The sequence below is a fragment of the Pseudomonas sp. WS 5532 genome (genome assembly GCF_012985445.1).
GTDB classification, from domain to species: domain Bacteria; phylum Pseudomonadota; class Gammaproteobacteria; order Pseudomonadales; family Pseudomonadaceae; genus Aquipseudomonas; species Aquipseudomonas edaphica.
On the sequence record NZ_JAAQWK010000005.1, the window covers coordinates 55615 to 111539 of the forward strand.

At 60.1% G+C, this 55925-nt stretch carries 57 protein-coding genes (1 of these 57 running past the window's edge); 24 read left to right on the forward strand and 33 right to left on the reverse strand.

All coding sequences use genetic code 11. The features are described 5' to 3' along the window. Positions 1–507, forward strand: the 3' portion of a protein-coding gene (locus HBO23_RS10795) for a sugar nucleotide-binding protein (RefSeq protein WP_017135982.1). 378 nt of this gene lie to the left of the window's left edge; the window shows 507 of its 885 coding nt (coding positions 379–885); its start codon lies off the left edge, out of view; it ends in the stop codon at positions 505–507. 157 nt (positions 508–664) lie between these two features. On the opposite strand, the gene HBO23_RS10800 is transcribed toward HBO23_RS10795, so the two are convergent. From HBO23_RS10800 to HBO23_RS10820, 5 genes are all read right to left on the reverse strand, one after another. After that, positions 665–1363 carry an OmpW family outer membrane protein gene (locus HBO23_RS10800; protein ID WP_017135983.1) on the reverse strand — a complete coding sequence of 233 codons (699 nt, stop codon included), beginning with the start codon at positions 1361–1363 and terminating at the stop codon, positions 665–667. 95 nt (positions 1364–1458) lie between these two features. Continuing rightward, positions 1459–1980 carry a DUF3299 domain-containing protein gene (locus HBO23_RS10805; RefSeq protein WP_017135984.1) on the reverse strand — a complete coding sequence of 174 codons (522 nt, stop codon included), beginning with the start codon at positions 1978–1980 and terminating at the stop codon, positions 1459–1461. Between the two features lie 11 nt (positions 1981–1991). Beyond that, positions 1992–3257 (reverse strand): ABC transporter permease, encoded by a 1266-nt coding sequence (locus tag HBO23_RS10810; protein ID WP_017135985.1) that lies wholly within the window; start codon positions 3255–3257, stop codon positions 1992–1994. 1 nt (position 3258) lies between these two features. Beyond that, positions 3259–3969, reverse strand: coding sequence for an ABC transporter ATP-binding protein (locus tag HBO23_RS10815; RefSeq protein ID WP_017135986.1), 711 nt, complete (start codon positions 3967–3969; stop codon positions 3259–3261). Between the two features lie 149 nt (positions 3970–4118). Continuing rightward, positions 4119–4730, reverse strand: coding sequence for a DUF2796 domain-containing protein (locus HBO23_RS10820; RefSeq protein ID WP_170038026.1), 612 nt, complete (start codon positions 4728–4730; stop codon positions 4119–4121). 131 nt (positions 4731–4861) lie between these two features. Between HBO23_RS10820 and HBO23_RS10825 the strand changes: the two genes are divergently transcribed. Beyond that, complete coding sequence (locus HBO23_RS10825) at positions 4862–5203, forward strand: hypothetical protein (RefSeq protein WP_170038028.1); 342 nt, start codon at positions 4862–4864, stop codon at positions 5201–5203. On the opposite strand, the gene trxA is transcribed toward HBO23_RS10825, so the two are convergent. The 3 genes from trxA to HBO23_RS10840 form a co-directional block, all read right to left on the reverse strand. Beyond that, the gene (gene trxA / locus HBO23_RS10830) at positions 5200–6072 is read right to left on the reverse strand and encodes a thioredoxin (RefSeq protein ID WP_170038030.1); all 873 of its coding nucleotides are present in this window, start codon (positions 6070–6072) and stop codon (positions 5200–5202) included. The genes HBO23_RS10825 and trxA overlap by 4 nt on opposite strands. Before the next feature lie 132 nt (positions 6073–6204). Then, positions 6205–6861 carry a 50S ribosomal protein L11 methyltransferase gene (locus HBO23_RS10835; protein WP_017135990.1) on the reverse strand — a complete coding sequence of 219 codons (657 nt, stop codon included), beginning with the start codon at positions 6859–6861 and terminating at the stop codon, positions 6205–6207. Next, on the reverse strand, positions 6858–7313 hold the full coding sequence (locus HBO23_RS10840) for a YbaY family lipoprotein (protein WP_056861914.1): 456 nt from the start codon (positions 7311–7313) through the stop codon (positions 6858–6860). Before HBO23_RS10840 ends, HBO23_RS10835 begins: the two co-directional genes overlap by 4 nt. A gap of 140 nt (positions 7314–7453) precedes the next feature. On the opposite strand from HBO23_RS10840, the gene nrdR reads away from it, so the two are divergent. From nrdR to HBO23_RS10900, 12 genes are all read left to right on the forward strand, one after another. Further along, positions 7454–7924: a transcriptional regulator NrdR gene (nrdR, locus tag HBO23_RS10845; protein ID WP_015886108.1), complete on the forward strand. Its 471-nt coding sequence runs from the start codon at positions 7454–7456 to the stop codon at positions 7922–7924. Further along, entirely contained in the window at positions 7921–9057 is a 1137-nt protein-coding gene (ribD, locus tag HBO23_RS10850; protein ID WP_017135993.1) for a bifunctional diaminohydroxyphosphoribosylaminopyrimidine deaminase/5-amino-6-(5-phosphoribosylamino)uracil reductase RibD, read from the forward strand. Before nrdR ends, ribD begins: the two co-directional genes overlap by 4 nt. Positions 9058–9104: 47 nt before the next feature. Further along, positions 9105–9767, forward strand: coding sequence for a riboflavin synthase (locus HBO23_RS10855; RefSeq protein WP_017135994.1), 663 nt, complete (start codon positions 9105–9107; stop codon positions 9765–9767). 15 nt (positions 9768–9782) lie between these two features. Beyond that, positions 9783–10874, forward strand: coding sequence for a bifunctional 3,4-dihydroxy-2-butanone-4-phosphate synthase/GTP cyclohydrolase II (gene ribBA / locus HBO23_RS10860; RefSeq protein ID WP_017135995.1), 1092 nt, complete (start codon positions 9783–9785; stop codon positions 10872–10874). A gap of 88 nt (positions 10875–10962) precedes the next feature. Further along, positions 10963–11439, forward strand: coding sequence for a 6,7-dimethyl-8-ribityllumazine synthase (ribE, locus tag HBO23_RS10865; protein WP_003176356.1), 477 nt, complete (start codon positions 10963–10965; stop codon positions 11437–11439). Further along, complete coding sequence (gene nusB / locus HBO23_RS10870) at positions 11436–11936, forward strand: transcription antitermination factor NusB (RefSeq protein ID WP_017135996.1); 501 nt, start codon at positions 11436–11438, stop codon at positions 11934–11936. The genes ribE and nusB overlap by 4 nt, the downstream gene beginning before the upstream one ends. A gap of 16 nt (positions 11937–11952) precedes the next feature. Beyond that, the gene (gene thiL, locus HBO23_RS10875; protein WP_017135997.1) at positions 11953–12918 is read left to right on the forward strand and encodes a thiamine-phosphate kinase; all 966 of its coding nucleotides are present in this window, start codon (positions 11953–11955) and stop codon (positions 12916–12918) included. 55 nt (positions 12919–12973) lie between these two features. After that, positions 12974–13699, forward strand: a complete 726-nt coding sequence (locus tag HBO23_RS10880) for a transporter substrate-binding domain-containing protein (protein WP_099547555.1) — start codon at positions 12974–12976, stop codon at positions 13697–13699. 129 nt (positions 13700–13828) lie between these two features. Then, complete coding sequence (gene ribA, locus HBO23_RS10885; RefSeq protein ID WP_017135999.1) at positions 13829–14446, forward strand: GTP cyclohydrolase II; 618 nt, start codon at positions 13829–13831, stop codon at positions 14444–14446. Then, a complete protein-coding gene (locus tag HBO23_RS10890) occupies positions 14443–14862 on the forward strand; it encodes a nuclear FMR1 interacting 1 family protein (protein WP_064454324.1) in 420 nt (139 codons plus the stop codon). The genes ribA and HBO23_RS10890 overlap by 4 nt, the downstream gene beginning before the upstream one ends. Then, positions 14859–15659 (forward strand): cobalamin-binding protein, encoded by an 801-nt coding sequence (locus HBO23_RS10895; protein ID WP_138451027.1) that lies wholly within the window; start codon positions 14859–14861, stop codon positions 15657–15659. The genes HBO23_RS10890 and HBO23_RS10895 overlap by 4 nt, the downstream gene beginning before the upstream one ends. Before the next feature lie 128 nt (positions 15660–15787). Beyond that, positions 15788–16153: a hypothetical protein gene (locus HBO23_RS10900; protein ID WP_138451025.1), complete on the forward strand. Its 366-nt coding sequence runs from the start codon at positions 15788–15790 to the stop codon at positions 16151–16153. A gap of 22 nt (positions 16154–16175) precedes the next feature. Here the strand turns inward: HBO23_RS10900 and HBO23_RS10905 are convergent, their stop codons facing one another. From HBO23_RS10905 to HBO23_RS10930, 6 genes are all read right to left on the reverse strand, one after another. Beyond that, the gene (locus HBO23_RS10905; protein ID WP_170038032.1) at positions 16176–18071 is read right to left on the reverse strand and encodes a TonB-dependent receptor; all 1896 of its coding nucleotides are present in this window, start codon (positions 18069–18071) and stop codon (positions 16176–16178) included. 137 nt (positions 18072–18208) lie between these two features. After that, the gene (gene dxs, locus HBO23_RS10910) at positions 18209–20107 is read right to left on the reverse strand and encodes a 1-deoxy-D-xylulose-5-phosphate synthase (protein ID WP_017136004.1); all 1899 of its coding nucleotides are present in this window, start codon (positions 20105–20107) and stop codon (positions 18209–18211) included. A 110-nt stretch (positions 20108–20217) separates the two neighbouring features. Continuing rightward, positions 20218–21105, reverse strand: coding sequence for a farnesyl diphosphate synthase (locus tag HBO23_RS10915; RefSeq protein ID WP_170038034.1), 888 nt, complete (start codon positions 21103–21105; stop codon positions 20218–20220). Further along, positions 21102–21344 (reverse strand): exodeoxyribonuclease VII small subunit, encoded by a 243-nt coding sequence (locus HBO23_RS10920; protein WP_003176346.1) that lies wholly within the window; start codon positions 21342–21344, stop codon positions 21102–21104. The genes HBO23_RS10915 and HBO23_RS10920 overlap by 4 nt, the downstream gene beginning before the upstream one ends. Positions 21345–21494: 150 nt before the next feature. Further along, a complete protein-coding gene (locus tag HBO23_RS10925; RefSeq protein WP_017136005.1) occupies positions 21495–21863 on the reverse strand; it encodes a MerR family transcriptional regulator in 369 nt (122 codons plus the stop codon). Continuing rightward, positions 21802–22446, reverse strand: a complete 645-nt coding sequence (locus tag HBO23_RS10930) for an NAD(P)H-dependent oxidoreductase (protein WP_026013600.1) — start codon at positions 22444–22446, stop codon at positions 21802–21804. The genes HBO23_RS10925 and HBO23_RS10930 overlap by 62 nt, the downstream gene beginning before the upstream one ends. Before the next feature lie 207 nt (positions 22447–22653). Here HBO23_RS10930 and HBO23_RS10935 point away from each other — a divergent pair, with 207 nt between their 5' ends. Beyond that, positions 22654–23685, forward strand: coding sequence for a PDDEXK nuclease domain-containing protein (locus HBO23_RS10935; protein ID WP_170038036.1), 1032 nt, complete (start codon positions 22654–22656; stop codon positions 23683–23685). A gap of 59 nt (positions 23686–23744) precedes the next feature. On the opposite strand, the gene HBO23_RS10940 is transcribed toward HBO23_RS10935, so the two are convergent. Next, the gene (locus tag HBO23_RS10940) at positions 23745–26915 is read right to left on the reverse strand and encodes a hypothetical protein (RefSeq protein WP_170038038.1); all 3171 of its coding nucleotides are present in this window, start codon (positions 26913–26915) and stop codon (positions 23745–23747) included. A 646-nt stretch (positions 26916–27561) separates the two neighbouring features. Between HBO23_RS10940 and HBO23_RS10945 the strand changes: the two genes are divergently transcribed. The 7 genes from HBO23_RS10945 (at position 27562) to HBO23_RS10975 (ending at position 32772) form a co-directional block, all read left to right on the forward strand. Further along, positions 27562–28143 carry a YjfI family protein gene (locus HBO23_RS10945; protein WP_032865490.1) on the forward strand — a complete coding sequence of 194 codons (582 nt, stop codon included), beginning with the start codon at positions 27562–27564 and terminating at the stop codon, positions 28141–28143. 17 nt (positions 28144–28160) lie between these two features. Continuing rightward, entirely contained in the window at positions 28161–28859 is a 699-nt protein-coding gene (locus HBO23_RS10950; RefSeq protein ID WP_017136010.1) for a PspA/IM30 family protein, read from the forward strand. 171 nt (positions 28860–29030) lie between these two features. After that, complete coding sequence (locus HBO23_RS10955; RefSeq protein ID WP_099547565.1) at positions 29031–29591, forward strand: rhomboid family intramembrane serine protease; 561 nt, start codon at positions 29031–29033, stop codon at positions 29589–29591. A gap of 172 nt (positions 29592–29763) precedes the next feature. After that, positions 29764–30426, forward strand: a complete 663-nt coding sequence (locus HBO23_RS10960; RefSeq protein ID WP_099547566.1) for a DUF2491 family protein — start codon at positions 29764–29766, stop codon at positions 30424–30426. A 15-nt stretch (positions 30427–30441) separates the two neighbouring features. Further along, positions 30442–30870: a DUF350 domain-containing protein gene (locus HBO23_RS10965; protein WP_017136013.1), complete on the forward strand. Its 429-nt coding sequence runs from the start codon at positions 30442–30444 to the stop codon at positions 30868–30870. Positions 30871–30888: 18 nt separating this feature from the next. Then, positions 30889–31602, forward strand: coding sequence for a DUF1190 domain-containing protein (locus tag HBO23_RS10970; RefSeq protein WP_017136014.1), 714 nt, complete (start codon positions 30889–30891; stop codon positions 31600–31602). 12 nt (positions 31603–31614) lie between these two features. Continuing rightward, positions 31615–32772, forward strand: coding sequence for a glutathionylspermidine synthase family protein (locus HBO23_RS10975; RefSeq protein WP_170038040.1), 1158 nt, complete (start codon positions 31615–31617; stop codon positions 32770–32772). Between the two features lie 140 nt (positions 32773–32912). On the opposite strand, the gene ycaC is transcribed toward HBO23_RS10975, so the two are convergent. The 7 genes from ycaC to HBO23_RS11010 all read right to left on the reverse strand — a co-directional run bounded on the left by ycaC (position 32913) and on the right by HBO23_RS11010 (position 40756). Continuing rightward, positions 32913–33545, reverse strand: a complete 633-nt coding sequence (gene ycaC / locus HBO23_RS10980; RefSeq protein WP_170038042.1) for an isochorismate family cysteine hydrolase YcaC — start codon at positions 33543–33545, stop codon at positions 32913–32915. Between the two features lie 123 nt (positions 33546–33668). After that, positions 33669–34049: an OB-fold domain-containing protein gene (locus HBO23_RS10985; protein ID WP_017136017.1), complete on the reverse strand. Its 381-nt coding sequence runs from the start codon at positions 34047–34049 to the stop codon at positions 33669–33671. A 1-nt stretch (position 34050) separates the two neighbouring features. Then, the gene (locus tag HBO23_RS10990; protein WP_170038044.1) at positions 34051–35229 is read right to left on the reverse strand and encodes a thiolase domain-containing protein; all 1179 of its coding nucleotides are present in this window, start codon (positions 35227–35229) and stop codon (positions 34051–34053) included. Then, positions 35226–37223 carry an acetoacetate--CoA ligase gene (locus tag HBO23_RS10995; RefSeq protein ID WP_170038046.1) on the reverse strand — a complete coding sequence of 666 codons (1998 nt, stop codon included), beginning with the start codon at positions 37221–37223 and terminating at the stop codon, positions 35226–35228. Before HBO23_RS10995 ends, HBO23_RS10990 begins: the two co-directional genes overlap by 4 nt. A 119-nt stretch (positions 37224–37342) precedes the next feature. Continuing rightward, positions 37343–38071, reverse strand: a complete 729-nt coding sequence (locus tag HBO23_RS11000) for a TetR family transcriptional regulator (RefSeq protein ID WP_170038048.1) — start codon at positions 38069–38071, stop codon at positions 37343–37345. A 74-nt stretch (positions 38072–38145) separates the two neighbouring features. Next, entirely contained in the window at positions 38146–39441 is a 1296-nt protein-coding gene (locus HBO23_RS11005) for an aminotransferase class III-fold pyridoxal phosphate-dependent enzyme (protein ID WP_170038050.1), read from the reverse strand. After that, a complete protein-coding gene (locus tag HBO23_RS11010; RefSeq protein WP_225933013.1) occupies positions 39425–40756 on the reverse strand; it encodes an amino acid permease in 1332 nt (443 codons plus the stop codon). The genes HBO23_RS11005 and HBO23_RS11010 overlap by 17 nt, the downstream gene beginning before the upstream one ends. Before the next feature lie 489 nt (positions 40757–41245). Here HBO23_RS11010 and HBO23_RS11015 point away from each other — a divergent pair, with 489 nt between their 5' ends. Then, a complete protein-coding gene (locus HBO23_RS11015) occupies positions 41246–41482 on the forward strand; it encodes a hypothetical protein (RefSeq protein WP_170038054.1) in 237 nt (78 codons plus the stop codon). A gap of 45 nt (positions 41483–41527) precedes the next feature. Here the strand turns inward: HBO23_RS11015 and HBO23_RS11020 are convergent, their stop codons facing one another. The 11 genes from HBO23_RS11020 to HBO23_RS11070 all read right to left on the reverse strand — a co-directional run bounded on the left by HBO23_RS11020 (position 41528) and on the right by HBO23_RS11070 (position 53634). Continuing rightward, complete coding sequence (locus HBO23_RS11020) at positions 41528–43399, reverse strand: DUF2075 domain-containing protein (RefSeq protein ID WP_170038056.1); 1872 nt, start codon at positions 43397–43399, stop codon at positions 41528–41530. A 24-nt stretch (positions 43400–43423) separates the two neighbouring features. Next, positions 43424–43807, reverse strand: a complete 384-nt coding sequence (locus HBO23_RS11025; protein WP_170038058.1) for a nucleotide pyrophosphohydrolase — start codon at positions 43805–43807, stop codon at positions 43424–43426. Positions 43808–44221: 414 nt separating this feature from the next. Further along, positions 44222–44992, reverse strand: coding sequence for a S24 family peptidase (locus tag HBO23_RS11030; protein WP_138450494.1), 771 nt, complete (start codon positions 44990–44992; stop codon positions 44222–44224). Positions 44993–45206: 214 nt separating this feature from the next. Then, entirely contained in the window at positions 45207–45734 is a 528-nt protein-coding gene (gene ppa, locus HBO23_RS11035) for an inorganic diphosphatase (RefSeq protein ID WP_003176323.1), read from the reverse strand. Between the two features lie 93 nt (positions 45735–45827). Then, positions 45828–46658: a M90 family metallopeptidase gene (locus HBO23_RS11040; protein ID WP_170038060.1), complete on the reverse strand. Its 831-nt coding sequence runs from the start codon at positions 46656–46658 to the stop codon at positions 45828–45830. A 6-nt stretch (positions 46659–46664) separates the two neighbouring features. Continuing rightward, positions 46665–47318, reverse strand: a complete 654-nt coding sequence (locus HBO23_RS11045) for a DedA family protein (RefSeq protein ID WP_017136026.1) — start codon at positions 47316–47318, stop codon at positions 46665–46667. A gap of 313 nt (positions 47319–47631) precedes the next feature. Beyond that, complete coding sequence (locus HBO23_RS11050) at positions 47632–48090, reverse strand: GNAT family N-acetyltransferase (protein ID WP_099547578.1); 459 nt, start codon at positions 48088–48090, stop codon at positions 47632–47634. A 93-nt stretch (positions 48091–48183) separates the two neighbouring features. Further along, positions 48184–49017 carry an ethanolamine ammonia-lyase subunit EutC gene (eutC, locus tag HBO23_RS11055; RefSeq protein ID WP_170038062.1) on the reverse strand — a complete coding sequence of 278 codons (834 nt, stop codon included), beginning with the start codon at positions 49015–49017 and terminating at the stop codon, positions 48184–48186. Beyond that, on the reverse strand, positions 49014–50408 hold the full coding sequence (locus HBO23_RS11060) for an ethanolamine ammonia-lyase subunit EutB (RefSeq protein WP_170038064.1): 1395 nt from the start codon (positions 50406–50408) through the stop codon (positions 49014–49016). Before HBO23_RS11060 ends, eutC begins: the two co-directional genes overlap by 4 nt. Positions 50409–50472: 64 nt before the next feature. Beyond that, on the reverse strand, positions 50473–51906 hold the full coding sequence (gene eat, locus HBO23_RS11065; RefSeq protein ID WP_138450483.1) for an ethanolamine permease: 1434 nt from the start codon (positions 51904–51906) through the stop codon (positions 50473–50475). Positions 51907–52113: 207 nt separating this feature from the next. Beyond that, positions 52114–53634: an aldehyde dehydrogenase family protein gene (locus HBO23_RS11070; protein ID WP_058420203.1), complete on the reverse strand. Its 1521-nt coding sequence runs from the start codon at positions 53632–53634 to the stop codon at positions 52114–52116. Positions 53635–53905: 271 nt separating this feature from the next. Here HBO23_RS11070 and HBO23_RS11075 point away from each other — a divergent pair, with 271 nt between their 5' ends. After that, entirely contained in the window at positions 53906–55816 is a 1911-nt protein-coding gene (locus HBO23_RS11075; RefSeq protein ID WP_169987403.1) for a sigma-54-dependent Fis family transcriptional regulator, read from the forward strand. Positions 55817–55925 lie beyond the last annotated feature (109 nt).

Sequence of the window (55925 nt, forward strand, 5' to 3'; positions counted from 1 at the left end):
GGTCAGGCGTTATGGCGGATCGAGCAGAGCGTGCGCGCCACTTGCCCGCAACATGTGCTGCTGCGCTTTGGCTGGCTGCTGGATGACAGTGTCGATGGCACCCTCGGGCGCTTCCTGGCCCGTGCCGAGAAGCCGGATGAATTGCTGATGGCCGATGACCGGCGCGGCAACCCGACGCCGGTGGACGATGCGGCGCGGGTGATCATTTCGGTGCTCAAGCAACTTGATTGTGCGGCGCCGCTGTGGGGCACCTATCATTACGCTGGCCACGAAGCGACCACGCCGTTGGCGCTGGGGCAGGCGATCCTTACTGAAGCGCGCAATTTCCATCCGCTGGCGATCGAATCTCCCACCGCCCAGGCCCACGCGGCCCGGCCGGATGCGGCGGACGAGCCGCAGCACGCGGTGCTGGCCTGCAAGAAAATCCTCCACACCTTCGGCATCAAACCACGGGCGTGGCGGGCGGGGTTGCCGGCGTTGCTGGATCGGTTCTACCGACATAGCTGAAGGCAACACAAAAAAATGTGGGAGCTGGGCTTGTGTGGGAGCTGGCTTGCCTGCGATAGCATCACCCCGGTATCACTGATACACCGAGGTGCCTGTATCGCGGGCAAGCCCGACTCCCACACAAGCCCAGCTCCCACATTGGGTTATGCCGTGTTGTTTAGAACTTGTAACCAATACCCACCATGTAAACCATCGGGTCAACATCCACATTGACCTTGGCGCGTGTGCCTTGGCCCAGCGCATTGTTATCCACAGTCGCCTTGGTGCTGATGTCGATGTAACGCGCCTGGGCGTTGATCATCCACTTGTCGTTGATCATGTAGTCGGCGCCGATCTGCGCGGCCCAGCCCCAGGAGTTTTCAGCCTTGAAGTTGCTGAAGCCAGCTTGTTCGGCGCGGCTGCCAACGTGCTCGTCGTAGATCCAGGTGTAGTTGATACCGGCGCCTACATACGGCTGGAACGCGGACTTGTTGTCCAGCGGGTAGTACACGACGCTCAAGGTCGGCGGCAGGTGCTTGAGCGTACCGAGCTTGCCGTTGGCGGCGCCCAGGGCGGTGTTCTTGATCTTCACGTCATGCTCGAACGGCGTGGCGGCCAGCAGTTCGATACCGATGTGGTTGGTGATCATGTAGGCGAAGTTGAGGCCCAGTTGGGTGTCGCTGCTCATGGTCGCTTTGCCGCCCAGGTTGGTGCCGGCCAATGGCCCCTGGTCAACCTTCACATGGCCGCTGTCTGCTTTCGGGTTCACGGTGATTGCACCGGCGCGAATCAGAATATCGCCGGCTTCGTGAGCGTGTGCGACAGGGGCGGCGAGGGCGAGCGCGAAGAGGGACGCGCCGAGCAGAGACTTGTTCATGGGAGCTCCAAAAGGACGTTTAAAAGTTGTACGTCCAATGGTAAAGATCGTTCCGTCCGATCTTTTGACTCAGCTCAATGAAAGCTCGATCAGCGTTACTCCTGCAGTTCGTAGACGTAAATCTTCTCGGCATCCATCTGGTAACCGGCGTCGGCCAGCTCACTGGAAGACGGTTTGACCTGCATCGCACCTTCGATCCAATACGGCTGATACAGCTCATCAAGCTTCACGCCGACTTCGCTTTTTACATGCACGATCTGGTTCGACGGCGGCGGCGGTACGTGGATGCACGCGCCGAAATACGGCACCAGCAAAAACTCGGTGGTGCGGCCTTCTTCGCTGACTTCCAGCGGCACGATATAGCCCGGCAAACGGATGTGCTTGCCGTTCAGGCTCTGCACCACTGGCGCGTTGGGCAGTTCCTGTTTGGCCGCAGGCGCGGCCTCGACCGAAAGCGCATCGGCCATGTTCGACAGGTCGTGCAGCGGTTTCATGTTGGGGACTTCCGGCGGCGCGTCCGGCGGGATCATTTCCTGCCACGACAGGTCCTTGGGCTGCTCGTCGGCCCAGGCGGGCACCACCACCAGCAGCAACAGCGCAAACAGGGCACGATGCATCGACAGCTTCCTCATAAACGTATGGACAGGCCATCGGCCAACGATTGCCGATAGGCGCGCCACGCGGGCACGCTGCCCATCAACAGCGCGGCGGCCAGGATACCGATGAGCAAGGTCCATTCATATTCGCTCGGCCACGACATCGGCAGGTCCAGGCCGTAGTTGGCCTGCAAATACCCGCGCGACGCGGCGATGCACACGTACAGCAGACCCACGCCCGCCACGACGCCCGACAAAGCCAGCGCGAAGGCTTCGAAGATCAGCAGGGTCGCAATGTGCCAGGGGCGTGCGCCCACCGAGCGCAAAATCGCCATCTCGCGGCGGCGTTCATTGAGGCTGGTGAGGATTGCCGTAAGCATACCGATCAAGCCCGTCAGCACCACGAACAGCGAGATCACGAACAGCGCTTTTTCGGCGGTGCCCATCATGCTCCACAGCTCTTGCAGCGCCACGCCCGGCAGGATCGCCAGCATCGGCTCGCCACGGAACTCATTGATCTCGCGTTGCAGCGCGAAGGTGGAAATCTTGTTGTTCAGGCCGAGCATAAACGCAGTGATCGCTTGCGGCGTGAGGTCCATATTGCGTGCCTGGTCGGCACTGATACGGCCTTTGCCCTGGGCCGGCACGCCGTTGTGCCAGTCGATATGGATCGCCTCCATACCGCCGAGGCTGATGTGCAGCGTGCGGTCCACCGGCGTGCCGGTGCGCTTGAGAATGCCGACCACGGTAAACGGTTTGTCGTCGTGTTTGACCAGGCTAACCACTGCTACACCGTGGGCCAGCACCAGCTTGTCGCCGAGCTTGTAGTGCAGCGCATCCGCCACTTCGGCGCCGAGCACCACTTCGAATGGGTCAGTGGCGAAAGCACGGCCGCTGGCCAGTTCGAGGTTCTGCTTGCGGCCATATTGGTAATGCTCGAAGTAGGACGCGTTGGTGCCCATCACGCGATAGCCACGGTGCGAGTCGCCGAGGGAAATCGGGATCGCCCATTTCACCTGCGGGCTGGCGGCGAAGTGCTCGAAGCTGTCCCAACGGATGTTATTGGTGGCGTTGCCGATGCGGAACACCGAATACAGCAGCAAGTTGACCGAGCCGGAGCGGGCGCCAACGATCAGGTCAGTGCCGCTGATGGTGCTGGCGAAACTGTTGCGCGCCTCAACACGCACGCGTTCAACGGCGAGCAACAGGCACACCGAAAGGGCGATGGCGAAGGCAGTGAGAATCGCGGTAAAGCGGCGGTTAGCCAGGCTGGCCATGGCTAGACGGAACAGATACATCTCAAACCTCTGCGGGCGTGGCGGCGCGATTGAGTTCGGCCAGCGACAGGTGGCGGTCGAACAGCGGCGCGAGGCTCTGGTCATGGCTGACGAATAACAGACTGGCGCCTGCTTCGCGGCATTCGGCGAACAGCAGCTGAATGAACGCTTCGCGGGCGTCGTAATCGAGGGCTGAGGTGGGTTCGTCGGCGATCACCAGTTCCGGTTGGCCGATCAACGCACGGGCGGCGGCCACGCGTTGTTGCTGGCCGATGGACAGCGAGTCGGCACGGCGTTCCAGCAGGTCTTTGTCCTTCAAGCCCAAATGCGCCAGCAAGGTCGCGGCGGCCTGGTCGACGCTGCCGTGTCGCTGAGTCGCCCGCTGCGCACGCAGCCTGGAAAAGTGACACGGCAGTTCGACGTTCTCGCGCACTGAGAGAAACGGCAACAGGTTGAATTGCTGAAAAATATAGCCGGTGTGATCGACGCGGAAGCGGTCGCGGGCACCGGCCGAGAGTTCGGTCAGCTCCTGGCCGAGCAGGCGAATGCTGCCACGGCTGGGTTTCTGAACACCGCCCAACAGCCCGAGCAAGGTGGTTTTGCCACTGCCGCTCGGGCCTTTGAGAAACAAGGTTTCCCCCGCTTCCAGGCGGAACGCGGGGATATCCAGCAACTGCGGGTGGCCGGGCCAGTTGAAGCCCAGGTCAGACAGTTCGATCAGTGCTTGGGTCATGTGAAATCAATATCGCCTGGTTGTAGAGCGTGGCGCCGATCCAATGTGGGAGCTGGCTTGCCTGCGATGACGGCGGCACATTCAATATCGATGTGTCTGTTATACCGCTATCGCAGGCAAGCCAGCTCCCACATTGACCGTGTTTCAAATCAGAATTTAAGAGTGGCGGTCGTGGCCGTCGCTTCAACACCTTGCTGGCCGCTTGGGCCGATCAGTTGTACCTGAATCTTCTGGGTGGCAGGGAAGGTCTTGAACACTTGGGTCAGGTCGAGGTTGCTCAGCGCGGTCGGCGTGGCGCAGGTGAACTGGTAGTGCGCGTGGATTTCGCTGTGGTCGTGATGATGTTCGTGGGCGGCAGTGCCTTTGCCGTCGGTGGCGTGGTCGTCATCGTCCTCATCATGGTCGGCTTCAGGCTTATCGCCAAACAACGGGCTGTTGAGTTCCTGGGTGCTGATCACACAACCGGCAGATTTGGGCAGCTTGAACAGCGCCTGTGGGTTTTCCAGCTGCTTGCGTGCGGCGGCGACCTTGGCTTTGTCGGCAGGCGTGGTGGCCTTGTGTTCAAAGCCCACAAGGTTCATGGCCGGGCTGTCGAATTCCAGCTCAAGCGCCTGGCCGTCGAGTACCGCATTGAGGCGGCCGACACCATGTTCGTGGGCACCGAGGCTGCCGTGTTCATGCTCATGATCGTGTTCATCGGAGGCGTGGGCGATGGCCAGGGGCAGCAGGGCAAACGGCAAGGCAAGCAGCAGACGGCGCATGAGAAGGCTCCATAAGATGAAAGTTTTGTTATGTGATCTTATAACAATATTCGCGCCAGTTTGAACGCCCGCTTGGCGTTGCGCAAGTCGCGTGGGAGCATGCGGGTCGGAAAACTGCGGGAGTAAGAGCGATGTTGCGAATTCGTGGAACCGTCGGTGACTTGCCGGTGGATTTGACCCTGGAACTCGATGACGGCGATTGGGCGCGCCTGGGCGAGCACTTGCAGGCAACTCCGGCGCCGAGCGCGCCGGCTGTTGCGCCGGTCAAACACAACGATGATTTGTGGCAGAACGCCCAGGATCTGTTGCGCAAGGCCGGGCAACTTAATGGGCTTGAGTTGCTTGATCAGCTTGAAGGCTTGGCCGGTGATGCAGTCTCAGGCAAACGCCTGCTGGTACGGCTGCGCCACAGTGCCAGTGTGAAAGTGGCCAGCGGCGGGGATACGCCGCTGTACAGCTGGATCGGCGATTAATACAGCGCGGCGAACAACTTGCGACGGTACACCGTGACCAGCGGGTGGTCATTGCCCAGCAGTTCGAACACCTGCAGCAACGTCTTGTGCGGCAGGCCTTCGCTGTAGCTGCGGTTGCGGATAAACAGCTTGAGCAGGCCTTCCAGCGCGGCGTCGTATTGCTGGCGCGCCAGTTGCTGAATCGCCAGTTGATAGGCTGCTTCATCGTCCTGCGGGTCTTGCGCCAGGCGGCTTTTCAAGTCGGCGGCATCCGGCAGGTCGGCGGCCTGGCGCAGGAAGGTGATTTGCGCCTTGGCGCCGGCGAGGGCGGCTTTGTGATCGTCGCTTTTCACCGCGTCGAGCACGGTTTGGGCTTCGCTCAGTTCGCCGCGTTCGGCCAGGCAGCGTGCATACAGAATCAGCGCGGCGGCGTTGGTGTTGTCCTCGCCCAGCAGCGCCACCAGCACCGCTTCGGCATCGCTGATACGGCCTTCGGCAAACAACGCCTGGGCCTGCTCCAGCGGGTCAGCCGCCTTCGGTGGCGGCATCTTCACGTGGGGCTCGAGCATCGCTCGCACGGCCGACTCCGGCTGCGCCCCGGCAAATCCATCCACCGGCTGGCCGTCCTTGAACAGCACCACCGTGGGCAGGCTTTGAATGCCAAAACGCGCGACGATGTCCTGCTCGGCCTCGCAATCGACCTTGGCCAGCAGCAACTCGCCCTGATAACTCTCGGCAATTTTCGCCAGCATCGGCATCAATGCCTTGCACGGCGCGCACCACTCGGCCCAGAAATCCACCAGCACGGGTTTTTCGAATGAGTTCTGAATCACTGCCTGGTCGAACGTAGCAGTGGTGGCGTCGAAGATGTACGGCGTGGGCTCACTCATGGGGCGTCTCGAATAAAGCGGGAATGGGGCAACTATAAGGGCTGGCGAGGTTGGCTGAAAGCATGATGAGTTCAAGCCAGCCCCTACTGGAGAATGCGCTCAACTGTGGGAGCTGGCTTGCCCGCGATGGCCTCAAGCGCGCCGCGAATGGTACAGGCTCACTTTGCGAAACTCCCAAGGCTCGGCCAGGTCCGGCAGCGTCAGCGCATCGAGGATGTCCAGGCGCTGATACGCCGGGTGCTGGAAGTCGCGCACCCGGGAGTCGGCCACCAGCGCTTCATGGCCACGCGTCAGGAAGTGGTCGAGCAGCGGCAGGTTGGCACGGTCGTAGAGCACGTCGGCCACCAGGATCAGGTCGAAGCGGTCGGCCTCGGCAAAAAAGTCGGCTGAATAACTCAGCGCTACACCATTGAGTTCGGCGTTTGCCCGGCAAGCGGCCAAAGCCAGCGGGTCGAGGTCGCAGGCCACCACTTCCAGCGCGCCCGCTTTAACCGCAGCAATCGCAGCCACACCGGAACCTGCGCCAAAATCCAGCACGCGTTTGCCCGCCACCCACTCGGGATTCGCTGCCAGGTAGCGCGCCAGTGCCAAACCGCTGGCCCAGCAAAAACTCCAGTACGGCGGTTCATGCAGGATGCGCCGGGTCTCTTCCTGGCTGAAGGCACGGTCCATGTTGCCTGCGTCCAGCAGCCACAACGACAGCTCGGTGCCCGGCAGCGGGCAGGGCACCAGTTGTGCGTCGCCGATCAGTTCGCTCAGGGCGCGTTGCAGGCCCAGCGGTGGCGTCATGGTGCCCGGACGAGTTGCAGAGGGCCGGTGGTCTGGGTGATCGCCTGGGTGATACGCACCGCAGGCAGGTGCAGGATCAACTGGCCGGACTGGCTGGCGCGACCGCGCAGTTCAACCCGTGCACCGGCTGGGAAAGCCTCTGGGTTAAAACGCAAGCGGAAGGCCAGGGGCTTGCCGTTGCCGGTGAGTACGCTGCTGGCGAGCAGTTGTTGCGGGCGGTTGCGCTCATCGATTACCAGCAGGGCCAGTTCGACTTCGGCATTGGCTGGCACGCCATTCAGAGTGCCGTTGATTTCCCGCTGGTAAGCCGGCAAGGGGCCGAGGTCTTCAATGCCGGGGACTTTTTTCTCTTGGGCAGGCGCGGGTTGTGGTGTCGACGGTTTTGGGGCTTCGCTGCTACAGGCGACCAGAAAACTGAACAGGGCGAGTAAAACAAGTGGTCGTAACTGCATGTACGGCTCCAGAAAGGACAAAATCCGTGGCTTAAAAAATATGAAACATAATAGTCAGCCTATATACCGTAAAGGCTATGGCTTGTCTTGCCACGGGGATGCGCTACCATGGCCCTCCCATTTTTTGTTGCCTGCCAACCATGCACTGTCCCTTCTGCGGTGCCAACGACACCAAGGTCATTGACTCGCGTCTGGTCGCCGAGGGCGATCAAGTACGCCGCCGGCGCGAATGCCTGGCCTCTGGCTGCGGTGAACGTTTCACCACCTTCGAAACCGCCGAACTGGTGTTGCCACGTCTGATCAAGTCCGACGGCAGCCGCCAGCCTTTCGACGAAGAAAAACTGCGCGCCGGTATGCAGCGCGCCCTGGAAAAACGCCCGGTGAGTGTCGAGCGGCTGGAGGCGGCGCTGGTGCATATCAAGCACAAGCTGCGCGCCACCGGCGAGCGCGAGGTCAAGAGCCTGGTGGTTGGAGAACTGGTGATGGGCGAGCTGCAAAAGCTCGACGAAGTCGCCTATATCCGTTTCGCCTCCGTGTATCGACGCTTCCAGGACCTCAATGAGTTCCGCGAAGAGATCGACCGCCTGGCCCGTGAGCCTGCCAAAGAATGAACCCACCGTCTGCCGAACAAGCCGTCCTCGATGCCCATTACATGGCCCGCGCCCTCGAATTGGCGCGCAAAGGCCTGTACACCACCCACCCCAACCCACGAGTGGGCTGCGTGATTGTGCGGGATGGGCAGATTGTCGGCGAAGGCTGGCATGAGCGCACCGGCGAGCCCCATGCCGAGCCGAACGCCCTGCGCGCCGCCGGCGACAAGGCCCGTGGCGCCACGGTGTACGTGACCCTCGAGCCGTGCAGCCACCATGGGCGCACGCCGCCTTGCGCCGATGCGCTGGTGACCGCCGGTGTGGCACGCGTAGTGGCCGGGATGCAGGACCCGAACCCGGAAGTGGCCGGGCGCGGGCTGCAGCGCTTGGCTCAAGCCGGCATCGAAACCCACAGCGGCGTACTCGAACAACAAGCGCGCGCGCTGAACCCCGGCTTCCTCAAGCGTATGGAACACGGCCTGCCGTTTGTGCGGGTCAAGCTGGCGATGAGCCTGGACGGCCGTACCGCGATGGCCAGCGGCGAAAGCCAATGGATTACCGGGCCGGCTGCCCGCGCCGCCGTGCAGCGCCTGCGCGCCGAGGCCAGTGTAGTGCTGACCGGCGCCGATACGGTGCTGGCCGACGGTGCGCGCCTTACTGTGCGCGCCGCTGAGCTTGGTCTGGACGAAGAAACCACCGCTCTGGCCATGTCGCGCCCGCCATTGCGCGTGTTGATCGACGGTCGCCTGCGGGTGCCGCTCAACGCTCCGTTCTTCAAGGCCGGCCCGGCGCTGGTCATCACCTGCGTCACCCCGGAAAACCAGTTCCCGCGTGGCCCGGAATGCCTGGTGGTGCCGGGCGTTGAAGGTCAGGTCGACCTGCGTTCGGCGCTGCTGGCGCTGGCAGCCCGTGGCGTCAACGAAGTGCTGGTGGAAGCCGGCCCAAGCCTGGCGGGCGCGTTTGCCCAGCAAGGCCTGGTCGACGAATACGTGATTTTCGTCGCCGGCAAGTTCCTGGGCTCCGCCGCCCGGCCTTTGCTCGACTGGCCGCTTGAGAAACTGGCCGACGCCCCCCAACTCAAGATCACTGAAATGCGCGCTGTAGGCGACGACTGGCGAGTCACTGCCATCCCGCTACCACCAGCGAGCGTATAATTCCGACCGGGCGCTCCAGCGCCCGTCCCGTTTTCCAGGAGAAGGCCATGTTCACCGGCATTATCGAATCCATCGGCAGCATCCGCGCCATGACCCCAAAGGGCGGCGACGTACGCCTGCTGGTTGAAACCGGCAAGCTCGACCTCGGCGACGTCAAGCTGGGCGACAGCATCGCTGTCAGCGGCGTGTGCCTGACCGTCATCGAGTTGCCGGGTAACGGCTTTGCCGCCGACGTCAGCCGGGAAACCCTGGACTGCACCGCGATGAACGACCTCAAAGCCGGCAGCCCGGTAAACCTGGAAAAAGCCCTGACCCCGACCACCCGTTTGGGCGGCCACCTGGTCAGCGGCCACGTTGACGGCGTCGGCGAAGTGGTTGCGCGCAGCGAAAACGCGCGCGCCGTGGAATTTCGCATTCGTGCGCCGAAAGAACTGGCCAAGTACATCGCCCACAAAGGCTCGATCACCGTCGACGGCACCAGCCTGACCGTGAACGCCGTGAATGGCGCCGAATTCGAACTGACCATCATCCCGCACACCCTGAGCGAAACCATCATGGCGTCGTACCAGCCAGGTCGCCGGGTGAACCTGGAAGTCGACTTGCTTGCCCGTTACCTGGAGCGCCTGCTGATGGGCGATAAGGCCGCAGAGCCAGCATCCGGGAACATCACTGAAAGTTTTCTGGCCGCTAACGGCTACCTGAAATCCTGACCAAGGGGGTGCCGCGTGGCGCTCAATAGCATCGAAGAACTGGTTGAAGACATCCGCCAAGGCAAGATGGTCATCCTGATGGATGACGAAGATCGCGAGAACGAAGGCGATATCATCATGGCCGCCGAGGCGTGCAAGCCCGAGCACATCAACTTTATGGCCAAGCACGCCCGTGGGCTGATCTGCATGCCCATGAGCCGCGAGCGCTGCGAGCTGCTCAAGCTGCCGTTGATGGCGCCGCGCAATGGCTCGGGTTTCGGCACCAAGTTCACCGTATCGATTGAAGCGACCACCGGCGTCACCACCGGCATTTCCGCCGCCGACCGTGCGCGCACGGTGCAAGCCGCTGCGGCCAAAGACGCCAAGGCCGAAGACATTGTGAGCCCCGGCCACATTTTCCCGCTGATGGCCCAACCGGGCGGCACCCTCGCTCGCGCCGGCCACACCGAGGCGGCCTGTGACCTGGCGCGCATGGCCGGTTTCGAGCCAAGCGGCGTGATCTGCGAAGTCATGAACGACGACGGCACCATGGCCCGTCGCGCCGAACTCGAGGCGTTTGCTGCCGAACACGGCATCAAGATCGGCACCATTGCCGACCTGATTCACTACCGCATGATCCACGAACGTACCGTTCAGCGGATTGCCGAGCAGCCGCTGGACAGCGAACTGGGCCAGTTCAACCTGGTGACCTACCGTGATTCAGTCGAAGGCGATGTGCACATGGCCCTCACCTTGGGGAGCATTTGCGCTGAAGAACCGACCCTGGTGCGCGTGCATAACATGGACCCGCTGCGCGACCTGCTGATGGTCAAGCAGCCGGGCCGCTGGAGCCTGCGTGCCGCCATGGCCGCGGTTTCCGAGGCCGGCAGCGGTGTGGTGTTGCTGCTGGGCAACCCGGTGGATGGCGACGTATTGCTCGCGCATATTCGTGAAACCGCCGAGCACACCCAGGTCAAAACACCGACCACCTACAGCATCGTCGGTGCCGGTTCGCAGATTCTGCGTGACCTCGGTGTGCGCAAAATGCGCCTGATGAGCGCACCGATGAAATTTAATGCGATATCCGGATTCGACCTGGAAGTTGTAGAATACGTGCCCTCCGAATAAAGGCTGGCGTTTTCTGCCCCTTGTTCGCGGTTAAATCATCACTGAGGGACGCACTTTTCGCGTCCCGGCTCTTTAAGAGATTTGTCGAATGACCCTGAAGACCATCGAAGGTACCTTCATCGCCCCCAAAGGCCGCTATGCCCTGGTGGTTGGCCGCTTCAACAGCTTCGTGGTTGAAAGCCTGGTAAGCGGTGCCGTGGATGCCCTGGTTCGCCACGGTGTGAGCGAGAGCGACATCACTATCATCCGCGCCCCTGGCGCCTTCGAAATTCCACTGGTTGCGCAAAAAGTTGCACAGCAGGGTGAATACGCGGCGATCATCGCCCTGGGCGCGGTCATTCGGGGCGGTACTCCGCACTTCGAATACGTGGCTGGCGAATGCACCAAGGGCCTGGCCCAGGTGTCCATGGAGTTCGGCGTGCCAGTCGCTTTCGGCGTACTGACCGTAGATTCCATCGAGCAAGCCATCGAGCGCTCCGGCACCAAGGCCGGTAACAAGGGCGCAGAAGCTGCCTTGTCCGCACTGGAAATGGTTAGCCTGCTGTCGCAGTTGGAGGCCAAGTGATTTCCGACGAGAGCGATCAGTTCAACCCACAGGATCCGCGTCCAGCCGATGCCGGCAAGCCATCCAAAAGCGAGAAGCGCCGTAAGGCGCGTCAACTCGCGACCCAGGCGCTGTACCAGCGCCTGATGGCCGGAGCCTCGCTGAACGAAATCGAAGCGCAGTTTCGCGTCGACAACGACTTCACGTTTGCCGACCAGAGCTACTTCCACGATATCCTGCACGGTGTGCATGCCAACCTGACCGAGATCGACACGGCTCTGGCGCCATGCCTGGACCTGACCATTGAAGAACTCGACCCGGTTGAACTGTGCGTGATGCGCCTGTCCACCTGGGAGTTGCTCAAGCGCGTCGACGTGCCTTACCGCGTGGTGATCAACGAAGGTATCGAGCTGGCGAAAGTCTACGGCTCGACCGACGGCCACAAGTTCGTCAACGGCGTGCTCGACAAGCTGGCCCCGCGCCTGCGCGAAGCTGAAGTGAAGGAACACAAGCGCTAAGTCGCTTGAGTCCCGAATGGGTGAGTTCGAGCTGATCCGCAATTACTTCGCCGCTGCGCCCTGTGCGCAGGGCGGTGAAGGCATTGCCTTGGGGATCGGCGACGACTGCGCCCTGCTGGCGCTCCCTGCCGGGGAGCAGTTGGCAATCTCCACCGATACGCTGGTGGCTGGCGTACACTTCGCCGACCCCTGTGACCCGTTCCTGCTCGGCCAGCGCTCGTTGGCCGTGGCAGTCAGCGACCTGGCCGCCATGGGCGCCCATCCTCTGGCCTTTACCCTTGCACTCACCACACCCACCGTCGATGCCGATTGGCTGCAACGCTACGCCCAGGGTTTGAACGCCATGGCGCAAAGCTGCGGCGTGGGGCTGGTGGGCGGCGATACCACGCGCGGGCCGCTGAGCCTGACCCTGACCGTGTTTGGCCGTGTGCCGGCCGGGCAGGCGCTGGTTCGCAGCGGTGCGCAGCCGGGTGATTTGCTGTGTGTGGGTGGTGAGCTGGGTAACGCTGCCGGCGCTTTGCCGCTGGTATTGGGGCAACGCACGGCGGACGCAGCTATCGCTGATCCGCTGCTCGCCCATTACTGGTCGCCGCAACCGCAGTTGGCGCTGGGCCTCGCGCTTCGGGGTAAGGCCACGTCTGCGATGGACATCTCCGACGGCCTGCTGGCCGATTGTGGGCATATCGCCAAGGCATCGGCTGTCAGGCTGGTCATTGAGCGTGAGAAACTGCCGTTATCCCAGGCGTTGCTGGCGTTTGTTGGCGATGACGATGCCCGTGTGGCCGCGTTGAGCGGGGGCGACGACTATGTGTTGGCGTTCACCCTGCCACCGGCCGAGCTGGCGCCGCTGTTGGCGGACGGCTGGCCGATTCACGTGATCGGCCGGGTCGCGGCGGGGCAGGGCGTGACGCTGATTGACGCCGCCGGGCAAGACATCACGCCAGCCGTGCGCGGCTATCAGCATTTTCGCGACACGCCGTAAGCGACAGACCTGCGCTACCCTCTATACGGTTATCCCTGTACAGGAGGTAGTCACCATGGGTGTGCGCCGTTGGCTGCTGATAGTGTTGTGCGCTCTCGCAACCCAGATTCTCGCCGATGAAGCACCTGTCCCTGGCAAGATCATGCTGGCCAGTGAGCAGTGGAACGACTACACCAACAAAGATGGCAGCGGCCTGGCCTGGGATGTGTTGCGAAAGATCTTCGAGCCGGTGGGCATTACCGTGCAAACCCGCAGCGTGCCCTATACCCGTTCGGTCGGCCTGGCCCAGCGTGGCGAGGTGGATGGCTGGGTCGGTTCCTATCGCGACGAAGCCAGTGGCGTGTTGTACCCGCACTGGAATTTCGACTCCGACCACATCTACGCCCTAGGGCTGGCAGCCACACCTGCACCGAGCATCGCCACGCTGGGTAATTACCGTTTGGCCTGGGTGCGCGGCTACAAGTACGAGGAATACCTGCCGAATGTGCGCCGCTTCAACCCGATAGAACGTCGGAGTGGCATCCTGCCGATGCTGCAACACGGCCGCGCCGACTTCTATATTGATGCCCTCACTGAAGCCAAATACGTGCTCAGCCAGTCGGATGACCCGGCGCAATTCAAGCTCACTCATATAGCCGAACTGCCGCTCTACATAGGCTTTGCCGACACCGAGCGTGGGCGGGCATTGATGGGGGTTTATGAGCAACGCATGGCCACGTTGGTGAAGAGCGGCGAGTTGAAAGCGATTTTCGAGCACTGGAAACAACCGTACCCGTTCTGACCTGCATAGAACCAGGACGAAGGCCAATCGAACCTATTGATCTTTATCAGCGATAATTCAGCTTAAGCGTCTGTAGGAACCTGCTGTTACAATGACGCCCTCTGTGAAATCTGAAATCAGGAGCACACGGTGCCCGTCGTTTTCGTCGCCGCTTCCAAGCTGCCTACCCCTTTTGCCACGTTCACCATGAACGGCTTTCTCGAAGAGGCCACTGGCCGCGAGCACGTCGTGCTCAGCCTGGGTGATATCGCCGACGGCGCGCCGGTGCTCGGCCGCGTGCATTCCGAATGCCTGACCGGCGACGCCTTGTTCAGCCAGCGCTGCGACTGCGGCTCGCAACTGGAAGCGGCGATGCGCGCCATTGCCCGTGAAGGCCGTGGTGTGCTGCTGTACTTGCGCCAGGAAGGCCGTGGCATTGGCCTGATGAACAAGATTCGCGCCTACGAGCTGCAAGATGGTGGCGCCGATACCGTCGAAGCCAACGAGCGCCTGGGTTTTGCCGCCGACCAGCGCGACTACGCGATCTGCCTGCCGATGCTGGAGCATTTGGGCGTCAAATCCCTGCGCCTGATGACCAACAACCCGCGCAAAGTCAAAGCCTTGACCGAGATGGGCATCACCGTGGCCGAGCGCGTGCCGCTGCACACCGGGCAAAACCCGCACAACAAGCTCTACCTGGCCACCAAAGCCAGCAAGCTCGACCACATGATGGGCAACGAGCATCAGGGCGAGGTCGACCGCGCGTGACCCGTGGCCAGGTAAAACGGCGACTGTCCTTCAACTGGTGGCAGTACCTGGCCCTGGCATTGCTCCCGTTGTTTGTCATCAACCTGGTGTTTGGTCAGGCCGAATCCCTGCTTCCCGTACTGGCCATGCCGTTCTTTATTGCCGGCGTGGCCTCGATGTTTCTGAGCCTGCGTTATTTTCATGGATATAAACACGCGCTGATTGCCACTTCCAAAGCCCTCGACACGCCCGAAGAACCGGCTGCCTGGATCACCCTCGCGGCACGTCGGCGCACGGCGTTGCTGGTGGCTGCCCTGCCAGCCTGGATCGGTGCGTTGGCGGTGTTTGTCGGCCTGGAGGCGGTGCCGCTGTGCCTGCTGGCGCTGTCGACACTGGTGCTGTTCTATCTCTATCGCATCCCGCGTCAGCTGGGATGATGCGTGTTTGGCTGTCGCTTCTGGTGCTGGCATTCAGTGCCCAGGCGATTGCGGTTGAACGCGTCGTCAGCCTGGCGCCGTCTCTCTCCGAAATCGTGGTCGAACTGGGCGCCGCCGACCTGCTGGTGGGCGTGCTCGACGGCGGCGAGCGCCCGGCGGCATTGGCCCAAGTGCCGTCGGTTGGGCAATACGGCCAACTGAATATGGAGCGCTTGCTCAGCCTCAAGCCCGACCTCATTCTGCTCTGGCCCGGCAGTGTTGGCCCGGCCCAGCGCGAGCAATTGCAGCGCCTGAATATCCCGGTTTATGTGGCTGAACCCCATAGCCTTGAACAGCTGACGGCCCAGGTACAAGCCATCGCTCAACAATTGGGCCGCGAAGCGGCGGGGCGCACGCTGGCCGCGCAGTTACGCCAACGCTTGGCCGAACTGCGCCAACGCTATCAGCGCGCCGAACCGTTACGTGTGTTTTATCAGGTATGGAACCAGCCGCTGTACACCGTGGGCGGCGGGCAGATCATCAGTGATGCCTTGGAGGTATGTGGCGCACGCAACGTGTTTGCCGACCTCAAGCTGCCCGCGCCGCAGGTCAGCGTCGAGTCAGTGTTGCAGCGCAACCCTCAGCTGATCCTGGCGGGTGATCAGGCGCAACTCGACGAGTGGAAGGCCTGGCCTCAGATCGCGGCGGTGGCTGAAGGTCGTTTGCAGGTCGTGCCCGACAAGGGGCTGGAGCGGCCCAGCGGGCAGATGGTTGAGGCCATCGCGAAGCTCTGTCAGGCAATGGCTGCCCAGCGCTGAGAGTCGCTGTGTTTTCGTCTGCTGCGGTGCGATTAGTCTGTCAAAACCATCGGATTTTGCCTGGCGATCTACCCGCCTAGGAGTGCTAGTTTCGCGGCTCTCCCATTCGAGCTGATCAAGGACACATCATGCGTTATCTATTGGCGATGGCCGGCGCCGCTTTCGCATTGGCGCTTATAAGCGGGTGCGATATTTCCCAAAGAATTTCCGAACTGAGGACATTTGGTAATCACCCAGTGGTGGACAGGACCGCAACGGTGGACAGCACCCAGCAAGACCTCCTCACTATCCAGAAGCCTGCGAAAATCACCTCGATCCGTGGCGGCACCTCCCAGTGCTTTGATTACGCGTTGGAGCGCGATGGTAAAAGAGCCGATTATTTCGTCTCGTTCACCTCCCAGGGTTGGGCAAATGCCTGGGGCTACTCAACGTGCAGCAAGCAGGTGGCAGCAGGCAGCCTGACGTCTAACGAGCGGATCAAGAGGCAGTACTGACCATTGATAGTGCGCGCTGGCGTTACAGTTCCGGCGTCCAGGTCACTCCAAACAACAGCGCCCGGCCTTCTTCCCGGTAGCCGTATTGTTGGCCTTGATACTGATACAGCGCCCGGCTGTAGTCTTTGTTCAGCAGGTTATCGACCTTCATGTTCAATGTTACTTCACGGTTCACCGCCCAACTGGCGCGAAGCCCCAGCAACCCGTAACCACCCAACCGTTGCTGGTTTTTCGGATCATCGTAGCTGCTGCTTACCGCTTGCCAGCTGGCGCCGACGCCAAACTGATCGAATTGGCGATCCAGATCCAGGCTCACCGTGCGTCTGGCGCGGCGAGCCAATGTGCGGCCGGTGTCGCGGTCGCGTGGGTCAATCATCGCCAGCCCGAGGCTGCCTTGCCAGCCGAACAGTTCTTGCTTGAGCGCTGCTTCGAAGCCATTGATGCGGGCCGAGCTGACGTTTTGTGGGCCGTCGCTGCCGAACACGATGGCGTCCTGAATATCGGTGCGGTACAGCGACGCCTCCAGGCGGCTGGTGTCGCTGAGCTGGCTGCGCCATTGCAGTTCATAGCTTTTGGAGGTTTCGGGTTTCAGGTTTGGGTTGGCGTTTTTGAAGCCGTATTCGTCCGGGTAATAAAGGTCGTTGAAGGTCGGTGCGCGGAAGCCTTCGCTGTAACTGAACAACAGGTCGTTATCCGGGTTCACCGGCAGGGTCAGGGTGCCGCTCCAGCTGTTGTGACCGCCGAATTGCTGGTTCTGGTCGCGGCGCAGGCCCAGCTCGGTGGAAAAATACTGTGTTTCAAAGCGGTGCTGGATAAACGCGGCGCGGTTCCAGCGGCTGTCTTCGGCGAGCACCGTACTGCTGTTGACCCGGTCTTCGTACCAGTCGCCGCCCAGGATCAGGCTGTTCTGATCATTGAGGGTCAAGTCGTTCTGCCAGGTCAGCGAGTCGCGGTAGGTGTTGAACACACTGCGGTCGTCGCTGAGTTTATCCAGGGTTTTTTCGCGGTTTTCGCTGTGACCCAGCTCCAGGCGAGACTTCCACGCATCGTTGATGCGCGCGTCGACATAGCTGCTGACGCTGCTGACGGTGAAGTCTGTATAGGGTTTTTGCTGGAAGCTCTGGTAGGTGAGCGAGTCATAGCGACCAAAAGGGTTGTCGAATTCGCTTTTGCCACGGTTATCCAGCACATTCACGCCAGCGTCGATGTCATCGGTGAAGGCATGGCTCAGGCTGAAACTGATGGCTTTGTTGCGATAAGCATCGTGGTCGCCATCGCTCGGGTACGACGTGCGTGTGCGGTTGATCCCCGCCGTGTCATCCAGGCTGGCGCCAAGGCTGAAGCGGGTTTGCTGGTCGCCGCCGGACAGTCCCAGGCTGCGCTCCCACGTCTGATTGCTGCCAAAGCCCACGTGCAGGCGCGGTTGCAGGCCCGACTCGGTGTTGCGCCGGGTGAAGATCTGAATCACCCCGCCAATCGCATCGCTGCCGTAGATCGCCGAGCGCGAGCCGCGCAGCACTTCTACGCGTTCGATCTGGTCGATGTTGAGGTATTGCAGGTTGCTGGTGCCGGTGGTGGAGCTGCTGATGCGCTGGCCATCCACCAACACCAGGCTCTGGGCGGTGGACGTGCCGCGCACATACACGTTGGTCACGCTGCCACGGCCACCACTTTGCGCCACCTGCACACCGGGCACACGGCTGAGCAAGTCGCTCACGCTGGTGGGCTGCAAGCGGTCGATGTCGTCGCGGGTAAACACGCTGTTGGCGGCGCTGCTGTCGTTACGCGCCTGCACCTGGCGGTTGGCGCTGATCACCACGTTGGGGAGTTTGAGGGCGTCGTCGCGCTCGAAGCTGTCGGCCAGCACGGCAGTGGCGGGGAGCAACAGCAGGGGCAGGGCAAAGCGAAGGCGATTCATGGGCTGTCCATAGCATTGAGCAGCAATACAAAAACAATGTGGGAGCTGGCTTGCCTGCGATGCGGTCACCTCGGTTTTTCAGTAAGACCGAGGTGATGCTATCGCAGGCAAGCCAGCTCCCACATGTTATGAGTGTTTTACAGGCCCAGCAGCGCCATGCGCGCGCGCACCGAAGCCTCGATCCCGGCCTCATCCAGGCCACATTCGGCCAGCATCTGCGCCGGTTTGGCGTGTTCCACATACACATCCGGCAAGCCCAGGTGCAGCACCGACTTGAGGATGTTCTCCCGCGCCAGGAACTCACTGACTGCCGCACCGGCGCCACCCATGATGGCGTTTTCTTCGACGGTCACCAGCAGTTCATGGCTGGCGGCGATTTCACGCACTAAGGTCTCATCCAGCGGTTTGACGAAGCGCATGTCGACCACGGTGGCGTCGATTTTCTCGGCGACCTTAAGGGCTTCGGCCACTTGCACGCCGAACACCAGAAACGCGACCTTGCTGCCCTGGCGGCGCACGATGCCTTTGCCAATCTCGATCGGCTCGAGGTTTTTCTCGATTACCGCATTCGGGCCGTTGCCGCGCGGGTAGCGCACGGCAGCCGGGCCGTTGTACAGGTGGCCGGTGCTGAGCATCTTGCGCAGTTCGTTTTCGTCGCTCGGGGTCATCACCAGCATGCCGGGGATGCAGCGCAGGTAGGACAAATCGAAGCTGCCGGCGTGAGTCGGGCCGTCTTCGCCGACCAAACCTGCGCGGTCGATGGCGAACAGCACGTCGAGGTTCTGCACCGCCACATCGTGAACAAGCTGGTCATAGCCGCGTTGCAGGAAGGTGGAGTAAATCGCGACCACCGGCTTGGCGCCTTCACAGGCCATGCCGGCGGCGAAGGTCACCGCGTGTTGCTCGGCAATTGCCACATCGAAGTAGCGCAGCGGGAAACGCTCGCTGAACGCCACCAGGTCGGAGCCTTCCTTCATCGCCGGGGTGATGCCCACCAGGCGCGGGTCGGCGGCGGCCATGTCGCACAGCCATTCGCCAAACACGCCGGAATACTTCGGCCCGCTGGCTTTTTTCGGCGCAGCGGCGGGCGCATCCACGGGTTCGAGCTTGGTGATGGCGTGGTAACCAATCGGGTCGACTTCTGCCGGAGCGAAGCCTTTGCCTTTTTTGGTGACGATATGCAGGAACTGCGGGCCCTTGAGGTCACGCATATTGCGCAGCGTGGCGATCAGGGTCGGCAGGTCATGGCCGTCGATCGGGCCGATGTAATTCCAGCCCAGCTCTTCAAACAGGGTGCCGGGTACCAGCATGCCCTTGGCATATTCTTCGGTACGCCGGGCAATTTCCCACGCGCCGGGCAGGCGCGAGAGCACCTTCTTGCTGCCTTCGCGCATGCTGGCGTAGGTGCGGCTCGAAAGGATTTTTGCCAGGTAATTGGACAGGCCACCCACATTGCGCGAAATCGACATGTCGTTGTCATTGAGGATCACCAACATGTTGGCGTCCACTTCCGGCGCGTGGTTCAGTGCTTCAAAGGCCATGCCGGCGGTCAGCGCGCCATCACCAATCACCGCAATCGCCTTGCGATCGCTGCCTTGCAGGCGGGCGGCAATTGCCATGCCCAGCGCGGCGCTGATGGAGGTGCTGGAGTGGCCGACGCCAAAGGTGTCGTACTCACTCTCGGAGCGGCGCGGGAAGGCGGCCAGGCCGTCCTTCTGGCGCAGGCTGCCCATGCGCTCGCGGCGGCCTGTTAGGATTTTATGCGGATACGCCTGATGGCCCACGTCCCACACCAGCCGGTCGTCCGGCGTGTCGAACACGTAGTGCAAGGCGATGGTCAGCTCGATGACGCCCAGCCCGGCACCGAAATGCCCACCGGTCTGGCCGACCGTGTAGAGCAATTCCAGGCGCAACTCATCGGCCAGGGTTTCCAGCTCGGCTTCACCCAGTCGACGCAGGCCAACCGGCGTGACAGCACGGTCGAGCAGGGGCGTGGACGGGCGCTTGCGGGGAATCTCTTGAAACGTCGTGGGCATCAGGCGAATCGTTATAGGTATAGAAGAGGCGGCAGTTTACCTCAAGCGGTGCAAACTGCCCACGCAGGGCGCCGAACTTGGCCGATATGCGGCGCGAAAGGCCGCGGTTATCAGTGGCGGCGTTCGACGATATACCGCGCCAGGTCGCGCAGTGGCTCGGCCGCCGCGTCGAAAGGTCGCAGGGCGTCCAGGGCCTGGTCGCGCAGTTCCAGGGCGTAAGCCTTGGCGGCATCAAGGCCCAGCAACGCCGGATAAGTCGGTTTGTCCCGGGCGATATCCGCGCCTTGGCGTTTGCCCAGGGTGGCGGTGTCACTTTCCACGTCGAGAATGTCGTCCTGCACCTGAAACGCCAGGCCGATGGCCCGGGAATAGGTCTGCAGGGCCGCCAATTGCGCAGCTTCGGCGCGGCCACTGGCCAGGGCGCCCAAGTGTACGGCGGCTTCGATCAGCGCGCCGGTCTTGTGACGGTGCATATGTTCGAGGGCTTTTTGGTCGAGCTTGAGGCTGACCGAACCCATGTCGATGGCCTGCCCGCCGACCATACCGGCCGGGCCTGCGGCCAAGGCCAGGGCCGTGACCATGCGCAGGCTGATCTCGGCATTCACGCTGTTCAGGCGTGGGTCCAGCAAGGCGCTGAACGCCAGGCTCTGCAAGCCGTCACCGGCGAGGATCGCGTAGGCTTCGTCAAAGGCTTTATGGGTGGTGGGCTGGCCGCGACGCAGATCGTCATCGTCCATGGCCGGCAAATCGTCATGCACCAGGGAATAGGCATGAATCAGTTCAACCGCACACGCCGCGCCATTGGCGTGCTCGGCCGGCGCACCCAGGGCTTCACAGGCCGCATACGCCAGCAGCGGGCGCACACGCTTGCCGCCATTCATCACGCTGTAGCGCATGGCTTCATACAAGCGCTTCATCTCCGGGCCTGGCGCTACGAACAAAGGTTCGAGTGCCGCATTGACCCGGGCCTGGCTGCTGGCCTGATACGCATCGATCATTCGGGCTGTTCCGCATCGAAAGGTTCTTCGGCCAACTCGCCGTCGCGCTCCAGCAACACCTGCACCTTCTGCTCTGCCTGCGCCAACGCGCTCTGGCAGTCGCGCGTCAGGCCGATGCCTTGCTCAAACGCCGTCAACGAGTCTTCCAGCGACAACTCGCCGTTCTCCAGACGCTCAACCAGGGTTTGCAGGTCGGCGAGGGATTGTTCGAAATCGAGTGCAACTTTTTTGCGGGCCATGGCGGCTAATCCGGTAGACGGTAAACCGGCGCGACACTAGCAGACATGGGGATTCTGGGCAAATGAGCGGGGCTGTCACTGGTCTGCCGTTGAGCCGAATAAAATGCTTATTCGGCTCATTTCGTGAGCCGATTAGGCATTTTATTCGGCTCAGCGCATACCGCAGTATTGCCCCTGTGCGTCCTTGAGCTGCGCTTCAAATGCCATCAACCCGGCCTGCATTTTCTGCAGCCCGGCAATCTGCCCGGCCAGTTCGCACTTCTTGCTGGCGATGGCCTGGTCTGCCCTTTCCCAAGGCAACGCATCGCCCTCGTGCCCGTGCAAAATACCCTGCAACTCCTTGAGCTTGAACCCCAATTGCTGCGCGCATTTGATCAGCGTCAGCAACTCGACACTCTGCGCCGAGTAAACTCGATAACGCCCCGCACGCTGTGGCGCTGGCAGCAGGCCAATCGCTTCATAATGACGAATCGCCTTGATGGTCGTGCCCGACAACTGCGCGGCTTTGCCGATGTACATGAAAACTCCTTTTTTCAAATAGTGCGCCGACCTGTTTCAGCCACGTGTCGCGCTGCGTTGCGGTTGATCCCAGTACAGGTCCGAACATCAGCGTCTTGGTCGGCTTGATGCCGCAAAAGGCCAGGGTCGTGCTGCGCATCTGATGAATCCCCGGCATGCGATAGACCCAGCGGTAATACCACGTCGGCGTGTCCAGGGTCACCAACAAATGGGCGGTGCGGCCCTGCAGCAGCTTATCCGGGAAAGCCTTGCCCTTACGGTATTTGAAGGCAAAGCCGGGTAGGAAAATACGGTCGATGAAGCCTTTCATCAATGCCGGGATGCCGCCCCACCAGATCGGGAAAACCCACGCCAGATGAGTCGCCCAGAGGATATCGGCTTGGGCGCTGAGCAAATCGGGTTCCAAGGCTTGGGGCAGGGCATAGCCGTTATGCAGGACCGGGTCGAAAGCCAGTTCGCCTAGCCGCAGGACGCGTACCTCGTGGCCGGCGATTGTAGCCGCGTGGATGTAGGTATCAGCGACGGCTGAGCAAAAACTGGTGCTGGAGGGGTGGCCGAGAATGAGCAGGATGCGCTGAGTCATGGTGCCGAAGCCTGAAAGTGGGCCTTTCAGGGTAGGGTGTGCTGTATAGGGGAGAGTCAAGGCACGGCCCAGCAATGCGTCGATTTGCAAAGGCCAGCAGGACGTTTCTGTGATCTGTGCAAGGCCCTTCCTGAAGCGCTCGCGGCCCCTTGTGACGGTAAAAACCACTGACTAGCCTGTGCCTCTCCAGTCAAGAGTGAAACGGGCATGAGCGAAACCTCCATCGGCTTGATCACGCCTGCTGTGGGCTACAGCGACTGGTTGAGCGACCTTAAACTGCGCATCCATACGGCCCAGCAGCGAGCAACGCTGGCGGTGAACCGCGAACTGGTGCTGCTTTACTGGCAGATCGGCCACGATATTCTGACCCGCCAAGCCGCGCAGGGTTGGGGCAGCAAGGTGGTTGATCGCCTTGCCCAAGACTTGCGCGCGGCCTTCCCCAAGATGAAGGGCTTTTCGCCGCGCAACCTCAAATATATGCGCGCTTTTGCCGAGGCGTGGCCGAATGCCGAATTTGTGCAACAGGCTGCTGCACAATTGCCGTGGGGCCACAATGTGGTGCTTCTAGACAAACTACCCGGCCCCGAAACGCGCCGGTGGTACATCGCCCAGGCAATTGAACACAACTGGTCACGTAGCACGCTCGTGATGCAAATCGAGCATCGCCTGCTGGAGCGCAGTGGCAAGGCCGTCAGCAATTTTGAACACCATTTGCCCAAGCCCCAATCCGACCTGGCGCGCGAATCGCTCAAGGATCCTTATCGCTTCGACTTCCTCAGCCTGGCTTTGGATGCGCAGGAGCGCGATATAGAAAACGCGTTAATCAAGCACGTCACCGACTTCCTGCTTGAACTGGGCGCCGGCTTCGCCTTTGTTGGGCAGCAGGTGTTGCTGGATGTAGGCGGTGATGAGTTTTTCGTCGACCTGTTGTTCTATCACCTGAAGCTGCGCTGCTACGTAGTGATCGAACTCAAGACAGGCAAGTTCAAGCCCGAACACCTCGGCAAGCTGAGTTTTTACCTGTCGGCAGTGGATGTTCAGCTTAAACACCCACAGGACGGTCCCACCATTGGCCTGTTGTTGTGCAAGAGCAAAAATGAAGTGGTGGCTGAATACGCATTGCGCGACAACAACCGGCCGATCGGCGTGGCGGAGTATCAGTTGGTGGAGTCTTTACCGGCAGAGCTACAAACCAGTTTGCCAAGCATTGAGCAGATTGAGCGGGAGCTGGCGGGTTAGGTGCGTTTAACCGTTACAGCCTGCCGTTCAGGCAGGCTGCAACCGTTGAGTGGATAAAATCAGGCCCTTTCCTGCTTGCCCGCATCCATGTCCGTGCTACCCCAGGGCCGCCAGTCATCGGTATGTCGTTCACTGCCATGGGGGCCGCTGGAGCTGGTGCCGCCGGCCAGGAATTTTTCCCACAAGTTCTTGCTGTCGGGGTCGCTGTCCTTGTGCAGGTAGGGTGCCAGCCGCGTCAGGGAGCTGCCTTTTTTGTCTTCGGTTTCCTTGAAGTGTTTCCATTCGTCCGACTGGTACTCGAACATCGATTTGTCGTCCGGCGTGTCGCGACCGCCGTACATATAGGTGGCATAACGCGCGTATTCGAGCTTGTCGCCCCAGTCGTCCTTGGTCACGCCGGCAGCGGCGAGGTCTTTGAAGAACTTGCCTTGGGAGTCGGTGAGCTTTTGCATTTTGGCATGCTCGACCGCCTCTGCGATCAAGGTGCCTGCCACCCCGAAGATCACACCGGCCACGGCGAAAACCGGGCCAGCAATACGGGCGCCGATGGCGAGCCCGCGTACCACGGTGGCGGCAACATCACCGGCCAGTTTGCCAGCCAGGTGAGCGCCTTTGGGGGCGAACATCGCGATGGTATTGGCAATGGCCATACCGGTACCGGATGCACCCCCGCCCAGGGTGAAGGCTGCGTCGGTTTTTTCCAGTGCGGTCTTGGCATTTTTGAGTTTGCGTGCGCCGGAAACGATGTCCATCACGCCGCCGGTCAAATCCAGGCCGGCGCCGCCCATAAAGCGCAGGAACGAGCGCCCGGAGGCGATCGCAATCTCGGATTTTGACGCCGGGCTACCTTTGCCGGGAATGTCCTTGACACCCATGTGTTCGCCAAGGGATTTGGCCGCGTTGTCGTACTCCTTGACCTCATCGGCCGACAGGTTGCCCACGTCGAGTTTCTTGAGGGTTTCGGACGACTCTTTAACCTGGGTGCTGATGGAGGCAGCCAGTGCGTCGGATTTTTCGGTGGCTTTCTTGCCCCAGATATCCGGCAGGTTTTCGTCGATCAGCCCCAGCCATTCAGTGGCTTTGATTTTTGCCGGGCCTTTGCCGTCTTTATCCACGTCAGGTTCATAGGGTTTAGTGCCTCCCAGGGTTTCCACAATGTTCGAACCGAACTTGAGGAAGTCGTTAGTAAAGCTCAAGCCGGCGACCAGGTCTTTGGCGGCGGCGATTTTCTGGTCGTCGGTCATGTTGCCGCCGCCATTGGCGAGCTGCAGGGCGCCGCTGACCAGGTTCATGGTGCCCGCCATGGCACTCAGCCCGCCGGTGGAACTGGCGGTGTGCAACACCGTCTTCAGGGAGCCGGCGGCCGCCTCGCGTTTGTCGCCCAGGCCCTTCAACTGGGTGTCGACCACCTTGTCGATGGCTTTCGGGTCGCCGCTGGCGGCTGCGAGACGAATGGCCGCTGCGATCTGTTTGTTTTCGGCCGGTGTCAGCCCTTTGATATGGCCGTCGAGGATGTCGATCTCATCCTTCATCTTTTTGTACATGTCGTAGGTTTTGTCGCCTTTGTCCAAGCCACCGAGGACGGCGTTGATACCGCCCTTGATCATCGTGAACGAGGCTTTCAACCCACTTTCGGCATTTTCCGGCGAAACCTTGTCGGGGTTCTCCATGTAGGTGTTGAGCTGGTGCGTCATCATGTTCTGGTCGAATGTCTGACGGCGTGCGGTGTAACTGTCCGGTTCGAGGATGCGCAGCGATTCAAAATAACGGTCTACGTCTAACTCGGCCATTTCGGATTTCTTTGGGTCGCCAGAGTCATTCATGGCAATTACATAGTCTTCGAAGTTCAAGTTGGCATCACGCGTGCCGTCTTTGAACAGTGCCGGGAACACTTGCTCGCGAACTTCATTCAAGCGATCTTGCGACAAGCTGCCGACACTGTTCTTAAGTTCTACGTCGTAACGGTCTTTAATGCCTTCTTTGCCCATGAGTGTGGAAATTTCTTTGGCGAGTTTGTCCTCGTCGACCATCTCCTTGACGTCCTTGCCGTTCAACTTGGTCGGGCTCTTATCCGTTTCACGGTAAGTGCCGCTGCCCAGGTTGATACTCTCGGCATAGCCGTACAGGTCATAGCCACTGTCGAGTGCGGCCTGGGCGTCCATCAGCTTGACGATCTTGGCCTCATCCGAGTGCTCGGTCAGCTTGCCGCTCTTGATGTCATCGCGGATGCCCTGCACAAAGTTCTCGGCCGTCTGGCCGCCCACGGTCTTGTCGTTGGGCAGTTCCATGTCCATCAGCCCTTCGGCGCCGAAGGTGGGGATGTTGTATTTGTCGCGCAGGGCCTGCACGTCCTGTGGCTCATCAGGCGGCGCGGCCTTGTCGGTATGGGTCGCGTCCTTGACGTGCATCAGGTCGCCCTTGAGGCTTGAGTAGCCGTACTTGCCGAAATCCTGCAAGCGGCCGGCCTCGGTACCGTGCCGGGCCTCTTTGTCTTTGGTGAAGCCATCAATGCTGTCGTTGTCTTTATTGCGCGCGTCATAACCGGTCAGCAACTTGCCGTTTTCATCGATGCTGACCACATGTTCCAGCACTTGGGTAGCGCGGTACGCGGCGTCGGCGTCGGTCTCGAAGTCGCCCACTTGCTTCTTGAGGTTGTCCTTCACATCGCTCTGGTTGCCGAGGTTTTTCAGCAGGGGCGTGGCGTCGATAATCTCCTTGGCCGAACGCGTGTCACCGTCGGGGCGTTTCTGCTTGTCGCCCAGGTCCGACTTGACCACTTCGCCGCGCAGGCTCGAATACCCGTACTTGCCAAAGTCCTGCAAACGGCCCGCCTCGGTGCCATGCCGGGCTTCGCCGTCCTTGGTGAAACCGTCGATGCTGTGGTTGCCGACCTCCTTGCCATCGGTGAGCTTGCCGTCTTCGTCGATGTATTCCACGTGCTCCAGCACCTTGGACGCGCGATAGGCGGCATCCGCATCTTTATCAAAATCACCGACCTGCTTTTTAAGGTTGTCCTTCACCCCGCTTTGATTGCCCAGTTGGGCAAGCAGGGGCGTGTCATCGATGATTTGCTGGGCCGAGCGGGTGTCACCTTCGGGGCGTTTCTGGCTTTTGCCCAACTCATCTTTGGGCGCGGCGGCGGCTTTTTTGACGGACTTTTCCCAGGCAGCGACAGAGCTCTTATTAGTGACCGCGGCGTCCTTTGGGGTCGTTTCTACCTTCGCTACCATGGTTACTCTCCTGATGTAAGTGTGGCCCGGCTATTTTTAAAGCGCGCGGGGCCGTACAACTTCCTGGTTAACTACCCGAGGCTGTTTATTTGATAACAAGAGGGCGGCCTTAGTTGGGTGGCCGCTGTGTATGAATGCTGTGAATCGCAACGTCACGGAACTACGTCACGGAACTACGTTACGGAACTACGTTACGGAACTTAGCACGGAGTTTTGGCTGATTCGCAACGCCTTCACAACAATTCACAACGCCAAGGTGATTTCGGAACATTTATGCAGTAAGGCCGGTGCCCGAAAAAAAGCCCGATGGTCACGGTGCGCTTGCGCTAGAGCGTGGCGAGGCAAGTGTGGGCGCGCCAACAATGGCATTTAACCGTTCATCAGGTTGGAACAATCGAGCCTCAGCCTTGAGCGATGGGCGCTGCTGGGTGGTGCGGGAAAAAGTGAGACAAAAAATCTCACGCGTGAGCTATTGAGCCTGGCGGAAATTGCCTGTAGATTTTCTCACGCGTGAGATTTTCACAACGAGGCCAGTACCATGAAAAGCAGCTCTCCATCGAGCCCGCCCGCAGAGCCCGATACCGATTCAGCAAGCCGCAAGGGAGAGCGCTTGAAACCGCCGGTTAAAAAGCCGTCGAGCTTTTACATGAAGCAGATGCGCGCGGGGCTGGCGGCCGCCGGTTATGTGAAACACGAGACTTGGGTGCTTCCCGAAAACCGAAGCCTGCTCAAGCAAATGGAGAAACAGCTTCGCCAACCGATTCTGGCTGGCTCATTCATGTCGGAGAATTTCATGAGCGCAGGTACCAACTGGAACATCGACCGCCTCTTCAGCGCGCTGCAAGCCCTGGACGAAGTGGTCGCCAAAGACATTACGCTTTCTCTGGTTCAAGGTTCCGAGTCCAGCATTAAACTGGAAATGAACGACTTCGGGGGCTTGCCGATTTACATCGCGGTGGTGGGCGAGCAGATCATCGTCGATACCGTGCTGGTCGACGTCGAGTCCATCAACGACGTAACCGCCTTCAATGACGCCGTGCTGCGCAGCCGGGAGATGTTCCCGTTGTCGTCGATCGGTATCGAGTCCATGCCGAACGGGCAGGTTGTTTACAACATGTTTGGTGCGCTGAGTTCCGACTCCAGCCTGACCAACATCGTGACCGAGGTGAAAACCCTGGTCGATAACGTGCAGCGCGCCAGCGAAGCCTTCGAACGTTTCTTCAATTAAGTATTCGGGAGTATCCAATGACTCAGTCCATCTGGAGCAAATTGTTCACCGCGCTGCGTGGCGGTGCCAGCGAAGTCGGCGAATCGATCGTCGACCAACAGGCCCTGCGCATCCTTGATCAAGAAATTCGCGACGCCGACACAGCATTGGCCAACGCCAAGCGTGAGCTGGTGAGCATCATGGCCAAGCACAAGCTGGCAGCGGACCGCGTAGGCGAGTACGACGCCAAGATCAAAGACCTGGAATCCAAGGCGATGGCCGCTATCCAGGCCAACCGTGAAGACCTGGCCCTGGAAGTGGCCGAAGCCATTTCGACCCTGACCAACGAGCGCGACGCCGAGCAAAAGCAGACCGCCGAGTTCGGTGGCTACGCCGACAGCATGCGCAAGGACATCACCAAGGCCGAAAGCCGGATCAAAAGCCTGCGCCAGCAAGTGGACATGGCCAAGGCCCGCGAAAGCGTGCAAAAGGCCCAGGTCAGCGCGTCCGTCGCCAGCGGCGGCGCCAACGGCAAGCTGGAGACTGCGGTGGGTACGCTTAACCGCCTGCAAGCCAAGCAGCAGCAACGTGCCGCTGAGCTGCAAGCCCAGGATGAACTGGCCGAGGCATCGACCGGTACTGACCTGGAACGCAAACTGCGCGAAGCCGGCATCACGCCGGACACCGGCAGCGCTAATGCGATTCTGGAGCGTCTGAAGCAAAAGTCGGCCGAGTAGCGCTGCCACTGCCCGACCCGTGGCGAGGGAGCTTGCTCCCGCTGGACTGCGTAGCAGTCCCATTTTTAGGGCCGCTGCGCAGCCCAGCGGGAGCAAGCTCCCTCGCCACAGTGACCGTGTTCTTTCTAAGCGGGCGGGCATTGACTGTGCCCTTTTTACGTCGAGGTCAGGATGGACGCCCTGAAGGGTTTCAAGACAATCGCAGGCCTGGCCGTGTTCATGGTCGCGCTGCAACTGCTCAATGTCGCCACCGGTTACAGCCTCATGGCATTCGGTCTGATCCCGAGGACCGTGCAGGGCCTGTTCGGCATCCTCACCTCACCGTTTCTGCACGCCTCCTTTGCCCACCTGGGCGCAAACCTGATTGCGTTTGTAGTGCTGGGCACCCTGGTCATGGCTGAAGGGCTCAACCGTTTCATAACCGTCAGCGCGATTATTATCCTGCTGGGCGGTTCGCTGGTCTGGCTGTTCGGGTTTACCGGCGTACACGTCGGTGCCAGCGGCTGGGTCTTTGGGCTATGGGCCTACCTCTTGTCGCGCGCCTGGTTCCACAGGAGCTGGAGCAACCTGTTAGTCGCCGGTGTGGTGGCGGTGTTTTATGGCGGGTTGATCATGGGGTTTGTGCCGCGCCAGGGGATTTCCTTCGAAGGGCATCTGTTTGGTGCGCTCGCCGGCTTTATTGCTGCCAAGGTACTTCTCTCAACACCGCGCAGCAGGTTTAATGCCGGGTGAACGCACTTGCGCCTACCGACGCTGAGGCGATGGCGTCAGGAATCAAGTACCCAGGGAGTCAGGGGCGACATGTCGAATTTTCTTGTGTGGCGCTCGGGCGTCATCTTCCGCTTTTATTGTTTCTCATCTATTCCCTTCTCTATCGCTTCCACCCACCTCAAGGAACTCTCCAATGGGATGGTTTAAACAGTTGATGGGGCTTGAGGCCCCACAAACGAATGCCGAGTCAATATCGCCGCTGCCGACCACCGGCCCGCTAGGCCTGGCGCCCGGCAAAGGCGTGATGTTCGACACCACCCTGAAATTGTTGCTCGATGGGAAAACCTCGGTGGTGATCCCCGGCTCCCAGGAAGTCTGGGCCAACGGCACCGTTGACCTCGGGCAATCGACCTGGCTGTCGCGCTACTACATGAACGACGAAGATTACTGGCTGCAAGTACACACCACCGGCGAAGTCGCCGGGCAGGTCGAGTCGGTGATCCTGTTCAATTACTTGAGCTACGTCACCCTCAGCAGCGAAGCGGAACTGCGCAGGCTGGCAGGCCCACAAAGCCTGATCGGGCTACCGACTTACACCCACAACGGCGTCGAATACACCCGTGTTTGGGGCAGCGAAGCCGGCCAGACCGAACTGGTGGCGATGAGCGAGCGCGTAATAAACCCGGAAGACGCCTACAACGTCGAGCACCGTTCGATGCTGTACGCCCGCGACACCGGCCTGACCGATCGCCGCGAGTTCCTGCTGTTTTCCGTCGAAGAAGATGCCGAGGGTGGCATCAGCCTGAGCACGTCGCTGGGCATTTCGCTGTACACAACCGACCTGACTGCGCTCTAAAAAAGGAAGCCATCCATGCTAGAAGCTCTCTCCATCTCCCTGAACAAAGCGGCTGTGCTCGGCTTTGTCATCTACATCCTGGGGGCTGCGGTGCTGTTCGCGCTGTTCCAGTTCATCTACACCCGCATCACTCCGCACAAGGAGTTCGAACTGATCCGCGCCGGCAACGTTTCGGCGTCGGTCGCCCTGGGCGGCGCGATCATTGGCTTCGCCATTCCGGCCAGCAATGTGATTGCCTACTCCATCAGCCTGCTGGATTTTGTCGTCTGGTCGGTGATCGCCGCCGTCGTCCAGTTGCTGGCGTTTCTGCTGACCAGCCTGGTGCTCAAAGGCACGTCCGAGCGCATCAAGAATGGCGAAGTTGCGGCCGGCATCTACGTGGCCGCCGTGGCTATCAGCGTCGGCATGCTGAACGCCGCGTGCATGACGCCCACCCAGTACTGATTGCGCACGGAGCTCTCGATGAAACGAAGCAAGTACGTCCAGCTGTCGCTGGCAGCGTCGGTCGCCATGGCGATATCTGGCTGCGGGCCGACCGAAAAAACCTACGATTTGCAGAAGAAGTACAACTTCCAGTCGGTCCAGCAATGCGCCGATGAAAAGCTACCGGTCGACGTCTGCTCCGACGCCTACATGACCGCCATGGCCGAGCACCGCCGCATCGCGCCGGTGTACGACAGCCAGACCGATTGCGACGCCGACTTTGTCGCCGACTGGTGTCAGCAAGACTCCTCCGGCAAGTTCATCCCAAGGCTGGGCGGTTTCGAACTGACCGCCGAAGGCCAGGTGACCCAATCCCAGGTCGATGCGGCCAATGCCCAAGTCGCCGGTTCGCAAGCCAACAGCGGTGGTTCAGGCTTCTCCACCAGCAGCCTGCTGACCGGCCTGTTGATCGGCAACATGCTCAGCAACAATCGCAACAGCTACCGCTCCGAGCCGGTGTACCGCTACCGCGATGATCGCGGCAATTACGGCAACTCGACGCTCAACCAGCGTGTCTCCAACGGGGCGACCTTTGGCCGTTCCAACCAGGCCCGATATGGCAGCAGCAATTACTCCAACACGCTGCGCTCCTCCAGCAAACCGGTGAACGTTGCGTCGTCCACCTCCCGTGGCGGCTTCGGCAGCAAAGCCAGCGCCCGCAGCGGCTGGGGCGGCGGCGGTTCGAGCAGTTAAGGAAGCCAGGCCATGAAGAAGATCCACTGCGCAGAACGTCATGACTGGAAACAGACCGCCGACAGCCTCGGCTTCCTGTTCCACACCATCGACGGCGAACCCTACTGGGACGAAAGCGCGTACTACCAGTTCACGCTCCAGCAAATTGAGCGCGACCTCGAAGACCCGACCACCGAGATCCATGACATGTGCATGGACCTCGTGGCCCGCGTGGTGCAAAACGAGGAATTGCTGGAACGCCTGAGCATTCCCGCGCCGTTCTTCGACATGATCCGCACTTCATGGCTCGAAGGCCACCCGCACCTGTACGGGCGCATGGACTTCTCCTACAACGGCAGCGGGCCAGCCAAACTGCTCGAGCTCAACTACGACACACCCACCAGCCTCTATGAAGCGGCGGCGTTTCAATGGGGCTGGCTGGAGCAATGCATTGAACGCGGCCTGCTGCCCAAGCACGCCGACCAGTTCAACAGCATCGACACCAAGCTGCATCAAGCCTTCGCCCAATTGCAGCTCAACCAGCCGTTCTACTTCGCCTCGATGAAAGACTCGATCGAAGACAAAGGCACCACCGACTACCTGCGCCTGGTCGCCGAAAAAGTTGGTATTGAATCCCGCCACATCGACATCGAAGACATCGGCCTCACCAGCGAAGGCCGCTTCGTCGACCTTGAGGATCGCTGGATTCCCCACCTGTTCAAACTGCACGCCTGGGAGTTCATCTTCCACGAACCCTTCGGCGCCGCGATTGCCCAGAGCGACACCCAGTTCTTCGAGCCCGCGTGGAAAGCCATCCTCTCCAACAAAGGCATCCTGCCGCTGCTGTGGGAGTTCAATAAAGGCCACCCGAACCTGCTTGCCTCCCACCTGGACCCCGACCCCGGCAAAGCCGTGCCAAAGGGCTGGGTGCGCAAACCGTTCTTCTCCCGCGAAGGCGCCAACATCGAACTGCAAACCGCCGACGGCCTGATCGTAAAAGAAGACGGCCCCTACACGGACGCGCCGTTCATCCTTCAGGAATTCGCGCCGCTGCCACGCTTTGGCGACAGCTATACACTGATCGGCTCCTGGGTCATCGCTGACCAAGCCGCAGGCATCGGCGTGCGCGAAGACAACAGCCTGATCACCAAGGACTCAAGCCGGTTTCTACCGCACCTGATCCTCGACTGAACCACCCCAATCGCAACGCAGCAAAGACCAAATGTGGGAGCGGGCTTGCCCGCGATGACGGTATGTCAGCCACCGAATGTAGTGACTGATTCACCGCCATCGCGGGCAAGCCCGCTCCCACAGGTTAAAGCCGCTCAACCTCACCCCTGACGCGCTGCCAGCACCGAATAGCTGTTCATCAAGTTCCGATAGTTAGGAATCCGCTGCGACAACAAATTCCCCAGCCCCTCGATATCGTTGCGCCAGTCACCCTGCAACTCACACGCCACCGAAAACCAATTCATCATCTGCGCCCCCGCCTGCATCATCCGGCTCCACGCCGCCTGCTGCACCGTCGTATTAAACGTGCCCGACGCATCCGTCACCACAAACACCTCAAACCCCTCCGCCAGCGCCGACAACGTCGGGAACGTCACACACACATCCGTCACCACACCCGCAATAATGATCTGCTTACGCCCAGTCGCCTTGACCGCCTTGACGAAATCCTCGTTGTCCCACGCATTGATCTGACCAGGGCGAGCGATGTACGGCGCCTGCGGGAACATCTCCTTCAACTCCGGCACCAACGGGCCGTTAGGGCCTTGCTCGAAACTGGTGGTGAGAATGGTCGGCAAGTTGAAGAACTTGGCGACGTCCGCCAGGGCCAGCACGTTGTTCTTGAACTCGTTGGGGGAGAAGTCCTGTACCAGCGAGATCAGGCCGGTTTGGTGGTCGATCAGCAGAACAATGGCGTCGTCTTTGTTCAAGCGGCTGAGGGTTGGCGTGCTCATGGTTGAAGTCCTTTTTTGATTGGGTTGGTTTGGCGTTGCGTTCAACATGGGCACAGATTAATGGGTGGGTTGGACGTGATAAATCGGCTGGCATGTGTCTTACCGTCAACTTAAAAAGGACAATCAAACTGACGGAACAAACACGGGGACTTTTTGGCCGCTCGGCGTGGGCGCAAACGCCACCTTGAGCCGTTGCCCGATGCGCAAGCGGTGCGCAGCCTCACACTGGATGACCGACAACATCGTTGGCCCTTCGTCGAGCGTCACGTAGGCAATGCAATGCACGTCGTCTGCGCGCCCGCTATAGCTGAAGCTGTACAAGGTGGCGCCACCGCTGGCGACGATCCAATCGGTTGCGGTGCTGCCGGTGAACGGGCTGTGATCGCGGGGGTAGTAGTAGGCCTTGCCGGTGTCCAGGCAACGGCGTAGCAACAGTTGGTCTTGATTGGCGGCAGCCCAGAAGGGCGCACTTTCCGCGGTGATGTGCGGTGAGGTCAGTGGCATATCAAAGGCGCTCCAGTATGAGTGTGGCGCTGCCGTGGCGTGAGCCCAGCAGGCCGCCGGTGCCGTGGGCCAGAGCCAGTGCGCAATGAGGCCGTTGAACGGCCGGGTGTGCTTCGCCGCGCAACTGGCGCACAGCCTCAATTAGCCTGGCCATGCCGCCGCGATGGCCGGGGTGGTTATTGCACAGGCCGCCGCCGTCAGTGTTTACCGCCAAGGGGCCGACACCGCTGATCAACTTGCCGTCAGTGACAAAGGCGCCGCCCTGGCCAGGGGCGCAAAAACCGAGGTTTTCCAGCTGGATCAATACGGTGATGGTGAAGCTGTCGTACAGCGACGCGTAGTCAATATCGCCAGGTGTGAGGCGCGCCTCACCGAATGCATTGGCGCCGGATTGCGCGCCACCTGAGGTCAGCAGGTCGAAGTAACCGCCGTTCAGATGGTTAATCGCATAGCCCGAACCGATAGGCGTAATCAGCGGCCGTTTGAGCGAGCGCGCAATGGCTGGATGCACCAGCACCAGGGCACCGCCGCCGTCGCTGATCACGCAGCAGTCCAAGCGCCGCAAAGGGGCGGCGACCCAGGGTGAACTCAGAACGTCTTCCACCGTTACCACATTGCGCAACATGGCCTGCGGGTTGTGCTGGGCATGGTGCGATGCCGCGACTTTTATCCAGGCCAATTGCTCGGCCGTGGTGCCGTGTTCGTACTGATGGCGCATGGCGCACATCGCGTAGCGGTTGACCACGGCAGCGCCATAGGGCGTTTCAAACGGTGCTTCACAGGCGCTGTACGCTGGGTCTAATGCGCTGCTTTGCGGACGTTGGCGCTCGGCACGCGGGCGCCCGGCCTGGGTGATCAAGGCGACACGGCAGCGCCCATCGGCGATGGCGCGTGTAGCCTGGGCGACTTGATGCATGTAGGACGAGCCCCAACTTTCCGTCGTATCCAGGTGCCGTGGCTGGATGCCCAGGTACTCGACCATGGAGAACGGCCCTACGCCTGGCGCTCCCCAGCCCGGCACATCACTGGCGCAGAAATAGCCGTCGACATCACTGAGGCTCAGCCCCGCATCCTCCAGTGCGCCGCGTGCCACATCGGCATGCAACTGCGCCAGGGAGCGGTCCGTGGCGTGGCGGGTAGGGTGTTCATAGGCACCCACGATATAAGCTTTACCCCTCATGGCTGGCGGCTCCGGGCGGCGTATTCGATAAAGAACTCAAGCGCCTGCGGGTCACGCATGGCGCTGGGGTTGGCGACTTTCTGCGGGTCGTGTCCCATCAGGATCCGGCGTACCGGCACTTCCATTTTTTTCCCGGTGAGGGTGGTGGGAATCAGCGGTACAGCCAGGATGCAGTCCGGCACATGCCGAGGTGTGCACGCCAGGCGCAGGCAGTCGTTCACGCGTTGCTGCAAAGGCTCATCCAACACCGCGTCGGCACGCAGCTGTACAAACAGCGGCATAAAGAAACCGCCCTCGGGCAAATCAAGGTTAACGATCAGTGCATCCTCGATTTCTGCGATGTGCTCCAGCGCCCGATAAATCTCTGCCGTGCCGATCCGCACGCCAAAGCGGTTCAGCGTCGCATCGGAACGCCCCAGCACCTGGCAGCCGCCGCGAGCATTGAGCAAAAAGAAATCCCCATGGCGCCACACGCCCGGCCATGGCTGAAAGTAGCTGTCGCGATAGCGCTCGCCCGTGGGGTCATTCCAGAAATACACCGGCATCGACGGCATGGGCGACCTCACCACCAGCTCGCCGACTTGATCGATCACCGGTTGGCCGTGTGCATCAAACGCATGGGCATCCACCCCCAGGGCGCGCGCCTGGATCTCGCCGGCATACACCGGCAAGGTCGGTACGCCACTGACCAAACCGGTGCAGATATCCGTACCGCCGCTGCCCGTGTTGACCCACACCGCCGTGTTCAGGTTGCGGTAAAACCATGCATTACACTGCGGTGAAACCGGCGACCCCACCGGCATTACCGTGCGCAGTGCGTGCAGGTCAAAACGCTCGCCGGGCACCACCCCCTCGCGTTGCATCAGTTCAATGTAGGTGGGGCTGGTGCCGAAAAAACTCGCGCGGCTGTCTTGCAGGATTTGCCACAGCGCATCGGTGCCTGGCCAGGTGGGATGGCCGTCGTAAAGCACCGGGCGTACACCGCAGAGCAAGGCACTGAACAAGGTGTTCCACATCATCCAGCCGGTGGTGGTGAAAATGAAGGCGGTGTCACCCGCACGAAAATCCAGGTGCAGATGCAGTGCTTTGAGCTGCTCCAGCAGAACCCCGCCATGGCTGTGAACGATGGCTTTGGGCACCCCCGTGGTGCCGGACGAGAACAGTACCCATAACGGATGATCGAAGGGGACTTGCTCGCACTGGAAATCGGCGGCGGGCACGCTGGGGCGCAGGCGCAAGCTGTGCCAGTCGATGGCGTTAGGCAGCGTCAATGGCTCATCAGCAAACAGCGCCGGCAGCACAATCACCTGTTGGATACTGCCCAACTCGCCGACGATCTGCCGGACCTGTTCGCGCCGGTCAAACACCTTGCCGCCATACCGGTAACCGTCCACCGCCAACAGCACTTTCGGCGCTAATTGCCGCACCCGATCCAGCACACCCTCGCTGCCGAAATCCGGCGAGCAACTGGCCCAGATCGCACCGATGGCTGCGCAGGCACATAGTGCAATCATCGCCTCGGGAATGTTTGGCAGGTAAGCCACCACGCGATCACCGGGCACTACGCCGAGCTCTCGCAGATAGCTGGCGAGCGTGCGTACCTGGTCGCAGAACTCGACCCATGGCAAGCCCTGCAACGCAGCGGATTCGCTCAGGTAGAGCAGCGCATCGCCTTGCCGTTCGTTGCGCAAAATGTGTTCGGCAAAATTCAGCTGCGCGCCGGGAAACCACTCAGTACCCGGCATCCTACGATCACCCAGCACCGCGTGGTAGGGGCTACTGGTCTGCACCTTGAAGTGGTCCCAGATCGATTGCCAGAAAGCGTCCAGATCATCGACCGACCACTGCCATAGCCCGTGGTAGTCGACAAAGCTCAGCCCGCGCTCGCGTTTGAGCCAAGCCAGGTAATGCGTGAGGCGGGTATGTTGGATATGTTCAGGGGAGGGCTGCCAAAGCCGTTGGCCCTGGACCACTTCGTTGAATGCAGTCGCCACGATTTAAGACCTCTGACGTTTTTGTTTTTAGGGTCATGGGGTATTCATGCGTGACGGACTGTAGCGATAAATTGTACGACGTACAATTGATAGGCTTTCTGATTATGTTGTGCGATTTTTCAGCGACGCGCCGCCAGGGTTTCCAGGCCGCAGAGGAGGGTGTCGACATAAAACGCAAAGCTCTCATGCAGCGGCGCGTGCACACCATTTTGCCAGCGCAGGCTGAAACCACGGTTGCTGAGCTGGCCCATGTTCTGCGCAAGGGTCGGGTGCTGCTCGGCGTCAACGGTCTGCAGGCTTTCCTGTACTTGCTGCTGCCAGGCTTCGGTGTTCTCCGGCAGCGGGGCGAACTCCAAGGTGGTGAAACCGGCAAGGGCGGCGATAAACGTGTTGTAGGCGCCAGCCAATGAAGGCCCACTGAAACCCGCTTGCTGCAACGCTGCCAATACGCCTTCTACCAACTTGAAGTCGGTGCGGGTGTTGGAGACCAGTTGCGCACCGAGCAACGGCGCCACATTCGGGTGCTGGTGCACAGCGTTATGGCAATTAACCAGGGTGGCGCGAAGGTAGTCCTGCCAGCGTTCCTGAGGGTGCGGTGCCACCCCTTCAAGGACTTTGGCCAGCACTTCACTCAACAGCAACTCACGTGATGAGACGTACCAGTAAATGGCTGTCGGGTACACGCCCAGGCTATTTGCCAAGTTGCGCAGGCTGCATTTTTCCAGGCCTTCGCGGTCGATCAACGCCAATGCGGCGGCGATAATCGTGTCTTTATTCAGCTGGTTTTGCGGGTCTTCGCCAACGGTTTTTTTACGCCTGCCTCGTGGGTTTGCGGTTTTGCTGGTCATGGACGTTATTCCGGTTGAGCGACGGCGAAAGGATAGCCGGTCGTCGATTCGCTGTCGCTCTTCCAGGCGTGGTGTCAGTCTCTGGTCAACATGCCTCCATAGCGTTCTACAAAGGCCTGTGTAGCGTTAACCAGCCGATTCATTTCGTGCTCGGTCAGCGGCAGGCTCAACGCAAACAGCCCACGCCGCGCACTGTAGATCCCACATTCAAGCAGGTGAAAAAAGAACAGGTCCCGTAGGCGGTTTCGGTCCGTTGGGATATCCGTGGGCCGAAGAATCGGCAAGCCTGTGGGATGCAGGTTCATCACTGAACCCTGCCCGGTAAACTGCATCGGCATAGAGGCGAGCACCTCGTTCAGTTGCTCGCGCAACCGGTCGCCCCTTGTATTCAACGCAATGGCTTGCTCACGGGTATACACCTGCTCCAATCCAGCGATACCCGCCGCCATGGTCAGTACGTTGTTGTTAAAGGTGCCTGCGTGAGAGAGGCTGCCATGGCGCGGATCGAACTGCACCATGATGTCTCGTCGGCCACCCAACATTCCACAGGGCATCCCGCCGCCGAGGTATTTGCCCAGGGTCATCAGGTCAGGCGTTATACCGAGCTTTTCTTGTAAACCGCCTGGGCCAAGGCGTGAAGTCATCACCTCATCGAACACCAGCAGTACCCCATACGCACGGCTCAACTCGCGCAAACCCTCGAGAAAGCCCGGCGCGGCGCAGATACAGCCACCGGCGCCCAACATCGGCTCCACGAGGATCGCCGCACATTCGCCAGGGTGCTCAAACAGCAAACGCTCGACACTGCCTAGATCGTTGTAATCCGCCAGGTACACGCGGTGGGGCACATTCATCGGCGTGCCTGGCCCGGCAAAACTCAGCACGCCGCCGTGATAACCGCCGTTAAACGCGATGACGCCGTCGCGCCGGGTGTAGGCCCGTGCCGCCGCCAGCGCGAGCAGATTCGCCTCGGTACCGGAATTGGTAAAGCGCACCTGTTCGATACAACCAAAGCGCTCCACGATCAACGCTGCCAACCGCGCTTCCAGTTGCGTAGGGGCGCTGAGGTTCAGCCCGTTCGCCATCGCCGTCGTCAGCGCCTGGATGATTACCGGGTGAGAGTGCCCATACAGCGCTGCGGTGTATTCGGCGAGAAAGTCGACATAACGATGCCCGTCCAGGTCATCAAGAAAACAGCCCGCGCCGCCCGACATCACCAACGGAAACGGCGCATAAAACAGCACTGAGCGGGTATTGCCACCCGGCATTACCCGCGCGGCCAAGTCCATTTGCCGGGCGCTGTTGGGGTTGGCGTGGGTATAGCGTGTGATGCAGCGCTGCAACGCGGACCTATCAGGCGCTGTGAACATCGCTCACCTCCTTGGATGCGTTGCGCTTTGGATATACCAGCAGCAACAGCGCAAACCAGGCCGCCGCCACGTAAAACGCCGTGCGCGTCTCCGGGTCGCGAATCACCAGCACCGTCAACCCAGCCAAAAACAACAGTACCAACACGCTGCTGCCCCGAGCCCACGGCAAGCGATACGCCATCAGCGGCAACTCACCCCGCTGCACCTTGTACCGATACGCCATATGCGTGGTGATGATCACCGCCCATACCCAAATCAACAGGCCCAGAATGCCGGTGATCAATAGGTTGAAAATACGTTCCGGCATCAAATAGTTCAGCAAGACCCCCACCAGCAAAATCGCGGTCGACACCATCAAGCAACGCGCCGGCACCTGGCGCGGGCTTAACACCTGCAATTGACGGGGTGCCTGCTGAATATGCGACAGCGCAAACAACATCCGGCTGGTGGCAAACAACCCGGTATTGCACGACGACGCCAGCGCACTGATCACTACAAAATTGATCAGCCCGGCCGCAATCCCCAGGCCAATGCTGTCGAACACCCTCACAAACGGGCTTTGCGAGGTATCGATCTGGTTCCAGGGATAAAGGGCCATGATCACCGCGATCGACCCGATATAAAAAATTGCCATCCGCCAGATGATGCTATTGATCGCTCGCGGCAATGTGCGCTCCGGGTTGGCCGTTTCCGCCGCCACCAAGCCAATCACCTCGACCCCGGCAAAGGTAAACGCCGCCAACGGTATCGCGTACCAAAAGCCACTCCAGCCATTCGGGAAAAAACCGCCGTGCCGCCACAGGTTAGTGATTGAAGGGGTGGTTTGCGACGATGTATCCAGCCCGAATATCAGAATCGCCAAGCCTGCAGCAATCAGCCCGACAATCGTCACCACCTTGATCAACGCCAGCCAGAACTCCACCTCGCCAAACGTCTTCACCGCAAACAAGTTGATCACCATCAACACCACCGTGGTGACCAACGCTGGAATCCACTGTGCCAACTCCGGGAACCAATATTTCATCAACAAGCCGATCCCCGTAACCTCCAGCACCCCCACCAGAATCCAGATCAACCAATACGACCACCCCGTGATAAACGCCACCCGCGGCCCCAAAAACTCCTCCGCATACGTCGCAAACGACCCGCTACCGGGCCGATACAACGACAACTCCCCCAGCGCCCGCGCAATCAAATAAACCATGCCCCCACACAACGCATACGCCAGCAACAACGCCGGCCCCGCCGTGGCAATTGCCTTGCCCGACCCCAGAAACAAACCGGCCCCAATAATGCCGCCGATAGCAATCAACATCACATGACGCTCCTTGAGCGACCGCGCCAAGCCATGGTTGGAAGAGTGAAGCGGTGGTGTGGACATCAGCATTCCCCAAGCTGTATTGCACAGCAGTAGTGAGGTGGCCCGGCTCAGACCGGATTTTATTGTACGGTGTGCAATAAGCAGGTTTTGGGCCAAATATTAAACGCGGCGGCAAGCGGTTTTTAAACGGGCTGTTTAGATATGTTTGTAGGAAGGTTCGTTGGGGCGATGTCGATTGGGGCGAGGGTGAAAGCGTGTCACCTGGGGAAACAGATGGGTGGGGGGGATACGGTCGAGAATCAGGGGTGATTTTCAAGGGCCAGCAGGGCGGATCCCTTTCATTTGAAGGACGTTTCCTAGAGAATTCCAGTCGCTTGCGCCAGCTAAATTCCGCGACTAGGCTGCGTTCCGTCACTGTTTTTTCAGTGATCGGGTTTAGTCGCCCGTGTCGATTGGTACACACTTTCTGATTGGAGTTGTGCCATGGAAAACGTTAATTCGGATTTGCCTTCTGCGCGTGTTACGAACCCATTTGCTGTGAATGAAGAGCTGAGCTTCGAGGATGCTTGGGTGCGAGTGGCTGAGTTGCTGCAGTGTGCGGTGGCTACGTCGCAGGTGCTCGGTGAACCGCTGGGTGCGCCGCATTGGGCGGTGATGCATTTGGTGGAGATGGCGAAGATGGTGGCGGATCGGGCTGTGGAGTGTTTGCAGCCGAGGTGATGCGAGGCGCTTGCTTCGTTTGTCGAGGCAAGCGCCAACTCGCTATTAATCGCGGCTTTGATTTGTAAGTCGGCTCGCAAAGTACTGAGCCGTTTCTGGGTCCGTGCAGTACAGGTAGCAGCCTTTCATTCCTCGAGTCATCAGGGTTCGGTACGTGTTCTTGATGATCAAGTCCGTTTCCCGTTTGGCCAGGTCGGGTTGCTCCTTCATCATCTTTTTCCAGCCCCGAATGGACTTGTCGTTTTTATCTCGTTCAAGAGCTGAGGTAAGAACGTGTCCATCCCTTACGATGAGGTCCGGGCCGATAATAACGCCGATATAATCGACCTCCAGACCCTGGCATGTATGGATACAACCGACCTGTTCAACAGAGTTCTCTGCGATGATCCACAGACTGCCATCCTGATCCAGATTCCATTGGCGTTCGTAGTCGCTACCTATGACGATGTCGGATTCGCGAGCATCTTTCTTGCTGCGCCAGGGCCAGCAGTAACCGGCAACCACTCGGGCTTTGTTACCGTGGTTTTTTTGCTCGATGGCCGCATGCATGGCTTGAGGCGTGTCGAATATTTTAAATTCATACTCGCTGTTATCGAGAAGAGGGTTGGCGGTTGCGCGGATATCAAGCACGTCGTCCAGCCATGCCAGATAACCGTCGGAGCCACTGCAACGAAACTGTGATGACAGCGTGTATTCCTCAACCTCTGCTCCTTTTGCTTTTGCAAAAGTACGGATCGCTTGTTTGCTGCCAATGTCATTCAGGGTAACTCGTTGATCCTCATCGATGAAAAAGACTGAGCACTTGGCCGACTCGATCAACTCCTTGATTTGGTTCTCACCCAAATTTGCGTAAAGCCCGCTTTTTTCGTTCAAACGGTGGGCTTCGTCGACGATAAGTGCGTCAAAAGTGTTGGGCTCAGTTTCGATAAATGCGCCCGAACCGGAGAATAGATTGGAGAAGTGGCTGCGTTTGATCGTGCCTACCAATTTGCTCTCATACACTTTTCGCGGCGCGGCATTTTTTGAGACGTACTTGCTCAGTAACCCAAGGCTTGTGAGCCTCACGAGCAAATTAATTGCCAAAACTGTTTTGCCCGTACCCGGACCTCCCTCGATGATAATCACCCTCGGCGCTGCCTCAGAGGCGGTGCTCGCCGCTGCAAGTGCGGATTCAAATGTCGCTTTTTGATCATCGATCAATATGAATTCGGGCTGGCCTTTTAGAAGCCCTTTAAGTGCGTCAGCCAAAGCCTTCGAAGGGCGAATTTTTCCATTGGAAAGCTCATAGAGTATTTCCTTGTTATCGCCGTGAAGGATGTGTGTCTTGAGAAAAGCACGCAACTTTTCTAGCTCATCCGGTCCTTTGAGGAACAACGGAGCTTTGCTGATGTACGCCTCGTAATGCGCCGAATTTATGACCCCATCACTGACATAGTTGTGAAGATAAGCGCAGGGACGGACCTCAATGCTCTTGTCATAGACCGCCTCGTTGAAGCCTTCCAGCAATGCGGCGTACGACCAGACTTGGTAACAAGGATGGATGGTTTCCACCATGCCGCCACCCAAGACGGTTTTGACGATTGCGTCTTTCGTGGTCGAGGTCGATTTACTCCACTGCTTTAACTCAATCAGGACAGCGTTTTTACCTTGATTTGCATCCCTGCCAGTCATCAAAAAATCGATACGTTTCGAGGATTGGGGGATGTGCAGTTCAATAGCCAATCCGGCGTCATTCGGTAGCCCTTCATCTCGAAGCACCTTCGCCATGTACGTCAGCGACCCCTGCCAGGATTTGATTTCCGACGCGCCAACTCGCTTGCCGGTGGCTTCTTTGTAGTGCCTGAGAATGACCTCCTCGATATCGTCGTTATCGTTGTCTTTGAGAAATTGCTGTTTGGTAGCAGCGTAAACGATCACGAAAAGTCCTTAGCGCGTGGGATGTCAGAGTTGGTCGTATTTTTTGCTGGTGCTTTTGGCTTTATCGACGGGGTACTTCAACCCGTTAAGCGCGAGTTTATTTTTGGTGGCTTCGTTGAGGTCGACATCCAGCACGCTGGCAAGACGGACCAGATACATGAGGACATCGGCGAGTTCGTCTTTTACGGCCTGTGCTGTTTCAGGACGCTTTGCCGCTTCCACGGAGTCGGCCTCACTCATCCATTGGAAAATCTCGCAGAGTTCGCCCACTTCACCCGTCAGTGCCAAGAGAAGGTTTTTCGGAGAATGGAATTGTCGCCAGTCACGATCATCAGCAAAGCGCTGCAATGAAGCAGAAAGACTTTCAACGTTTACCAGGTGCTCGGATGTGCTACCTACTTTGCTCACAGGCTCGCCTCTTGATCGCCGATGGTTATCGCATCCGTAAATGGATTTGGAAAACTAGACAGGGATTGTAAGAGAAATCTATCTTTGCGTGAGTCTTTTGCGGCCTGAACGTCAGGTAGATTTTTGGCAGGAATATAGGTTTTGGAAAGTGGTGGTAGGTTTGAGCCAAGCTGGCTTAGCTATAAATGCTGATCGGGGAATTCCAGACATTAAAAAGCCGGCTTGTGGCCGGCTTCTCGGGGACTGCCTCAGCTTGTTTTTGACAAACCTCACCAGCCTTCAAATCGCTCAGCCCACATCGAGTCTGGCTGAATAGTAGGGGCATCAGCGGGAACTCCTCCGCATCGCCAAGCAGGGTGGATAGCGCAAAGCCACCCCCTGCCAAATGTGGGCGGCATGATACCCACATTCACCTCAAATGCCTACCTCCGGGTCCGATTTAGAGCCTTCCCAGCCCAGCAGGTGTTCGTCCAGTGGGACGGGTCTGCGGTTGTTGAGGGTGGACCACCAGAACACCCAGCCGACGATCCCGAAGTTCTGTTCAAAGCGTTGTTCGTGGGTGAGGTATTCGTCCGGGTGTTCGCTGGCGTTGTGGCTGCGCATGCGCAGGCCGCCGCCGGGGCGGTTGTAGAGGTATTTGATGCGGAGCATGCCGTCGTGTTCGACGGCGTAGATTTCGCCGTCGGTGATTTGGCTGCGGCCGCGGTCGATGGCGAGGGTGGCGCCTTGTTGGATGATGTCGGTCATGCTGTTGTCGACCATGTAGGCGCCTACCGCGCGGTCGGGGTGTACGTTGAGGGTTTCGAGGGTGTGCAGGGAGACGCGGATGCGCTCGGTTGAGGTGAATGTGGGGTGGAGGGCGATCTCCACGTCGATTTTTTCTGGGAGGCGGGCGGGGCCCGTGAGGTACTTGCCGCTGTCTTCGCGGGTGGCGATGCCCTTGCTTGGGTCCGGGCCTTCCAGCAGGAAGTTGGCCGGCGGGTGTTTGAGGCCTTCGCCGGTGCGCAGCCAACGGCTGGAGACGCAGAGCAGTTCTGCGATCTCGTTGAGTCGGCCCATGGGCACGCCGCGCTTGAACCAGTTGTTCACGTGTTGAGGCGTGACACCACGGTTCTTGGCGAAGTCGGAGGCGGAAAGATGAACTTCCCGCAGTAACGCTTTTAGTCGATCACCTGATGTATTCATAAACGCAGAGTTTACTGGCCGGAAAAATACATCAAATAAACTATGCGTTGAGTTTCGCGTGTAGGGATTTGCTTAGTTGTAGTCTGATATGTCAGTTATCTAATCTTATTAAACGTTCCGAATTAAACATTGAACTTGGCGTTTAATTTTTCCCACAAAAAAAGCCCCGAATCGTCGGGGCTTTTTTGATTGCCGGGGCAATGAGGAGCGGGTATCAGCCTTTGTAGGCAGCGACCGACTTCATGATCTCGGCGCGGGCGGCGTCTGCGTTGCCCCAACCGTCGATCTTCACCCATTTGCCTTTTTCGAGGTCTTTGTAGTTCTCGAAGAAGTGCTTGATCTGTTCCAGCAGCAGTGGCGGCAGGTCGGTGTATTCCTTCACGTCCACGTACAGCTGGGACAGCTTGTCGTGTGGCACCGCGATAACTTTGGCATCGCCACCGCCGTCGTCGGTCATGTTCAGGATGCCGACTGGGCGCGCGCGAATCACCGAGCCTGGGGTAACCGGGTAAGGGGTTACTACCAGCACGTCGAGGGGGTCACCGTCGTCAGCCAGGGTGTTAGGGATAAAACCGTAGTTGGCCGGGTAGAACATCGGGGTGGCCATGAAACGGTCAACGAACAGGCAGTCGCTGTCTTTGTCGATTTCGTATTTGATCGGCGCGTGGTTGGCCGGAATTTCGATGGCGACGTAGATGTCGTTCGGCAGGTCTTTGCCAGCCGGAATCTTGCTGTAGCTCATTGGGCGGTGCCCCCGTAGTTGGCCATGAAACATGGCCGGATTGGCCTAAAAGTGGCGGCGATTATAGGCATATTCTGACGCCGATGCCATGCGTCAGACGTCGTGTGGCGCCAGCGGTTCAGTCTGGTAGCGGGCATCGCCGGTTTGCAGTTGGTGCAGGCGGGCCAGCGGGTCCTGGCGATAGAAGCGGCTCAGTTGCGCGTACACCTGGGGGTAAGTGCCGACCAGTAAATCCGGGGCACTGAAGAAATACTCACTGGTGACGGCAAAGAACTCCGCCGGGTTTTCGGCGGCGTAGGGGTCGATGTCGGTCTCGGCGTCCGGGTTGGCATCCAGTTGGCGGTTGAGGTCGTCAAAGGCGCTTTGCATCACGCTGGCCCATTCCTGCACGCGCATGTCGTGGTGCAGCGGCGGCAGGCCGTTGGCGTCGCCGTTGAGCATGTCCAGCTTGTGCGCCAGCTCGTGGATCACCAGGTTGTAGCCTTCCCACTGGCCGCTGGCCAGTACGCCGGGCCAGGCGAGGATCACCGGGCCTTGCTGCCAGGCTTCGCCGCTGTGCTCACCGTCCCACTCGTGCTCGACGCCGCTGGCATCGCGATGGCGCTGGGGGCTGAGGAAGTCGTCGGGGTACAGCACGATTTCGTGAAAACCCTGATACCAGTCGAGGTCGCCCAGGTTCATCAACGGCAATTGTGCCTGGGCGGCGAGCAGCAGGCGCTGTTCCTGATGCAACTCGACGCCGGGCAGGGCGGTGAGGTGCTTTCCATTCAGGAACACCACGCAGGCTTCGCGCAGCCACTGGTCCTGCTCGGCGCTGATGCCGTCGAGGAAGGTCAGGTGGTGGCGCACCCGCTGCCAGGTGTCATCGGCAATCGGGTGCTTGGCCAGCAGGCGCCGGCGACGCCAGGCGCTGAGGGACCACATCGCGGGTTACTGCGGCTTGGCTTCGGAACTGCGGCCAAAACGGCTGCGGACCACGCCGATGATCATTGGCACCAGCGACAGCAGGATGATGAACACCACCAGCAGCGAGAGGTTCTTTTTGATAAACGGCACGTTGCCGAAGAAGTAACCCAGGGTGACCAGGCCGCCAACCCACAGGATGGTGCCGAACACGCTGAACCCAAAGAAGCGCGGGTAAGGCATTTTGGCGATACCGGCCACGAATGGCGCAAAGGTGCGCAGGATCGGCAGGAAGCGCGCCAGGGTCACGGTTTTACCGCCGTGCTTGTCGTAGAAGTCGTGGGTTTTTTGCAGGTAGTCGCGGCGGAAGATTTTCGAATTCGGGTTGCTGAACAAGCGCTCCCCGGCCGTTCGTCCGATCACGTAGTTGGTACTGTCGCCGAGGATGGCTGCCAGCATTAGCAGGCCGCCCAGCAGGACCGGGTCCATGCCGCCGCCTGCGGCGACGGCGCCGGCGATAAACAGCAGGGAGTCACCGGGCAGGAAGGGCATGACCACCAAACCGGTTTCGCAAAAGATAACCAGGAACAGAATGGCGTAGATCCACACTCCGTAGTTTCTTACCAGCATGTCGAGGTACACGTCGAGATGCAGAATAAGGTCGAGCGGGTTGAAATCCATGGATGGCACCTGTGTGAATGGCCCGACTCAGCGGGCCTGTGCGGAAGCTACGGGTAAGTTAGGCTACAAGGTTATGTCGCGATTCTTACAACTCTGAGAGGTCCGCATTATACGGATTAAGAGGTGAAAAGCGTGTTGGTTTTGTAGCGGGGAGTGTCGCTGGTAGCAAGGCCCCACACCGACCTAAATGTTGCTCAGATGTAAATGTGGGAGCTGGCTTGCCTGCGATAGCGGTGGGCCAGCAAATGATGCATCCGCTGATACTTCGCTATCGCAGGCAAGCCAGCTCCCACAGTGGAGCGCTGGTGTTTTCTCAGTCCTCACTGATCGGCAGCACGTAGTTCTTGAACTCCGTATCTTCCCGAAAGCCGATCGACTCATAGGTCTTCTGCGCCACTTCATTGTCACTGCTGGTCGACACCCGCAGCCGCACGGCCTGGGTCTCCTTGGCCATCTTCTTCGCGGTGCGTATCAGGTTGTCGGCCACCAGCTGCCGGCGGGCATCTTCGGCCACGTAGATGTCGTTGAGGATCCACACGCGTTTAAGCGACAGCGACGAAAAGCTCGGGTACAGCTGGCAGAATCCCAGCAACCTTTTGTCGTCATCATCCGCCAGGGCCAGGTAGATCACCGACTCTTTGCGGCGCAGGCGCTTTTCCAGAAAGGCCCGCGACGAATCCGGGAAGGGCAGCGCGCCATAAAACTCACGGTACTTGACGAACAACGGGGTCAGCAGGTCCAGGTGTTCCAGGGTCGCTTGAGTAATCCGCATGCCAGGCCTCAACTTCCAAATGGGTGTATGACCACACAAGCGGTCGTGACTCGATGCTGCCTAATGACGCAAAAAAGCGCAATCGTGCAGCTATCAGTCATTGGGTGGGCTGAGCAGGAAATTGCCTTTCATCAGGTCAGGATCATCCGATTCAATGGTCTGAACCTGCGCCTCGTCCTTGAGGTTGACCCCCGACAGCTGCCGACGACACGCCTCTTTCATCAAATAAAGCAGGCGATGGGCGGCCATGCCGTAACTCAGGCCCTCCAGTCGTACGTTGGAGATGCAGTTGCGGTAGGCATCGGTGAGTCCGACCTTGGGGTTGTAGGTGAAATACAGCCCCAGGCTGTCCGGCGAGCTGAGCCCCGGTCGTTCGCCGATCAGAATCACCACCATCTTGGCCCCGAGCAATTGGCCGACTTCATCGGCCACTGCCACGCGGCCCTGTTCCACCAGAATCACTGGCGATAAAGACCAGCCTTCAGCCTGGGTCTGTTCCTCCATGCGTGTAAGAAACGGCAGCGTATGTTTATGCACCGCCAGCGCCGACAGGCCATCAGCCACCACCACGGCCAAATCCACGCCACCTGGGTTGGCGTCGGCATAGTCGCGCAGGCTCTGGGCTGACTCATCACTCAGGCGCCGGCCCAGATCCGGGCGTTGCAGGTACATGTGCCGGTCCACCGCAGCGCTGTGCAGCAACAGGCTGTCACGCCCGCGCTCGGCCATTTGGCTGCTCAGGCCCGCATGGTCGAAGGGCAGGTGTACCGCATCGCGCGCCTGGGCGTGGGCGAACTGAAAATCCAGCTGCGCGTTGGTGGGGATGCTGGTGCCGGTGCGGCCCAGGGCAATGCGTGCAGGTGTGAGGCGGCGCAGTTCCAGCCACGGGTTGTCAGGCAGGTCGAGTTGCACAGGCGGCTCCTTCATCCTAATTGCTTCAAGGCGTGGCGAAACGCCGGTGGCAGGCTGTTGCCAAAGTGCACCTTGCCGTCGGCTTGGGTGAAGATGCCCATTTTCGCCAGCCACTGCTCAAACTCCGGCGCCGGCTTTAAACCCAGTGTTTGCCGAGCGTACAGGGCGTCGTGGAACGAGGTGGTCTGGTAGTTGAGCATGATGTCGTCGGAGCCGGGGATGCCCATGATGAAGTTGATCCCGGCCACGCCCAGCAGGGTCAGCAGCGTGTCCATATCATCCTGGTCGGCCTCGGCGTGGTTGGTGTAGCAGATATCACAGCCCATCGGCACGCCGAGCAGCTTGCCGCAGAAGTGGTCTTCGAGGCCGGCGCGGATGATCTGCTTGCCGTTGTACAGGTACTCCGGGCCGATAAAGCCTACAACCGTGTTGACCAAAAACGGCTTGAAATGCCGCGCCACGGCGTAGGCGCGGGTTTCACAGGTTTGCTGGTCGACGCCAAAGTGCGCGTTGGCCGACAAGGCGCTGCCCTGGCCGGTTTCGAAATACATCAGGTTCTGGCCCAACGTGCCGCGATTCAGGCTCAAACCCGCTTCGTAGCCTTCTTGCAGCACGCTCAGGCTGATGCCGAAACTGGCGTTGGCCGCCTCGGTGCCGGCAATTGACTGAAACACCAGGTCCAGCGGCACGCCACGGTTGATGGCCTCGATGGAGGTGGTCACGTGGGTCAGCACGCAGGCTTGGGTGGGGATTTCGTAGCGCTGGATGATCGCGTCAAGCATCTCCAGCATGGCGCAGATCGAGGCGATGCTGTCGGTGGCCGGGTTGATGCCGATCATGGCGTCGCCGTTGCCGTAGAGCAGGCCGTCGAGAATGCTGGCGGCGATGCCCGCCGGTTCATCCGTCGGGTGGTTGGGTTGCAGGCGGGTCGACAGGCGCCCGCGCAGGCCCATGGTGCCGCGAAACTGGGTGACCACGCGGATCTTCTGCGCCACCAGCACCAAGTCCTGCACTCGCATGATCTTGGAAACGGCGGCGGCCATCTCTGGGGTCAGCCCGGGCGCCAGGGCACGCAGGGTATGTTCGTCGGCCGCATCACTGAGCAGCCAGTCGCGCAGGCCGCCGACGGTGAGGTGGCTGACTGCGCTAAACGCCTGCTTATCGTGGGTGTCGATGATTAGCCGGGTGACTTCGTCGCTTTCGTAGGGGATCAGCACTTCTTCGAGGAAGTGTTTCAACGGGATATTCGCCAGCGCCATTTGCGCCGCGACGCGCTCGCCGTCGTTTTGCGCCGCCACACCGGCCAGGAAGTCGCCGGAACGCGCCGGGCTGGCCTTGGCCATCACGTCCTTGAGGCTGTCGAAACGGTAGGTCTGTGTACCTACCGCGTGGGTAAAGCTTGCCATACAGTGTCTCCTTGGCGACGCGGGCTGCCCGTGAGTAAGGCGCCCGCATCGAGGTTTACGGCAGTTAGTGCAAGGCGGCCTCTGCGGCCTGGATCGCCGCGAATTCCTCTTCGGGCGTGCCTGCTACCAAGTGATGCCGGCTGTAGAAAGCAAAGTAAGCAATTAATACTCCATAGATGATCGCAGCGCCAATCACCACCCGTGGGTCCACCAGAAAGCCCGCTACCACGGCCACGCAGGCCAGTACCAGGGCGATGCCGGAAGTGAAAATGCCACCCGGCGTGCGGTACGGGCGGTCCATTTTGGGGCGGCGGATGCGCAACGTGATGTGCGCGGCCATCATCAGTACGTAGGAAATGGTCGCGCCGAACACCGCCACCAGAATCAGCAAATCACCCTGGCCGGTCAGCGACAGGCCGAAACCGATGATGCCGGGGATCACCAATGCCAGCACCGGCGCCTTGCTTTTGTTGGTCTGCGACAGCTTGCGCGGCAGGTAGCCGGCACGAGACAAGGCAAAGATCTGCCGCGAGTAGGCGTAGATAATCGAGAAAAAGCTCGCGATCAGCCCGGCCAGGCCAACCAGATTGACGAAGCTGCCCATCCAGGTCGAGCCGCCGTACGACAACGCCAGTGCTTCAACCAGCGGGTTACCCGATTTGATCAGCGCGTAGGTGCCGGCGCCGCCGGGCGCAATCACCAGAATCAACAGGGCAAAACTGGTCAGCACCACAATGGCGCCGATCAATCCGCGGGGCAGGTCGCGCTTGGGGTTCTTGGTTTCTTCGGCGGCCAGGGGCACACCTTCGACGGCGAGGAAAAACCAGATCGCGTAGGGAATCGCCGCCCACACGCCAACATAGCCAAACGGCAGGAAGGTGCTGGCGCCCTTGGCCTCGGTCACCGGCATGTCAAGCAAGTTGGCGACGTTGAAGTGCGGCACCATCGACACCAGGAACACCCCCAAGGCAATCGCAGCGACGGCGGTGATCACAAACATCAGCTTCAAGGCTTCACCCACGCCAAAGATGTGGATGCCGATAAAGATGATGTAGAACGCCAGGTAAATCATCCAGCCGCCGATGCCGAACAACGACTCGCAATAGGCGCCGATAAACACCGCGATGGCGGCAGGAGCAATCGCGTACTCGATCAGGATGGCGGTGCCCGTGAGGAACCCGCCCCAAGGGCCAAAGGCGCTGCGGGCAAAGCCGTAGCCACCGCCGGCGGTAGGAATCATGGAAGACAGTTCGGCCAGGGAGAAACACATGCACAGGTACATGGTGGCCATGAGCAAGGTGGCGAGGAACATGCCGCCCCAGCCGCCCTGGGCCAGGCCGAAGTTCCAACCGGCGTAGTCGCCGGAGATCACATAGGCAACGCCAAGGCCGACCAGCAGCACCCAGCCGGCGGCGCCTTTTTTCAGTTCGCGTTGTTGGAAATAGTCGGTGCCGACTTTTTCGAAGTCGACGGAAGAGCCAGTGGGTTCGCTAGGCATGGGGAAGTACCGTCCGTTGTTATTGTTCTAGCTCGACCTCTTTGTGTCGAACGTGAGTTGCGAGTACTTGCGAAGATCAAAATGTGGGAGCTGGCTTGCCTGCGATGACGGTAGGGCAGTCACCACTTTTGCTGGTTGAACTACCGCTATCGCAGGCAAGCCAGCTCCCACACTTGATTGCATTTCAAATGGTGGAGCGGGTGTTAGTTAGAAAAAGCCCAACGGATTAATGTCGTAGCTCACCAGCAGGTTCTTGGTCTGCTGGTAGTGATCCAACATCATCTTGTGGGTCTCACGGCCCACGCCGGACTTCTTGTAGCCACCAAACGCGGCATGCGCCGGGTACAGGTGGTAGCAGTTGGTCCACACACGGCCCGCCTTGATCGCACGGCCCATGCGGTAGGCGCGGTTGATGTCGCGGGTCCACACGCCGGCGCCGAGGCCGAACTCGGTGTCGTTGGCAATCGCCAGGGCTTCGGCTTCGTCCTTGAAGGTGGTGATGCTCACCACCGGGCCGAAGATTTCTTCCTGGAACACGCGCATCTCATTGGTGCCCTTGAGCAGGGTCGGCTGGATGTAATAACCACCGGCCATGTCGCCGGTCAGTTGCTCGACCTTGCCGCCGGTGAGCAGTTGCGCGCCTTCGCCCTTGGCGATTTCCAGGTAGGACAGGATCTTGTCGAACTGCTGCTCGGACGCCTGGGCGCCGACCATGGTGTCGGTGTCCAGCGGGTCGCCGCGTTTGATCTGCTCGACCTTCTTCATCACCACTTTCATGAAGTCGTCGTAGATCGACTCTTCAACCAGCGCACGGGATGGGCAGGTGCACACTTCGCCTTGGTTAAAGAACGCCAGCACCAGGCCTTCGGCGGCTTTCTCGATAAACGAAGGTTCGGCTTTCATGATGTCGGCAAAGAAGATGTTCGGCGACTTGCCGCCCAGCTCGACGGTGGACGGAATAATGTTCTCGGCCGCCGCGTGCATGATGTGCGAGCCCACTGGCGTGGAGCCGGTGAAGGCGATCTTGGCGATGCGCTTGCTGGTGGCCAGGGCTTCGCCCGCTTCTTTGCCGAAGCCGTGCACCACGTTCAGCACGCCAGGCGGCAGCAGGTCGCCGATCAGCTCCATCAGCACGTTGATGCCCAGCGGGGTTTGCTCGGCGGGTTTGAGCACCACGCAGTTACCGGCGGCCAGGGCCGGTGCGAGTTTCCACGCGGCCATCAGCAGCGGGAAGTTCCACGGGATGATCTGGCCGACCACACCCAGCGGCTCGTGGAAGTGGTAGGACGCGGTAAGTTCGTTGATCTCGGCGCTGGTGCCTTCCTGGGCGCGGATGCAACCGGCGAAATAGCGGAAGTGGTCAGCGGCCAGCGGGATGTCGGCGTTGAGGGTTTCACGCACGGCCTTGCCGTTGTCCCAGGTCTCGGTGATGGCCAGCAGTTCGAGGTTCTGTTCGATGCGGTCGGCGATTTTCAGCAGCACCAGCGAGCGGTCCTGGGCCGAGGTCTTGCCCCAGGCGTCAGCGGCGGCGTGGGCGGCATCCAGTGCCTTGTCGATGTCTTTGGCAGTGGAGCGCGGGAATTCGGCGATGGGCTTGCCGTTGACCGGCGAGGTGTTAGTGAAATAGTTGCCGTCCACCGGTGCAACGAACTCGCCGCCGATGAAGTTGCCGTACTTGGCCTTGAAGGAAACGATCGAGCCTTCGGTGCCGGGATGTGCGTAACGCATGGTGGGTATCTCCTGCTTTTATGTTTATTGGAGTACAGCGGTGTTGCGCGTGATAAAGCGTAGAGCAAAGGTTGGGCCATCGCTTTACACACCTGTTAAATCAAGGGTTTGAGCTTTGTTGCGAGGTGTTGCGGTGACAAGGCTGGCACAGCCGGTGTGACAGTTTGTGCCATAAGCGATACACCCTGTGACCGGTGGGTCGGCGCGGGATTGCAATGGCCGGATGGCTGGGGGATGCTGGCTGCTCTCACGCAGGGAGAATAATAAGAACATGCACAACGATCATTTCAGTCGCCATGCTCAACAGGTCCTCACCGTCACCCGCGGGCAAGACCTCGCCCACGGCCCCGGCAGCGACCCGTCCATCGCCCGGTCCTGGTTGCGGTGCCTTGAGGACTATCACCTCGACCCCGCGCTGACCATGGCGCCCACCGTGCTGGAACACGGGCGCCTGCTGGAAAGTCGCGAGCGCTTGCAGCAAGTGCTGCGCATTGCCGGCAGTGAGATGAACAGCCTGCATCAACAACTTTCCGGCGCCGGCCATGCGGTGCTGCTCACCGATGCGCGTGGGGTGATCCTCAACTGCGTTACCGCGCCGGCCGAGCGCAAGGTGTTCGAGCGTGCGGGGCTATGGCTGGGGGCCGACTGGAGCGAGGCGTGCGAGGGCACCAATGGCATCGGCACCTGCCTGGTGGAGCGCCAGTCGCTGACCATTCACCGCGATGAGCATTTTCGCGGCCGCCACACCGGTCTGACCTGCTCAGCGAGCCCGGTGTTCGATCCCCATGGAGAACTGCTGGCCGTGCTGGATGTGTCTTCTGCACGTGAGGCGGTGTCGCGCCAAAGCCAGTTCCACACCATGGCGTTGGTGAACTTGTCGGCCAAGATGATCGAAAGTTGTTACTTCCTGCGCCATTTTGAAAAGCACTGGCTGCTGCGCTTTCACTTGCAGGCGGAATCTGTGGGGTTGTTCAGCGAAGGGCTGCTGGCCTTCGACGGTGACGGACGTATCTGTGCGGTCAACCAGAGCGCCCTGAACCTGCTGGGCCAGGCGCGGGGCGGTTTGCTGGGGCAGCCGGTGGAAGCGTTTTTCGAATGCTCGCTGGACCAGTTGCTCGGCCGCGCCAGTGCCAATGCCACCGCCAGTTGGCCGTTGCGTACGCGCGATGGCCGGCATTTGTTCGCTGCGTTGCGTGGTCAGGCACGGAGTACACCGCCGGCGCCGATGGCCAAGCCCGAGGCACCGCGCCTGCCGGGCATCTGCCTCGGCGACCCGGTGTTACAGAGTGATTTTCGCAAGGCCCTCAGGGTATTCGAGCGCGACGTGCCCCTGTTGATCAACGGCGAAACCGGCTGTGGTAAAGAAGCCTTCGCCAAGGCGGTGCATCAAGCCAGCCAGCGCGCCGACAAGGCTTTCGTTGCGCTTAATTGCGCCGCCATCCCGGAAAACCTGATTGAAAGCGAGTTGTTCGGTTATCGCGGCGGCAGCTTTACCGGCGCGCTGAAAGAAGGCATGCGCGGTAAATTACAGCAGGCCGATGGCGGCACCCTGTTTCTCGATGAGATAGGCGACATGCCTTTCGCGTTGCAAACCCGTCTTTTAAGGGTGCTGGAAGACCGCGTGGTGGTGCCCATCGGGGGCGCGCCGCAGGCGGTGGACGTCAGAATCATCAGCGCGACCCACCGCGACCTGTTAGCGCGTGTTGCCGACGGTAGCTTCCGCGAAGACCTTTACTATCGCCTCAACGGCCTTGAGATTGCCGTGCCGCCCTTGCGCGACCGCAGCGACAAAGCGCAATTACTGGCGTTTTTGCTGGCGGAGGAAGCCGCAGGGCAAGCGGTGGTGCTTGATGAGCCAGCGCGGCGCGCTTTGCTGGACTACGCCTGGCCGGGAAACATTCGGCAATTGCGCAACGTGTTGCGTACTTTGGCGGCGTTGTGCGAGGACGGGAAAATCAGCGTTGAAGACCTGCCGCCCATCATTCGCCAACCGCGCCCCGTGAGGGCTTTAGAGCCCCAGCAGGGGGGCGTACTGGACGATGCAGAGCGTGTAGCGTTACTCAATGCACTCAAACAGCAACATTGGCACATGTCCCGCACGGCAGAAAGTTTAGGCGTGAGCCGGAATACGCTTTACAGGAAGTTACGTCGGCACGGAATTGAGCGTTGTTCACACGCGTGATCTGCACGTTGTTACTGCAGCCCTCATAGTGCCCGCTTTTAGTCGCCCATGAGAGAAGTGGGTTGAAACGTTTGGATAAACCTTGCCTGATGTTTTTTGTGTGATTTGT

What these genes read in the sequence shown, in the direction of transcription:
- ribE (WP_003176356.1), top strand. Translation starts at nt 10,963, where the DNA reads ATGACCCTGAAGACCATCGAAGGTACCTTCATCGCCCCCAAAGGCCGC.
- eutC (WP_170038062.1), bottom strand. Translation starts at nt 49,017, where the DNA reads ATGAAGGAGCCGCCTGTGCAACTCGACCTGCCTGACAACCCGTGGCTG.
- HBO23_RS10920 (WP_003176346.1), bottom strand. Translation starts at nt 21,344, where the DNA reads ATGGCCCGCAAAAAAGTTGCACTCGATTTCGAACAATCCCTCGCCGAC.
- HBO23_RS10815 (WP_017135986.1), bottom strand. Translation starts at nt 3,969, where the DNA reads ATGACCCAAGCACTGATCGAACTGTCTGACCTGGGCTTCAACTGGCCC.
- HBO23_RS11050 (WP_099547578.1), bottom strand. Translation starts at nt 48,090, where the DNA reads ATGCGGATTACTCAAGCGACCCTGGAACACCTGGACCTGCTGACCCCG.
- HBO23_RS11060 (WP_170038064.1), bottom strand. Translation starts at nt 50,408, where the DNA reads ATGGCAAGCTTTACCCACGCGGTAGGTACACAGACCTACCGTTTCGAC.
- HBO23_RS10940 (WP_170038038.1), bottom strand. Translation starts at nt 26,915, where the DNA reads ATGGTAGCGAAGGTAGAAACGACCCCAAAGGACGCCGCGGTCACTAAT.
- HBO23_RS10840 (WP_056861914.1), bottom strand. Translation starts at nt 7,313, where the DNA reads ATGCAGTTACGACCACTTGTTTTACTCGCCCTGTTCAGTTTTCTGGTC.
- HBO23_RS11075 (WP_169987403.1), top strand. Translation starts at nt 53,906, where the DNA reads ATGCACAACGATCATTTCAGTCGCCATGCTCAACAGGTCCTCACCGTC.
- HBO23_RS10950 (WP_017136010.1), top strand. Translation starts at nt 28,161, where the DNA reads ATGACTCAGTCCATCTGGAGCAAATTGTTCACCGCGCTGCGTGGCGGT.
- ycaC (WP_170038042.1), bottom strand. Translation starts at nt 33,545, where the DNA reads ATGAGCACGCCAACCCTCAGCCGCTTGAACAAAGACGACGCCATTGTT.
- HBO23_RS10945 (WP_032865490.1), top strand. Translation starts at nt 27,562, where the DNA reads ATGAAGCAGATGCGCGCGGGGCTGGCGGCCGCCGGTTATGTGAAACAC.
- HBO23_RS10990 (WP_170038044.1), bottom strand. Translation starts at nt 35,229, where the DNA reads ATGAGGGGTAAAGCTTATATCGTGGGTGCCTATGAACACCCTACCCGC.
- HBO23_RS10895 (WP_138451027.1), top strand. Translation starts at nt 14,859, where the DNA reads ATGATGCGTGTTTGGCTGTCGCTTCTGGTGCTGGCATTCAGTGCCCAG.
- HBO23_RS10930 (WP_026013600.1), bottom strand. Translation starts at nt 22,446, where the DNA reads ATGACTCAGCGCATCCTGCTCATTCTCGGCCACCCCTCCAGCACCAGT.
- HBO23_RS10900 (WP_138451025.1), top strand. Translation starts at nt 15,788, where the DNA reads ATGCGTTATCTATTGGCGATGGCCGGCGCCGCTTTCGCATTGGCGCTT.
- HBO23_RS11015 (WP_170038054.1), top strand. Translation starts at nt 41,246, where the DNA reads ATGGAAAACGTTAATTCGGATTTGCCTTCTGCGCGTGTTACGAACCCA.
- ppa (WP_003176323.1), bottom strand. Translation starts at nt 45,734, where the DNA reads ATGAGCTACAGCAAGATTCCGGCTGGCAAAGACCTGCCGAACGACATC.
- HBO23_RS10810 (WP_017135985.1), bottom strand. Translation starts at nt 3,257, where the DNA reads ATGTATCTGTTCCGTCTAGCCATGGCCAGCCTGGCTAACCGCCGCTTT.
- trxA (WP_170038030.1), bottom strand. Translation starts at nt 6,072, where the DNA reads ATGAGTGAGCCCACGCCGTACATCTTCGACGCCACCACTGCTACGTTC.
- HBO23_RS10835 (WP_017135990.1), bottom strand. Translation starts at nt 6,861, where the DNA reads ATGACGCCACCGCTGGGCCTGCAACGCGCCCTGAGCGAACTGATCGGC.
- HBO23_RS10970 (WP_017136014.1), top strand. Translation starts at nt 30,889, where the DNA reads ATGAAACGAAGCAAGTACGTCCAGCTGTCGCTGGCAGCGTCGGTCGCC.
- HBO23_RS10880 (WP_099547555.1), top strand. Translation starts at nt 12,974, where the DNA reads ATGGGTGTGCGCCGTTGGCTGCTGATAGTGTTGTGCGCTCTCGCAACC.
- HBO23_RS11070 (WP_058420203.1), bottom strand. Translation starts at nt 53,634, where the DNA reads ATGCGTTACGCACATCCCGGCACCGAAGGCTCGATCGTTTCCTTCAAG.
- dxs (WP_017136004.1), bottom strand. Translation starts at nt 20,107, where the DNA reads ATGCCCACGACGTTTCAAGAGATTCCCCGCAAGCGCCCGTCCACGCCC.
- HBO23_RS10825 (WP_170038028.1), top strand. Translation starts at nt 4,862, where the DNA reads ATGTTGCGAATTCGTGGAACCGTCGGTGACTTGCCGGTGGATTTGACC.
- HBO23_RS10915 (WP_170038034.1), bottom strand. Translation starts at nt 21,105, where the DNA reads ATGATCGATGCGTATCAGGCCAGCAGCCAGGCCCGGGTCAATGCGGCA.
- HBO23_RS10965 (WP_017136013.1), top strand. Translation starts at nt 30,442, where the DNA reads ATGCTAGAAGCTCTCTCCATCTCCCTGAACAAAGCGGCTGTGCTCGGC.
- eat (WP_138450483.1), bottom strand. Translation starts at nt 51,906, where the DNA reads ATGCCTAGCGAACCCACTGGCTCTTCCGTCGACTTCGAAAAAGTCGGC.
- HBO23_RS10955 (WP_099547565.1), top strand. Translation starts at nt 29,031, where the DNA reads ATGGACGCCCTGAAGGGTTTCAAGACAATCGCAGGCCTGGCCGTGTTC.
- HBO23_RS10800 (WP_017135983.1), bottom strand. Translation starts at nt 1,363, where the DNA reads ATGAACAAGTCTCTGCTCGGCGCGTCCCTCTTCGCGCTCGCCCTCGCC.
- HBO23_RS11000 (WP_170038048.1), bottom strand. Translation starts at nt 38,071, where the DNA reads ATGACCAGCAAAACCGCAAACCCACGAGGCAGGCGTAAAAAAACCGTT.
- HBO23_RS11005 (WP_170038050.1), bottom strand. Translation starts at nt 39,441, where the DNA reads ATGTTCACAGCGCCTGATAGGTCCGCGTTGCAGCGCTGCATCACACGC.
- HBO23_RS10905 (WP_170038032.1), bottom strand. Translation starts at nt 18,071, where the DNA reads ATGAATCGCCTTCGCTTTGCCCTGCCCCTGCTGTTGCTCCCCGCCACT.
- HBO23_RS11045 (WP_017136026.1), bottom strand. Translation starts at nt 47,318, where the DNA reads ATGGATTTCAACCCGCTCGACCTTATTCTGCATCTCGACGTGTACCTC.
- ribD (WP_017135993.1), top strand. Translation starts at nt 7,921, where the DNA reads ATGAACCCACCGTCTGCCGAACAAGCCGTCCTCGATGCCCATTACATG.
- HBO23_RS10985 (WP_017136017.1), bottom strand. Translation starts at nt 34,049, where the DNA reads ATGCCACTGACCTCACCGCACATCACCGCGGAAAGTGCGCCCTTCTGG.
- HBO23_RS11040 (WP_170038060.1), bottom strand. Translation starts at nt 46,658, where the DNA reads ATGTGGTCCCTCAGCGCCTGGCGTCGCCGGCGCCTGCTGGCCAAGCAC.
- HBO23_RS10805 (WP_017135984.1), bottom strand. Translation starts at nt 1,980, where the DNA reads ATGCATCGTGCCCTGTTTGCGCTGTTGCTGCTGGTGGTGGTGCCCGCC.
- HBO23_RS10935 (WP_170038036.1), top strand. Translation starts at nt 22,654, where the DNA reads ATGAGCGAAACCTCCATCGGCTTGATCACGCCTGCTGTGGGCTACAGC.
- HBO23_RS10925 (WP_017136005.1), bottom strand. Translation starts at nt 21,863, where the DNA reads ATGTACATCGGCAAAGCCGCGCAGTTGTCGGGCACGACCATCAAGGCG.
- HBO23_RS11010 (WP_225933013.1), bottom strand. Translation starts at nt 40,756, where the DNA reads ATGTTGATTGCTATCGGCGGCATTATTGGGGCCGGTTTGTTTCTGGGG.
- HBO23_RS11030 (WP_138450494.1), bottom strand. Translation starts at nt 44,992, where the DNA reads ATGAATACATCAGGTGATCGACTAAAAGCGTTACTGCGGGAAGTTCAT.
- HBO23_RS10855 (WP_017135994.1), top strand. Translation starts at nt 9,105, where the DNA reads ATGTTCACCGGCATTATCGAATCCATCGGCAGCATCCGCGCCATGACC.
- nrdR (WP_015886108.1), top strand. Translation starts at nt 7,454, where the DNA reads ATGCACTGTCCCTTCTGCGGTGCCAACGACACCAAGGTCATTGACTCG.
- HBO23_RS10975 (WP_170038040.1), top strand. Translation starts at nt 31,615, where the DNA reads ATGAAGAAGATCCACTGCGCAGAACGTCATGACTGGAAACAGACCGCC.
- HBO23_RS10960 (WP_099547566.1), top strand. Translation starts at nt 29,764, where the DNA reads ATGGGATGGTTTAAACAGTTGATGGGGCTTGAGGCCCCACAAACGAAT.
- thiL (WP_017135997.1), top strand. Translation starts at nt 11,953, where the DNA reads ATGGGTGAGTTCGAGCTGATCCGCAATTACTTCGCCGCTGCGCCCTGT.
- HBO23_RS10820 (WP_170038026.1), bottom strand. Translation starts at nt 4,730, where the DNA reads ATGCGCCGTCTGCTGCTTGCCTTGCCGTTTGCCCTGCTGCCCCTGGCC.